50 protein-coding genes and 2 riboswitches (1 of these 52 running past the window's edge) are annotated in these 57,671 nt (G+C 31.5%); of the genes, 47 read left to right on the top strand and 3 right to left on the bottom strand.

Annotated features, from left to right (window positions below; genetic code table 11):
• The 6 genes from M2651_RS10730 to M2651_RS10755 all read left to right on the top strand — a co-directional run.
• On the top strand, positions 1–598 hold a 598-nt coding region (locus tag M2651_RS10730; protein WP_252132351.1), incomplete at its 5' end, for an FAD-dependent oxidoreductase.
• 138 nt (positions 599–736) lie between these two features.
• Positions 737–1,636, top strand: a complete 900-nt coding sequence (locus M2651_RS10735; RefSeq protein ID WP_252132352.1) for a DNA-3-methyladenine glycosylase family protein — start codon at positions 737–739, stop codon at positions 1,634–1,636.
• 21 nt (positions 1,637–1,657) lie between these two features.
• Complete coding sequence (locus tag M2651_RS10740; RefSeq protein ID WP_252132353.1) at positions 1,658–2,374, top strand: TVP38/TMEM64 family protein; 717 nt, start codon at positions 1,658–1,660, stop codon at positions 2,372–2,374.
• Between the two features lie 86 nt (positions 2,375–2,460).
• Positions 2,461–3,078, top strand: a complete 618-nt coding sequence (locus tag M2651_RS10745; protein ID WP_252132354.1) for a hypothetical protein — start codon at positions 2,461–2,463, stop codon at positions 3,076–3,078.
• Between the two features lie 223 nt (positions 3,079–3,301).
• The gene (locus tag M2651_RS10750; protein ID WP_252132355.1) at positions 3,302–4,570 is read left to right on the top strand and encodes an HD-GYP domain-containing protein; all 1,269 of its coding nucleotides are present in this window, start codon (positions 3,302–3,304) and stop codon (positions 4,568–4,570) included.
• A gap of 2 nt (positions 4,571–4,572) precedes the next feature.
• A complete protein-coding gene (locus M2651_RS10755; RefSeq protein ID WP_252132356.1) occupies positions 4,573–5,121 on the top strand; it encodes a DUF5317 domain-containing protein in 549 nt (182 codons plus the stop codon).
• Positions 5,122–5,182: 61 nt separating this feature from the next.
• Here M2651_RS10755 and M2651_RS10760 read toward each other — a convergent pair whose 3' ends face one another.
• On the bottom strand, positions 5,183–5,827 hold the full coding sequence (locus tag M2651_RS10760; protein ID WP_252132357.1) for a TIGR01906 family membrane protein: 645 nt from the start codon (positions 5,825–5,827) through the stop codon (positions 5,183–5,185).
• 452 nt (positions 5,828–6,279) lie between these two features.
• Between M2651_RS10760 and groES the strand changes: the two genes are divergently transcribed.
• From groES to guaA, 14 genes are all read left to right on the top strand, one after another.
• Positions 6,280–6,564 carry a co-chaperone GroES gene (groES, locus tag M2651_RS10765; RefSeq protein ID WP_252132358.1) on the top strand — a complete coding sequence of 95 codons (285 nt, stop codon included), beginning with the start codon at positions 6,280–6,282 and terminating at the stop codon, positions 6,562–6,564.
• Positions 6,565–6,591: 27 nt separating this feature from the next.
• A complete protein-coding gene (groL, locus tag M2651_RS10770; RefSeq protein WP_252132359.1) occupies positions 6,592–8,220 on the top strand; it encodes a chaperonin GroEL in 1,629 nt (542 codons plus the stop codon).
• A 147-nt stretch (positions 8,221–8,367) separates the two neighbouring features.
• Positions 8,368–8,451: riboswitch (cyclic di-GMP riboswitch) on the top strand.
• A 31-nt stretch (positions 8,452–8,482) separates the two neighbouring features.
• Entirely contained in the window at positions 8,483–10,165 is a 1,683-nt protein-coding gene (locus tag M2651_RS10775) for a GspE/PulE family protein (RefSeq protein WP_252132360.1), read from the top strand.
• 19 nt (positions 10,166–10,184) lie between these two features.
• A complete protein-coding gene (locus tag M2651_RS10780) occupies positions 10,185–11,396 on the top strand; it encodes a type II secretion system F family protein (RefSeq protein ID WP_252132361.1) in 1,212 nt (403 codons plus the stop codon).
• Between the two features lie 122 nt (positions 11,397–11,518).
• Positions 11,519–11,893, top strand: a complete 375-nt coding sequence (locus tag M2651_RS10785; RefSeq protein ID WP_252132362.1) for a type II secretion system protein — start codon at positions 11,519–11,521, stop codon at positions 11,891–11,893.
• 74 nt (positions 11,894–11,967) lie between these two features.
• Positions 11,968–12,723, top strand: a complete 756-nt coding sequence (locus tag M2651_RS10790; protein WP_252132363.1) for a prepilin peptidase — start codon at positions 11,968–11,970, stop codon at positions 12,721–12,723.
• Between the two features lie 11 nt (positions 12,724–12,734).
• Entirely contained in the window at positions 12,735–13,304 is a 570-nt protein-coding gene (locus M2651_RS10795) for a PilW family protein (protein WP_252132364.1), read from the top strand.
• Positions 13,305–13,308: 4 nt separating this feature from the next.
• Positions 13,309–13,830, top strand: coding sequence for a PilW family protein (locus M2651_RS10800; protein WP_252132365.1), 522 nt, complete (start codon positions 13,309–13,311; stop codon positions 13,828–13,830).
• A 1-nt stretch (position 13,831) separates the two neighbouring features.
• A complete protein-coding gene (locus M2651_RS10805; protein WP_252132366.1) occupies positions 13,832–15,505 on the top strand; it encodes a hypothetical protein in 1,674 nt (557 codons plus the stop codon).
• Positions 15,506–15,548: 43 nt separating this feature from the next.
• A complete protein-coding gene (pilM, locus tag M2651_RS10810) occupies positions 15,549–16,577 on the top strand; it encodes a pilus assembly protein PilM (protein WP_252132367.1) in 1,029 nt (342 codons plus the stop codon).
• A gap of 3 nt (positions 16,578–16,580) precedes the next feature.
• The gene (locus M2651_RS10815; protein WP_252132368.1) at positions 16,581–17,105 is read left to right on the top strand and encodes a PilN domain-containing protein; all 525 of its coding nucleotides are present in this window, start codon (positions 16,581–16,583) and stop codon (positions 17,103–17,105) included.
• A gap of 21 nt (positions 17,106–17,126) precedes the next feature.
• Positions 17,127–17,753, top strand: coding sequence for a type IV pilus inner membrane component PilO (locus M2651_RS10820; RefSeq protein ID WP_252132369.1), 627 nt, complete (start codon positions 17,127–17,129; stop codon positions 17,751–17,753).
• 41 nt (positions 17,754–17,794) lie between these two features.
• Positions 17,795–17,892, top strand: a riboswitch (purine riboswitch).
• Between the two features lie 85 nt (positions 17,893–17,977).
• Positions 17,978–19,429 carry an IMP dehydrogenase gene (gene guaB, locus M2651_RS10825; RefSeq protein ID WP_252132370.1) on the top strand — a complete coding sequence of 484 codons (1,452 nt, stop codon included), beginning with the start codon at positions 17,978–17,980 and terminating at the stop codon, positions 19,427–19,429.
• Positions 19,430–19,457: 28 nt separating this feature from the next.
• A complete protein-coding gene (gene guaA / locus M2651_RS10830) occupies positions 19,458–20,990 on the top strand; it encodes a glutamine-hydrolyzing GMP synthase (RefSeq protein ID WP_252132371.1) in 1,533 nt (510 codons plus the stop codon).
• Positions 20,991–21,069: 79 nt separating this feature from the next.
• Here guaA and M2651_RS10835 read toward each other — a convergent pair whose 3' ends face one another.
• On the bottom strand, positions 21,070–22,074 hold the full coding sequence (locus tag M2651_RS10835) for an NADH:flavin oxidoreductase (protein WP_252132372.1): 1,005 nt from the start codon (positions 22,072–22,074) through the stop codon (positions 21,070–21,072).
• Positions 22,075–22,199: 125 nt separating this feature from the next.
• On the opposite strand from M2651_RS10835, the gene M2651_RS10840 reads away from it, so the two are divergent.
• From M2651_RS10840 to M2651_RS10960, 25 genes are all read left to right on the top strand, one after another.
• A complete protein-coding gene (locus M2651_RS10840) occupies positions 22,200–22,553 on the top strand; it encodes a winged helix-turn-helix transcriptional regulator (RefSeq protein ID WP_286207988.1) in 354 nt (117 codons plus the stop codon).
• A gap of 257 nt (positions 22,554–22,810) precedes the next feature.
• The gene (locus M2651_RS10845) at positions 22,811–23,083 is read left to right on the top strand and encodes a type II toxin-antitoxin system Phd/YefM family antitoxin (protein ID WP_252132373.1); all 273 of its coding nucleotides are present in this window, start codon (positions 22,811–22,813) and stop codon (positions 23,081–23,083) included.
• Entirely contained in the window at positions 23,070–23,279 is a 210-nt protein-coding gene (locus M2651_RS10850; RefSeq protein ID WP_252132374.1) for a type II toxin-antitoxin system RelE/ParE family toxin, read from the top strand. Before M2651_RS10845 ends, M2651_RS10850 begins: the two co-directional genes overlap by 14 nt.
• A 65-nt stretch (positions 23,280–23,344) precedes the next feature.
• Positions 23,345–24,489 (top strand): IS3 family transposase gene (locus M2651_RS10855; protein WP_434062145.1). Its coding sequence is split into 2 segments (ribosomal slippage): positions 23,345–23,582 and positions 23,582–24,489, totalling 1,146 coding nucleotides; the frame shifts between segments, so codons are not numbered across the junction.
• A 292-nt stretch (positions 24,490–24,781) separates the two neighbouring features.
• Positions 24,782–26,536 (top strand): sensor histidine kinase, encoded by a 1,755-nt coding sequence (locus M2651_RS10860; protein WP_252132376.1) that lies wholly within the window; start codon positions 24,782–24,784, stop codon positions 26,534–26,536.
• Positions 26,529–28,190 carry a response regulator transcription factor gene (locus M2651_RS10865; RefSeq protein ID WP_252132377.1) on the top strand — a complete coding sequence of 554 codons (1,662 nt, stop codon included), beginning with the start codon at positions 26,529–26,531 and terminating at the stop codon, positions 28,188–28,190. Before M2651_RS10860 ends, M2651_RS10865 begins: the two co-directional genes overlap by 8 nt.
• 129 nt (positions 28,191–28,319) lie before the next feature.
• Positions 28,320–29,990, top strand: coding sequence for an extracellular solute-binding protein (locus tag M2651_RS10870; RefSeq protein WP_252132378.1), 1,671 nt, complete (start codon positions 28,320–28,322; stop codon positions 29,988–29,990).
• A gap of 171 nt (positions 29,991–30,161) precedes the next feature.
• Positions 30,162–31,061 carry an ABC transporter permease gene (locus M2651_RS10875; RefSeq protein ID WP_252132414.1) on the top strand — a complete coding sequence of 300 codons (900 nt, stop codon included), beginning with the start codon at positions 30,162–30,164 and terminating at the stop codon, positions 31,059–31,061.
• Between the two features lie 15 nt (positions 31,062–31,076).
• Positions 31,077–31,961: a carbohydrate ABC transporter permease gene (locus M2651_RS10880; RefSeq protein ID WP_434062146.1), complete on the top strand. Its 885-nt coding sequence runs from the start codon at positions 31,077–31,079 to the stop codon at positions 31,959–31,961.
• A gap of 45 nt (positions 31,962–32,006) precedes the next feature.
• Complete coding sequence (locus M2651_RS10885) at positions 32,007–34,889, top strand: alpha-L-rhamnosidase (protein WP_252132380.1); 2,883 nt, start codon at positions 32,007–32,009, stop codon at positions 34,887–34,889.
• 67 nt (positions 34,890–34,956) lie between these two features.
• A complete protein-coding gene (locus tag M2651_RS10890; RefSeq protein WP_252132381.1) occupies positions 34,957–35,796 on the top strand; it encodes an MBL fold metallo-hydrolase in 840 nt (279 codons plus the stop codon).
• A gap of 240 nt (positions 35,797–36,036) precedes the next feature.
• Positions 36,037–37,995, top strand: coding sequence for a BglG family transcription antiterminator (locus M2651_RS10895; protein WP_286207989.1), 1,959 nt, complete (start codon positions 36,037–36,039; stop codon positions 37,993–37,995).
• A gap of 36 nt (positions 37,996–38,031) precedes the next feature.
• Entirely contained in the window at positions 38,032–38,340 is a 309-nt protein-coding gene (locus M2651_RS10900) for a PTS sugar transporter subunit IIB (protein ID WP_252132383.1), read from the top strand.
• 83 nt (positions 38,341–38,423) lie between these two features.
• Positions 38,424–39,568, top strand: a protein-coding gene (locus M2651_RS10905; RefSeq protein ID WP_434062145.1) for an IS3 family transposase whose coding sequence is annotated in 2 segments (ribosomal slippage) — positions 38,424–38,661 and positions 38,661–39,568 — 1,146 coding nt in all. Because the reading frame shifts where the segments join, the coding sequence is not laid out codon by codon here.
• Between the two features lie 290 nt (positions 39,569–39,858).
• Positions 39,859–40,164, top strand: coding sequence for a PTS sugar transporter subunit IIB (locus M2651_RS10910; protein ID WP_252132384.1), 306 nt, complete (start codon positions 39,859–39,861; stop codon positions 40,162–40,164).
• Entirely contained in the window at positions 40,165–40,476 is a 312-nt protein-coding gene (locus M2651_RS10915; RefSeq protein WP_252132385.1) for a PTS sugar transporter subunit IIA, read from the top strand.
• A 162-nt stretch (positions 40,477–40,638) separates the two neighbouring features.
• Positions 40,639–41,916: a PTS sugar transporter subunit IIC gene (locus M2651_RS10920; RefSeq protein WP_252132386.1), complete on the top strand. Its 1,278-nt coding sequence runs from the start codon at positions 40,639–40,641 to the stop codon at positions 41,914–41,916.
• A 104-nt stretch (positions 41,917–42,020) separates the two neighbouring features.
• Complete coding sequence (locus M2651_RS10925) at positions 42,021–44,663, top strand: family 78 glycoside hydrolase catalytic domain (protein WP_252132387.1); 2,643 nt, start codon at positions 42,021–42,023, stop codon at positions 44,661–44,663.
• A gap of 218 nt (positions 44,664–44,881) precedes the next feature.
• The gene (locus M2651_RS10930) at positions 44,882–46,297 is read left to right on the top strand and encodes a glycoside hydrolase family 1 protein (RefSeq protein ID WP_252132388.1); all 1,416 of its coding nucleotides are present in this window, start codon (positions 44,882–44,884) and stop codon (positions 46,295–46,297) included.
• Positions 46,298–46,480: 183 nt separating this feature from the next.
• A complete protein-coding gene (locus tag M2651_RS10935) occupies positions 46,481–47,386 on the top strand; it encodes an ROK family protein (RefSeq protein WP_252132389.1) in 906 nt (301 codons plus the stop codon).
• A gap of 159 nt (positions 47,387–47,545) precedes the next feature.
• Positions 47,546–49,273 carry a sensor histidine kinase gene (locus tag M2651_RS10940; RefSeq protein ID WP_252132390.1) on the top strand — a complete coding sequence of 576 codons (1,728 nt, stop codon included), beginning with the start codon at positions 47,546–47,548 and terminating at the stop codon, positions 49,271–49,273.
• 23 nt (positions 49,274–49,296) lie between these two features.
• Positions 49,297–50,160 (top strand): response regulator transcription factor, encoded by an 864-nt coding sequence (locus tag M2651_RS10945; RefSeq protein ID WP_252132391.1) that lies wholly within the window; start codon positions 49,297–49,299, stop codon positions 50,158–50,160.
• A gap of 130 nt (positions 50,161–50,290) precedes the next feature.
• A complete protein-coding gene (locus M2651_RS10950) occupies positions 50,291–51,787 on the top strand; it encodes an ABC transporter substrate-binding protein (RefSeq protein WP_252132392.1) in 1,497 nt (498 codons plus the stop codon).
• 70 nt (positions 51,788–51,857) lie between these two features.
• Positions 51,858–52,820, top strand: a complete 963-nt coding sequence (locus M2651_RS10955; protein ID WP_252132393.1) for an ABC transporter permease — start codon at positions 51,858–51,860, stop codon at positions 52,818–52,820.
• Positions 52,821–52,833: 13 nt separating this feature from the next.
• Positions 52,834–53,724 carry a carbohydrate ABC transporter permease gene (locus M2651_RS10960; protein WP_252132394.1) on the top strand — a complete coding sequence of 297 codons (891 nt, stop codon included), beginning with the start codon at positions 52,834–52,836 and terminating at the stop codon, positions 53,722–53,724.
• 43 nt (positions 53,725–53,767) lie between these two features.
• Here the strand turns inward: M2651_RS10960 and M2651_RS10965 are convergent, their stop codons facing one another.
• Positions 53,768–54,769, bottom strand: a complete 1,002-nt coding sequence (locus tag M2651_RS10965; RefSeq protein WP_252132395.1) for an AraC family transcriptional regulator — start codon at positions 54,767–54,769, stop codon at positions 53,768–53,770.
• A 167-nt stretch (positions 54,770–54,936) separates the two neighbouring features.
• Here M2651_RS10965 and M2651_RS10970 point away from each other — a divergent pair, with 167 nt between their 5' ends.
• Positions 54,937–56,310 carry a PTS transporter subunit EIIC gene (locus M2651_RS10970; RefSeq protein WP_252132396.1) on the top strand — a complete coding sequence of 458 codons (1,374 nt, stop codon included), beginning with the start codon at positions 54,937–54,939 and terminating at the stop codon, positions 56,308–56,310.
• Positions 56,311–56,505: 195 nt separating this feature from the next.
• Positions 56,506–57,671 carry the 5' portion of a glycosylhydrolase-like jelly roll fold domain-containing protein gene (locus tag M2651_RS10975; protein WP_252132397.1) on the top strand. The gene runs 1,474 nt beyond the window's last position, so the window shows 1,166 of its 2,640 coding nt (coding positions 1–1,166); the start codon lies at positions 56,506–56,508; its stop codon lies beyond the right edge, outside the window.

Genomic DNA, 57,671 nt, shown 5'->3' on the forward strand with positions numbered 1-57,671 from the left:
GAAAGCCTTTAAAGATGACTACGACACACCAATTAAGGTAGGGAAGAAGGTTGCGGTAGTTGGCGGAGGTAACGTAGCAATGGATGCTGCAAGAACTGCCTTAAGACTTGGAGCAGAGGTTCACATAGTATACAGACGTTCAGAAGCGGAGCTTCCTGCAAGAGTGGAAGAAGTACATCATGCTAAAGAAGAAGGAGTAATATTTGACGTTTTAACAAACCCTACAGAAATACTTGCAGATGAAAAGGGCTGGGTTAAAGGTATGAAATGTATAAAGATGGAGCTTGGAGAGCCTGACGCTTCAGGAAGAAGAAAGCCTGTTGAGGTTCCAGATTCTGAATTTATAATGGATGTAGATACAGTTATAATGTCTCTTGGTACTTCTCCAAATCCGCTTATATCTTCAACTACTAAAGGTTTAGAAATAAATAAGAGAAAGTGCATAATAGCAGAAGAAGAAACAGGACTTACTACTAAAGAAAGAGTTTATGCAGGCGGAGACGCAGTTACAGGTGCTGCAACAGTAATTCTTGCTATGGGAGCTGGTAAAAAAGCTGCCAAGGCTATAGATGAGTTTTTATCAAATGTAAATGAATAGTGATAAGGACAGTATCTTAGGGTGCTGTCCTTTGTTTTTTATCATGATTATTTTATTGAAAATAATTATTTTATAGTATATATTTAGACTAAAAGATGAAAATTATAGGTAATAAGTTTTTAGAGGAGAGATTTTACTGTGGATTTTACTGGAATTAAGGAGTTTGAAAAGGGCGTTATAGTTGAAAATGTAAAAAATTTTGAACTGCCTCATATATTTGACTGTGGACAATGTTTTAGATGGAACAGACAAGAAAACAGCAATTACATAGGAGTAGCCTTTGGCAAAGTCATTGAAGTTGAAAGAAGAAATGATGATTTAATTATATATAATACAAATGAAGAAGAATTTAATAAAATCTGGGTTCATTATTTTGATTTAAATAGAGATTATGGAAAAATAAAAGAAGTTTTAAGTGAAGATCCTCTGCTGAAAAGTTCTGTAGAGTTTGGATATGGTATAAGGCTTTTAAAGCAGGAACCTTTTGAAATTGTAATATCTTTTATAATTTCTGCAAATAACAGAATTCCTATGATTAAAAGAGCTATTGAAAATATAAGCAGGGCATATGGAACACCTGTAGAATATAAAGGGAAGATATATTATACATTCCCTGAAGCAGAAAAACTTCATGAAGCTGAAACTGAAGATATTGAGGCTTTAGGTACAGGTTTTAGAGCTAAATATATAATTGATACTGTAGATAAAATTTACAGAAGTTTAAAAGAAGATTATAAAAAAGAGTATGATTTAAACTGGATAAAGGCTCAAGATGATGATATATGTCACGAAGCACTGCAGATTTTCAGCGGAATAGGTCCTAAAGTAGCAGACTGCATCATGCTTTTTTCTATGAATAAGTATTCAGCTTTTCCTGTAGATGTATGGGTGAAAAGGGCAATGCAGCACTTTTATCTTGCACCAGATGTGTCATTAAAGAAGATAAGAGAGTTTGGAAGAAATAAATTTGGAAAGCTTAGCGGCTTTGCACAGCAGTATTTATTCTACTATGCAAGAGAAAATAATATAAATGTTTAGAACATAGTTTAAGGAGAAATTATGCTGAAATGGATAAAATACAATATTAAAAAATGTTTAGAAATATTGAATAAAAATAAAGCATACATAGTTTTAGGTTTAGTTTTTTTATTTATAGCTGCCATAGCTTACGAGTATTATAGTCAGTACTTTCATGTACTGAAAAATCCTAAGAAGATAAAAGAAATTATATTATCTTTTAAACAGTACAGCCTTTTAGCATTTTTATTGCTACAAATTATACAAGTAGTTGCTTTTTTTATACCTGGTGAAGTAATTCAGATTGCTGGGGGATACATATACGGTACAGCTTTAGGAGGAGTAATTTCATTAATTGGAATAAGTTTGGGCAGTGCCGCTGTTTATTCAATATCAAGGCTTTTCGGAAAACCTTTAATAAGAAAAATAATATCTAATAAACAGCTTAATTTTTTCCATAAGCTTTTAAAGCTGGGAAGCATTAATTTTGTAGTATTTCTTCTATATCTCATTCCAGGAATACCTAAGGATGTTTTGGCTTATATCTGTGGAATTTCGGATATAAATTTCAGAAATTTTATTTTATATTCAACCTTAGGAAGAATACCAGGTATATTTATATCCGCATTTTTTGGTGCAAGGATGTACAGCGGTCAAAAGGGAATATTAATTTTCATTGCAGTAGTTATGTCTTCTTTATTCATTTTAGGAGTAATTAGAGGAGAGAAAATAATAAAAAGCCTGGTTAAAAAAGAATAATAGTATAAAAATAGGAAGTATTGTTTTAATATTCGGATTATGGTACAATTTAGATATTAATACAGTGGAAGAGATGGGGGATTATAATGGACTTCAATGCTTATCAGAATATGATAGCTAAAATTGATGGGGTAATTAATGTTAAGATTATAGATGAAAATGAGGAAATAAAGGAAGTACATATATTAGCAAATAATTTAAGAGCCCCCAAGCAGATAGTAAGGGATATAGAATCTTCACTGATGGCGGCTTACGGCTATAGAATAGATAGAAAGCTTATAAGCATTGCGCAGATTCAGACAGAGGATTCAGAAACTTTAAGAAGAATAAAATATAGCGGGATAAATCTTAAGACTGAAGGAATAGCTTTAGAATGCAGTGTAAACCTTATTTATGAAGGAGAAGAATACTGCGAATTAGTAAACGGCATTAAGACTGCTGCAAACAGAAAGAAAATAGTAGCTGATGCAACAGTTAAAACTATTGAGAAAATCCTTGGACAAGCTTATTTATTTAATGTTGAAGACGTAATATTAAGCAGCAGCAGAGATATTAACTTTGTTTCAGTTTTAGTTAATATGGTAGTTAATGAAGGAGAACATATTATGGTAGGCTCAGCTATTGTCAGACATGATATAAACGAAGCTATAGTAAAGGCAACTTTGGATGCTGTAAACAGAAGGATTCAAAGGGACACATTTTAATACTGCTTATAAAGGCCGGTTGTTTTTTTCAGCCCTTAGCGGAGTGAATTATGACAAGTCTTAGCGGATACTTGTTAATAATCCATAAGGGGGAATTTTAAATGAAAAAGTTAGTATCTGTTTTATTAGCTATACTTGCTCTTGCTATAGCAGGTGGTTCAACATTTACTTGGCTATAAAAATATAAACTCACCGGCCTTTATTATCCATAAGGGGGATAGTAATGAGAGATTTGACGTTTAAAATGAAAGCTTATATAGTTTCAGTACCGATTTTAACAGCATTATGTTTAGTATTTTTTATTTCAAATAATTATATCCCTGTTCATGTTGCAGATTACGTTGATATATTATTTTTTTCATTACTAATGATGGCAACAGAGAGCTTTATGGTTCCTTTTAGAGGAATTGCTGTTAGCACAAGCTTTGCAGTGCAGCTGGCTGCATTTTTACTATTTAAACCCTTAACTGCCATAATAATTATGATTATTGGTTTTTCTTTAAGAGTTGTAAAATTTAATGGCAAGTTTAATCATATATTAAATACACCTTTATATAAAACTTTATATAATTATTCAGCTTTAGTTCTGCCAATAATACTAGGCAATTTTTTATATGTAGCTTTTAATGGAACCTTTTTACTGGAAAACATTTGGGGGGAGATACTTCATATAAGTGTGTTCTGTATAACAGTTTTTATAGTTAATACTTTATTAGCTTCTATATTATTTTCTTTACTACACAATAAGAATATACTTTATTTTTTTATAAGCAACTTAAAATTAGGACTTTTGAGCAGTATTGCTATGGCTCCTTTTGGACTTTTGTTAGCATTTGTTTTTAAGAAGTATAGTTTTGGCGGAGTTTTATTGCTGTTATTTCCAATTATTCTTGCCAGATATACCTTTTCACTTTACATAGAAAGCAAAACCCAATATGTTCAGACTGTGGACAGCTTAATGCGTGCTATGGAAGCAAGAGATAAATATACGGAAGGGCATTCTCAGAGAGTTGCTGAAATTGCTTGTGAAATTGCCAGAGAGTTAAAGTATAACGATATAAAAATAGAGCAGATTAATATTGCAGCACTTTTGCATGATGTTGGAAAGATAGGCATAGACGATCAAATACTTAACAAGCCTGGAAAATTAACAGAGGAAGAATATAAAATAATTAAAAGCCACCCAGAGATAGGCTACAATATACTTAAGGATATAAAAAATCTTGAGAATATTCTGCCTATAGTTCGTCATCATCATGAAATGTATGATGGAAAAGGTTATCCGGAAGGTAAAATGGCAGAGGAATTAAACCTAGATGTATTTATTATACAGCTTGCAGATTCTATTGATGCTATGGCAACAGACAGACCTTATAGAAAGGCTTTATCAAAGGAGCAGATTATATCTGAAATAACTAAATATTCTGGTTCTCAGTTTCATCCTAAGGTAGTACAGGCTTATCTTAATATAATAGAGAAGAAAGCGGTGTAGACATGTTTATTCAAGCGTTGATAATTGCAGTAATAATAGGATATATTTTAAAGGGCAGCTTAAAAAATATAGATGCTTCCTCAATAAAAGGTCTTTATTTTGTGTTTACAGCATTTTTAATTGAATTTATTCTTATTATGCTTATAAGAAACCAGTATTTAACTAGGGGGATTGTAACGTATGTAGTGAACTTTATAATGTATTTACTATTATTTGTGTTTATATATGTAAATAGGAGAAATAAATGGATTGTTTTAATGGGTATAGGATTCCTTCTAAACGCAATACCTATATTTTTAAATGGGGGAGCTATGCCTGTAAGCTTAAGTGCAGTTAAAGCAGCAGGAATTACACAGAATGTTTCATCAGAAGGACTATATAGGCTTATAGATGAAGGTACAAAGCTTGCTTTTTTAGGAGACGTAATTCCGGTTAAATATCCAAGACCTTTTGCTGTCAGCATTGGGGATATTGTTGGTGCTATTGGCCTTATGCTGTTTGTTATTACTGGTATGCAAAGAAAGAAAACTGAAATTAAATATGTGAAATAGAAAAGTATTATTTGTGAAAAAATCAGGGACATCACCTTATATGCAGGTATGTCCCTTTTAATTAAACTGTATTTTTCATAGTTTTTCTATATATAAAATATAAAATTATGCTGAACAAAGCTATTAAAACTAAAATCATTACAGCACAGTGAAAAAAGAACTCCTGGGGAAGTACATTAATTATTGGATCACTTATCGGGTCAAATTCCCAATAATCATTATTGAAAAAAATTTTATGAAATGCGGTAAAGCTTTTGTCAAAGTTTATGGCAAAGGGTATTGAGAGTGCAACTGGTATGGATATAAGCGCTGCAAAGCTCCATTTTAAAAACAGAAAGTTTTTCTGTAGTACCTTGTATATTACTCCTATTAAGCTTAAAAAGCCTGTAATATACAGTAAAGAATTAAAATTCATAAATATGTTTTTTACTTCTGCAAAGTGTATTTCACCTTCTCTTGAAACTTTAAAAGAAGGCATGCTTAATTTAGTTATTTTCCTATCCTGTATATAGTCAATAAGTATATTATAATTTTTAATAATCTCCTCTTTTGACATATTGTAATTTTCAGCTATTTTTAAATATTCTATGTCAAAGTAATAAAGCTGTCTGAAAGCTAACACGGTTTTAACGGTTAAAGATATTAAAAAAAGTGCTAAAGCTAAGGAAACAATAGCTGTAGTTAATCTGTTAAGGCTTTTGTGCATAAAAAATCCTCCCATCTGTTTATAACTTTATTTTATATAATGACTTTAATATAGTCAACTTTCGGGTAGAGTGTAGTGAAAATGTAGCTTGCTTCTAGTATGCATCTTTTAAAAGATATATTAATATTTTTAAGATTTATACATAATTGTTTAAAAGTATGATAATAATATCTAATGTTTGAACGATATTGTTAATATTTGCTAACAATTGAGAGGTAAAAATTTTAAAACTAGAAAAATAATGAAAATAAGAGTAAAATAGCAAAATAGTAAAATAAACTGAAATATTATAGACTTTTTAAGATTAAATAGCCTAAAAAGGAAAAGATGGAATTTGATATTATAAATACATTTATTTATTATTATAAATGTATTAGCACTCATCAATGACGAGTGCTAACAAAAATGAGTTCATAATATACTAAATTATAATACATTAAGGAGGGGTTTAAATGAGAATTAGACCACTTGGTGACAGAGTTGTTATTAAAAAACTTGAAGCAGAAGAAAAAACAAAGAGCGGTATAGTGCTTACAGGTACCGCAAAAGAAAAACCACAAGAAGCTGAGGTTGTTGCAGTAGGACCTGGCGGAATGGTTGATGGAAAAGAAGTTAAAATGGAAGTTAAGGTAGGAGATAAGGTATTATTCTCCAAGTACTCTGGAACTGAAGTAAAGGTAGATGGGGAAGAGTACACAATAGTTCGCCAAGACGACATATTAGCGGTAGTTGAATAATTAAAAAATTAGTTTGGAGGGATAGGAATGGCTAAGAAGATTATATATGGTGAAGAAGCAAGAAGAGCTATGCAAAGAGGCGTAGATGCACTTGCAAACACTGTAAAAATTACACTTGGACCTAAAGGAAGAAACGTAGTTCTTGATAAAAAATTCGGTGCACCACTTATAACTAACGATGGTGTTACAATAGCAAGAGAAATTGAATTAGAAGATCCATTTGAAAACATGGGAGCACAGCTTGTTAAAGAAGTTGCTACAAAGACTAACGATGTAGCAGGAGATGGAACAACAACAGCTACATTACTTGCTCAGGCTATTATAAGAGAAGGTTTAAAGAATGTTACAGCTGGAGCTAATCCAATGCTTATAAGAACTGGTATTAACATGGCTGTAGAAAAAGCTGTAGAAGAAATAAAGAAGATATCAAGACCAGTTGAAGGAAAAGAAGATATAGCTAGAGTTGCTGCTATATCAGCTGCCGATGAAGAAATCGGTAAGTTAATATCAGATGCTATGGAAAAGGTAGGTAACGAAGGAGTTATCACTGTTGAAGAATCAAAATCCATGGGAACTGAGCTTGACGTTGTTGAAGGTATGCAGTTTGACAGAGGATATGTAAGTCCATATATGGTAACTGATACTGAAAAGATGGAAGCAGTTCTTGAAGATCCATTTATACTTATAACAGATAAAAAGATTTCTAACATACAGGAAATACTTCCAATACTTGAACAGATAGTTCAACAAGGCAAAAAGCTTTTAATCATCGCTGAAGATGTTGAAGGCGAAGCTATGGCTACACTTGTTGTTAACAAGCTAAGAGGAACCTTTACTTGTGTTGCTGTTAAAGCTCCAGGATTTGGCGACAGAAGAAAAGAAATGCTTCAAGATATAGCAATTCTAACTGGTGGAGAAGTTATATCCGAAGAATTAGGAAGAGAGCTTAAGGAAGCTACACTAGATATGCTTGGAAGAGCTGAAAGCGTAAAAGTTTCTAAGGAAAATACTACTATAGTAAACGGAAAAGGCGACAAGAGTGCTATCCATGCTAGAGTAAATCAAATAAAGGCTCAAATTGAAGAAACTACTTCAGATTTTGACAGAGAAAAGCTTCAGGAAAGACTTGCTAAGCTTGCTGGAGGAGTTGCAGTAATCAAAGTTGGTGCTGCTTCTGAAACAGAGCTTAAAGAAAGAAAACTTAGAATAGAAGATGCTTTAGCAGCTACTAAGGCAGCTGTTGAAGAAGGTATCGTTCCTGGTGGTGGAACAGCATACATTAACGTAATCAATGAAGTAGCTAAAGTTACTTCAACAGAACCAGATATAGCTGTTGGTATCAATATAATTAAGAGAGCTCTTGAAGAGCCTGTTAGACAGATTGCTGCTAACGCTGGACTTGAAGGTTCTGTAATAATTGAAAAGGTAAGAAACAGCGAGCCTGGAGTTGGATTTGATGCTTTACATGAGCAATATGTAAACATGATTAAAGCTGGTATAGTTGACCCAACTAAGGTTACAAGAAGTGCACTTCAAAATGCAGCTTCAGTTGCAGCTACTTTCTTAACAACTGAAAGTGTAGTTGCTGACATACCAGAAAAGAACAATACACCAGCAATGCCTGGCGGCGGAATGGGAATGGACGGAATGTACTAAAATAAATGGAGTCTCTCATAATATGGGAGGCTCTTTTTTAACATTTTTTTTATAAACAGACAAACAATACTTATTGAAAAGGTAAATTAATGTTGATATAATTAAAATGAAGTTAGAATTTGAAAATATTAAGATAATTTTAAATATTTCTGTTTTGAAGACGAAGATGCATTATCTTTATTTGGGCACTTGGGTAATGCGGAGCAAGTAGTGCAACCGGTCAGTTCTTTTGGACTGGCCTTTTTTTACAGGGGAGTAGGTTATGAAAGATATATCAAAAAAGAGACTTGGAGATTTGCTTGTTGAAGCTGGAAAGATATCTAGAGAACAGCTTGAACAAGTACTTAGAAAACAGAGAACCTCAGGCAAAAGAATTGGTGAGCTTTTAATAGAGGATAGTATTATTACTGAAGATGATATATTAGATGTTCTTGAACTGCAGCTTGGAATTCAAAGAGTACGTTTAGATAAAGTAACGGTTAATATGGAGGCTGTAAAATCTATACCTGAAAGCCTTGCATCTAGATATACACTGATTCCTATAGCTTTTGACAAGAATAATATAAAGGTAGTAATGGCTGACCCGCTTAATATATTTGCTTTAGATGATGTCAAAATAGCTTCAGGCTATGAAGTTGATCCTCTTATAGCTAGAAGCGATGAAATTAAAACAGCCATTGACAAATATTATTCCAGCCAGTTTGTTCAAAAGGCTGCAGAAGATCTTTCTAGAGAACAAAATGCAAGAGAAACAGATGATGCAAGAGAAATAGAAGATATAAGAAATGCTCCAGCAGTCAGATTAGCAGATTCAATAATAAAAAATGCTGTAAAGTCAAGAGCTAGTGATATTCATATAGAACCTTTTGAAAAATATATTAAGATAAGATTTAGAATTGACGGTGAGCTTCAGGAGGTTTTAAAATCCCCAAAAGAAACTGCGGCAGCATTAGTAACCCGTATTAAGATTATGGCAAATATGAATATTGCTGAAAAAAGGCTTCCTCAGGATGGAAGAATTTTAACTAATGTAGACGGCAAGGAATTTGACCTTAGAGTTTCTGTTCTTCCTACTATTTTTGGTGAAAAGATAGTTATAAGACTTTTAAACAGAGAAAGCTTTTTAATTGATAAAGAAGGGCTTGGTATTATCGAGGATGATTTGGATAAGCTTAACAGAATAGTAAAAAATCCTTACGGAATTATATTAGTTACAGGTCCTACAGGAAGCGGAAAGTCTACAACGCTATACAGCATATTAAATGATTTAAATAACAGTGACAGAAACATAGTAACAGTAGAAGACCCTGTAGAATATATGATAGAAGGAATAAACCAGGTAAACGTTAATCCTAAAGCTGGACTGACTTTTGCTTCGGGACTTAGAGCTATATTAAGACAAGACCCGGATGTAATAATGATTGGTGAAATAAGAGATAATGAAACTGCTGAAATTGCTATAAGAGCTGCTATAACAGGGCACCTTGTTTTAAGCACTATTCACACTAACGATGCAGCTTCAGCTGTTATAAGGCTTACGGATATGAAAATTGAGCCTTATCTTGTTGCAACTTCTATTGCAGGAGTTGTGTCACAAAGACTAGTAAGAAAAATCTGCCCTTATTGCAAGGTTGAATATAAAGCAAGCGATTACGAAAAAAGACTTTTAGGAGAAGATGACAGTAAAAATATTATACTATATAAAGGGACAGGCTGTGCTTTGTGTAACCAGAGCGGATATATAGGTAGACAAGGTGTTTATGAGATAATGGAAATAACTAGAGAACATAGAGAATATATAGCAAGAAATAAAACAACAGACGAGCTTAGAGATTTAAGCATTAAGCAGGGCATGAAAACACTGAGAATATCCTGTAAGAATTTAGTTTTAAAAGGAATAACTACTTTGGATGAATTAGTTAAAATAGCTTATTTGAAAGAATAGTCAATAAAGAGGTGAGAGTTTGCCGCTATATGAATATGAAGCAAAAACTTTAAATGGAGAAACTTTAAAGGGAACTGTTGAAGCAGGAGATGAGACTGCGGTTATAGATATATTGCGCCAAAGAAACTACTATCCTGTAAATATAAAATTGTGCAGGGAAGAATTAAATATAGAGCTGAGCTTTTTAAACAGGATTAAGCTTAAGGATATAGCAATATTTTGCAGACAGTTTTCTTTTATATTAACTGCAGGTATAAATATTTTAAAGGCTTTAGAATTAGTTAAAGAGCAGACAGAAAATAAAAGGCTTAAAAAAATACTAGAAAAAACCTTTGAAGATGTACAAAGAGGAAAAACTCTATCGGAAGCTATGGGAAGCCATAAGCATTTTCCGGATATGCTTGTAAACATGGTGGCAGTAGGGGAAACAAGTGGAACTTTAGATACTGTAATGATGAGAATGGCTGCTTATTATGATAAGGAGCATAAGCAGAGGCAGAAAGTTAAACAAGCTCTTACTTATCCTGCTGTTGTAAGTGTATTTGCTTTTGTTGTTGTACTTGTACTTGTAGTAAAGGTACTGCCTATATTTACAAGTATGTTTGAACAGTTTCCTAATGCAGTTATACCAGTACAAACAAGAATTATAATGGGTATTAGTAATGTGATAATTGAGAAGTGGTGGCTTATTATTATAATTACTGCTGCTTTAGTTTCAACAATTAAATTTTATTCTAAAACCGAAGAGGGAGCGTACTTTTTCGATAACATTAAAATAAAGTTTCCTGCCTTTGGGAAGATGTACTCTAAGGTTGTAGTCTCAAGATTTGCAAGAACTTTTGGAATGCTTACAGCCAGTGGAGTTCCCCTTATACAAAGTGTAAGCATCTGTGCTGATGTAGTAGGGAACAAGGTTTATGGAAAAGTTTTAAAAGATATGAGAGCTGAGCTTGAAAAAGGCCTTTCAGTAGGTCAAATTCTGCAGAAGGAAAAATTATTTCCTTCCATGATAACTCAAATGATTATAATAGGTGAAGAATCAGGTACATTAGAAGACATTCTTGATAAGACAGCAGATTATTATGATGGAGAAATTGAAACTGCAACTGCACAGCTTACTTCAATGCTGGAGCCTGTAATAGTAATATTTTTGTCAATAGTTGTTGGATTTATAGTAGTTTCTATAATAATGCCTATATTTGAGATGTATAATACCATTGGCTTACAGTAGAAATTGTGCTGATTTAATAATATAATATAAATATAGATAATATATATTAATTAATAATATATATAAAAAATAAATTAAGAATTTTTTCTAAAAGTTTGAACATGGAAAAGGAGGTGAAATGAGTGAAAAGAAATAAGAAAAAAGGATTTACACTTGTTGAACTAATTGCTGTTATTGCTATACTTGCTATACTTGCTGCTGTTATTGTGCCTAAGGTTAGTTCTTACACTACTCAGGCAACTACTTCTGCTAAAAAAGCTAATGCAAGCTCTATATTAAATGCTGTAGAAGTTTATAATGCACAGGCTGCAACTGCTATTTCAAGTACAACAACATTAAAACAAATACTTGGAACTGCAGAATCAGGGAATATAACACTAGAAAATGTTGGTTCAGCAGATGATGATTTAAAAGAAACTATACAAAGAGTTATTAATGCAAATAAAGGTATAGGAGAAACAGATACTTTAGCTACTTTATCTGGTTATATAAACTAATAAAAAATTTATTCTCGAAGGGAACTCCCTTCGAGAAAATTATATATTATAAATATTAAACAGTTGGTGAAAAAATGGAGATATTTTTAACTAGTTATATTTTTATACTATCACTTTGTTTAGGAAGTTTCCTGAATGTATGCATTTACAGAATTCCTAAAGGGGAATCAATAATAAATCCGCCTTCCCGCTGCGGAAATTGCAAAACAAGACTTAAAGCACTAGATTTAATACCAGTATTTAGTTTTTTATTTTTAAAAGGAAAATGCAGATACTGCAAGGAGAAAATATCTTTAAGGTATCCTTTTATTGAGTTGATAACAGGTGTGCTTATTACAGCAGTTTATATAGAATATGGTTTAAATATTACTTTTATTAAATACAGTGTTCTAATTTTATTTTTAATAGTTATTGGAATGATTGATTTTGATACAACAGATGTATATTTTAAAACTACGTTGTCTGGCATAATTACAGGGATAGCTTTTTTACTATACATATATTTTTCAGGACAAAGCATTACAGCTTATATATTAGGTGCAGTCCTTGGGGGAGGAGTTATATCTTTAATAATTCTTATTACCCGGGGAATGGGCTGGGGTGATGCAGAGATATGTGTTTTATGCGGTCTGTTTCTAGGCTTCAGACTTACTTTGGTAATGCTTTTTGCAGCTTTTGTATTTGGAGGAATTATAGGGATTTTATTAATTATTTTTAAAATAAAATCAAGGAAGGATTATATTCCTTTTGGTCCATTTCTGGCTTTGGGGGCTGTCACAGCTATATTTATTGGTGAAAGAGTTATTCAGTTATATTTATTATTGCTTTAATAGGTGAGAATATGAAGAAAAAGGCTTTTACTCTTGTAGAAGTTATCGCAGCTGTTGCTATATTATCAATAGTTATAGTAGCTGTAACATCTGCATTTATATCAGGAACAAAAACTTGGCGAAATGGTGAACAGAAATTAGATACTATGTTTTATGCTCAAGGTATTTCTGAAGCCTTTATGGGAGCAAATATATCTAAGATAACTCAGCTTTGCAATGATGAAGGTTCTTCTGCTTTTGTTTATTTCAATGATGATTATAAAGATTTTGTTCTTTATACAGTTAGTGGGTATACCAGTTTAACTAGTGCTGGGACACCTCCTAATTTTATTGATTGGTTTAATTTTGGGCCTAAAATACAAGGTAAAGTATCAAATGATGATTTTTCTTATATTGATACAAATATTTATAGTAAATGCAAAAACAATAACTCAAATAGAAAATATGGGGCTTATATTGCCATGCAAAAAGATAGCAGAGCTTCTACAGCAGGAACCGTTTATTATGTAAAGGTAATAGTCTGGGATTTAATGTATGGTTATGATAGTCCTTCAGTAAGAGAGGTTTATATCGGCAGGTGATAATTTGGAAAAGAAAGGTGTCACTTTTATAGAATTAGTTGCTGTTATAGGTATAGTATTAATAATTTCAGCTGTAATTTTTTCTGTATTTTCAAACGGGCTTAAAACATATTCTACAACTTCAGGAAAATCAATACTGCAAAATTCAGCAAGAAGTGTAGTAGAAGAGATAACTAGAAATGTTAATAATGCTCAGGTAGCCTATCCTATTTCCGTAAGCAGTGGAAAGGTCGTTGTTGATGGAAATACATTTAATAGTTTAAGCGATTGTTATGGTCTTGTATACGTAAAGCTGTCCTCAAGTGCCGGAAACCCTTTTATATATGTAATTAAAAATAATTCAGTATACAAAATTTTTCTAGATGGTACTGGCTGGGATTTGCCTATAGGGAAGTATATAGAAAACACTTCTTCAATTGATGCACCATTTTCATCAAATTCAAATGCACTAAGACTCAGGCTTAATCTAAAGTATAGAAATTTCAGTGAAAGTTATACTACCTTTATGTCAATAGGAGGTTATTAGCGTGAAGAAAAAAGGATCTACTCTTGTAATGGTTATAGCTGTTATTTCTGTATTACTGGTAGTATCTATAGCTGGAATTACTATAGCAACAAGCAGTATAAAAGCTCATATATCCTTTGACACTATGGATAAGGTTAATTTAGCAGCCAGGTCTGGCATACAATTAGGTATTGCTAAAGTAAATAAAGATAGAACGTCAATAAGTCCGTTAAATGCAGTTGCCTTTTATGATAATACAGTTACTTGCGATGTTACTTTTTCTTTAGACGATCAATCTTATATAATTGTAAATTCACATGCTTATTTAAACAATAAAAAATATGAAAAGACTCTTACCTATAATACAAAATTAAAAATAATTTCAGGTGATGATGGAACTATTGCTGACTATTTTGCAAAAAATACCATTAGCACGTTAGGAAATATTAACGATACTACAGCAGCTGCGGTTATAGGAAATGGAAAGAATTGCAACACGTATATTAACGGTAATATTTATCTTCAGGGAAATAAGGTAGTATTAAATGGCGCATTAAATATTACAGAAGATATCACTTCAATAGCAGCAAATGATGTTATTTTTCAGTGGAACAATCCATCTTCACCTCAAAACATATATATTCAAGCAGGAGGAAATGTTACTTTACAAAATCAGTTAACGGTTTATAAAAGTACAAAAATACTTTCTAATGGTGATATTACCCTTTCCTGGGTAACTACAAAACTGCTTTCTGGAACAGCTCAGCTGCAGGCTGGAAGAGATATTATACTTCAAAATGATTTAGAAAATGGAGCAAGCTTGTCACTTACTGCAGCTAGAGATATAAAGATGCAGTCAAATAAAAATGATATAAATTCCACTGGTCCTATGTTTATGCAGAGCGGAAGAGATATAATTTTAAATAAAAGCATAAGGTCAACAGCACCAGTAACAATGATGTCAGGAAATAATATGCAATTTGCTTATTATACTTATAATATATCTGGACAGACTTATTTAAAAGCAGGGAATACAATTTATGTCCCTAATATTACTGTAAATCTTGGAAGCACATATATTCAGTCAAATATATTAAATTATAATAGAGGAATTATAAAAAGTAACTCTAATCCGCCTAAAATTGAAACTAATGTAAATATTTTTCAAAGCAGCGGAGGTTTATTAATACCTGTTAATATACAAGTGCCTGCAAGAGCCCCAAGTCCACCTGCTGTGGCACCTGCTCCTTTAACTGCAGTTACAACTGTAAATGGGATAAAGCAGTTTAAGACTCCTGTAGTTTATGATACAAAGTATGATACTACTTATAGCGATGTGGCTTTTATTAAAGTAAAAGGAAGCGATGTACAGGCGCTAAAATATGCACTAAATCCTCCTGCAGGTACTTTTTCAAATGCCAATACACTAAAGTTTATTTTGATTGATGGGGATGTTAATCTAGACTGGAGATTTGATAAACTTGTAGCAAACAATACATTTAATAATTATATTATTTATTGTACTGGAACCTTTGGGGTATCTTGGGAAGAATTCACCTTTAATAATTCATCAATTATTTCTAAAGGTTTAAATATATTGTCAGAAAATTTCACAATATCGAAGATTAGTAGTGAAGTAATGACTCAGTCTATGAAGGACAAAATAAATAACTACTTAACTAAGTATCTTCAATAATTTAATGAGAATATATCTTTTACTGAAGAAAAGAGGTGATAGAATGTTTGGTAGAGATTATATAGCTGTTTTTATAGGAGCAGATATTATTAAGATAATGTATGGAAATAAAAAAAAGGTTAAACATTGGGAGTTTATTAATATTTCAGATAAAGATATGACTGAAGAAAATGTGGATATTATGGATTTTATTTACAGTTGTATAAAAAGGTTCATGAGACAGAAAAAGGTTAAGGCAGATGAAATTTTATTTTCAATAACAGGACCAGATATTGTAACAAGGCATATTGAGGTTCCAATAATGAACAAGAAAAACATTAAAAGTTCAGTAGAGTGGGAAATGAGTCAATACCTGCCTGGCGGAGGAAACAACTATTACGTAGATTTTCAGATTATGGAGAAAATAGAAAATAAGGAGAAAAAGGCTTATAAGCTTTTAGCTGCAGCTGTTCCAAAAGAAAAAACAGACAGGCTTGCAGAGCTTAGCAATAGGCTTAAGCTGAAGCTTAGAGCTGTAGATATAGCTTCTAACTGTGTTGCAAGGATTTTTAAGGAAGATAAAAAATCTAAGAATGTACAGGAAAGCATAGGAGTAATAGACCTTGGAGAAAGATCCAGCAGCATTATAATATTGGACAAGGGTAATCTGTTTGTAGAAAGAGAGGTTCCTTTTGGTTCTGAAACTTTAACAAGAGAAATAAGCAGAAGACTTCAGGTTGAGGAAAATGAAGCAAAGCATTACTTGCGGGAAGTATTTACCTTTGAGGATATTAAGGAAGATATTGAGGTAGATGCAAGGATACAGACTATGTTTGATAATGTACTTTCTTCTTTTTTAAAAGTTATTCAATTTTATACTACTGGAAGAGTAAAAAAGCCCCTGGATGAAATATATATAACTGGTTCTGCATGTTTTATGCATGGCATTGAAGATTATATTCAGGATTATTTTAATTCTCCTGCCTGTATAGTACAGTCTGTTAAGAACCTGCCCGTAAATATAAAGGTTCCTCAGGACTGTGATATTAAATTATATTTAAATGTACTTGGGCTTTTACTTAGAAAGGAATAAGAGATGAATGAACTTAATTTAATACCATATAGTTTAAAGGAAAAAAAACAAAGATTATTTAAGATAAGGCAGTATACTGCGTACTTTATAATTTTTATGTGTGTGCTTTTTATAGGAGCATATATACCAAATATTAAGCTGCAGTCTTTAACAGCTCAGGAAAAAATGCTTCAGAAAAGTGTTGAGGAAAATAAGGCCTTAATTGAAGAAAGCAGACTTATAAGCAGTGAGATTGAAAACTACAGCAAGAGAATTAAAAAGATAGAGGAGTTAGCTAATAACAGAACACTGGCCTTTGAGAAAATCCGTCAGTTTGAAAAGTATGTGACATCGGATATTAAATTAACTAATTTCATATATGATAAAAAATCAGCAGTTATAGAGGGGACTGCAGTAAGCTATAATTCCGTTAGTGAATTTGCAGCTAATCTGGAAGTTTCTAAAAATTACAGCAGTGTAAAAATTGTTAATATAACAAAGGATAACTCTCAAAATAACTATAAATTCTCTATAAATATATTATACTAAACTTAGGGAGGAGGCAAAGCCTTGAAAAATCTAAGCAAAAGAGAAAAAATAATGTTAATTACTGCAAGTGTGTTGCTAGTTTTATACGGCTATTTTAGATTGCTGCTGCTCCCTGTTATTACAGAAATTCAAGTTACTACTAAAAATATAAATAAATATACTGAGGAACTTAATTCTCAAAATTCTATTAAGTTAATAAGCCAGAATAATAAAAACCAATTAGAAGAGTTAAAAAGTAAAATACAAGAAACGCTTAAAGCTCTTCCGGAAAGTGAAAGAAATCCGGAAATTGCATATAAAGTAAAAGTATTAGGAGATAAAAGCGGGGTAGATATAGATTTTCTAAGTTTTGAAAGTGCTCAGATTGCAAAGCAGGATGAAAAAAACAGCTTGAATGAACTGGGAATTATTCAAGTGCCTTTAACTGTACAAGTTATTGGAGAATATAAAAACATATTAAATTTTATTAATTCCATAGAAAATGATAATAGAATTGCAGAAGTGGACAGAGTTGAAATAAGCGGTGAAGATAGCAAACTTAAGGCAAGTATAAGTTTTAGTTATCTTTATATGGAAGCTGAGAATAAAAAGGATGTACAATATGACTTTAACAAAGGAAATTATGGAAAAGAGGACCTGTTTAAATAAGTGTTGACAACCTCTCTATATTAAAATAAAATATAAATCAACAATGAAATAATTGATTAACTCGTATATCCCCTGAATATGGCAGGGAGTTTCTACCGGAAGCCGTAAATTTCCGACTATGAGTGAGTATTCATGTGTCTTTTAAGGCATGCTGATTTCACTTGTGGTTATTAGTGAAGTCCGTATGTTTTTTTATTTTATAGATTATGGAAGGAGTAGTAATTATGGCAAGAATACTAAAGCAGGCTTATACTTTTGATGATGTTTTATTGGTTCCAAACAAATCTGAAATACTGCCTAAAGATGTGTTACTAGGTACTAGTTTAACTAAAAAAATTAAACTTAATATTCCTTTAATGAGTGCAGGAATGGATACGGTAACTGAGTCAAAGATGGCTATTGCAATTGCAAGAGAAGGCGGTATAGGTATAATTCATAAAAATATGAGCATAGAAAGACAAGCAGCGGAAGTAGATAGAGTAAAGAGGCAGGAAAACGGAGTAATAACAGATCCTTTCTCATTATCTCCAGATAATACTATTGAAGAAGCTTTAGAACTAATGAGTAAATATAGAATTTCTGGTGTTCCTGTAACTGTTGAAGGTAAGCTTGTAGGGATAATAACTAACAGAGATATAGTTTTTGAAAAAGATTATACAAAAGCTATAAGTGAAGTTATGACTAGAGAAAAGCTTATTACTGCTCCGGAAGGAACTACTATGGAAGAAGCTAAAGAGATACTTAAAAAACATAAAATAGAAAAGCTTCCTTTAGTAGATGATGAAAATAACTTAAGAGGACTTATAACTATAAAAGATATTGAAAAAGCAATAAGGTTCCCCAATGCTGCAAAGGATGAAAGAGGAAGACTTCTTTGCGGAGCAGCTGTTGGTGTAACTAATGACATGATGGAAAGAGTTGAAGCTTTAGTTAAAGCCAATGTGGATGTAATAACGATAGATACTGCACATGGACATTCAAGAGGAGTTATAGAAGCTGTAAGAAAGATTAAAGAAATTTACCCAGAGCTTCAAATTATTGCAGGAAATGTTGCAACTGCAGAAGCTACAAGAGATCTTATTGAAGCAGGAGCAGACTGCATTAAGGTTGGAATTGGTCCAGGTTCTATATGTACAACAAGAGTAGTTGCAGGAGTAGGAGTGCCTCAGCTTACTGCTGTTATGGATTGCGTAGAAGAAGCTGAAAAGTATGGAATACCTGTAATTGCAGATGGCGGAATAAAATATTCCGGAGATGTAGTAAAAGCTTTAGCAGCTGGAGCAAAAGTTGTAATGATGGGTTCTCTTTTTGCAGGCTGTGAAGAGTCTCCAGGAGAAACAGAGGTTTATCAGGGAAGAAGCTATAAAGTATACAGAGGTATGGGTTCTCTTGGTGCTATGGCTTGCGGAAGCAAAGATAGATATTTTCAGGAAGGAAACAAAAAACTTGTGCCTGAGGGAATAGAAGGCAGAGTGCCATATAAAGGTTATGTAGCAGATACTATTTATCAGATAATAGGCGGATTACGTTCAGGTATGGGATATTTAGGAGCAAAAACTTTGGATGATTTATATAAAACTGCAACTTTTGTTGTACAGACTGCTTCAGGTTTGAGAGAAAGTCATCCTCACGATATAGTTATAACAAAAGAAGCACCAAATTACAGCATAAACTAAAAATGAGCAATGCTATCAGGAGGAACTTATGAACAAAGAACTTATATTAGTTATAGATTTTGGAGGGCAATATAACCAGCTTATAGCAAGAAGAGTAAGAGAATGCGGAGTTTACTGCGAAATCGTGCCTTACAGCTATTCTATAGAGAAGATTGCTGATAAAAATCCAAAAGGAATTATATTTACCGGAGGACCTAATAGTGTTTATGAACAGGGAGCTCCAAGGATAGATCCTAAGGTTTTTGAATTAGGTGTGCCAGTACTTGGTATTTGTTATGGTCATCAGCTTATGACTTATACTTTAGGCGGAGAAGTAAAAAGTGCACATACAAGAGAGTACGGAAAGACAAATATAACTTTAAATAATGAGTGCAGCCTGTTTGAAGGAATAGAAAGCAGCAATAGCTGCTGGATGAGTCATACAGACTATGTTTCAAAGGCTCCCGCTGGATTTGAGGTAGTTGCAAGTACTGCAGACTGTGCTATTGCAGCTATGGAAAACAGAGAAAAGAGATTCTATGGTGTTCAGTTTCATCCAGAGGTTGAGCATACTCCTTTTGGACAAAATATGATTAGAAACTTTTTATACAATGTGTGCAAGGTTCAAGGGGATTGGTCTATGTCCTCCTTTGCAGAAGATAAAATAAAGGAAATAAAAAATCTTGTTGGAGATAAAAAGGTTATTTGTGCTCTTTCAGGAGGAGTTGACTCTTCCGTAGCTGCAGTGCTTGTTCATAAGGCAGTAGGAAAGCAGCTTACCTGTATATTTGTTGATCATGGTCTTCTAAGAAAAGATGAGGGAGATCAGGTTGAAAAGATTTTTAAAGAACAGTTTGACATGAATTTAATCAGGGTAAATGCTCAGGAAAGGTTTTTAGGAAAACTGAAAGGTGTAAGCGAACCTGAAAGAAAGAGAAAGATAATCGGAGAAGAATTTATAAGAGTTTTCGAAGAAGAAGCAAATAAGCTTGGTGAAATAGACTTTTTAGTTCAAGGTACAATTTATCCGGATGTAGTTGAAAGCGGAACAGATACCTCTGCTGTTATAAAGAGCCATCATAATGTTGGAGGTCTCCCAGAGGATATGAATTTATCTCTTATAGAGCCACTAAGAGAGCTATTTAAGGACGAAGTAAGAAGAGTAGGAGAAGAAATTGGAATACCTCACCATTTAGTATGGAGACAGCCTTTTCCAGGTCCTGGGCTTGCTATCAGAGTTTTAGGTGAAGTAACTGAAGAAAAACTTCATATAGTAAGAGAAGCAGACGCTATTTTTAGAGAAGAAGTTGCTAATAACGGACTTGAAGGAAAGATATGGCAGTACTTTGCCTGCCTTCCAAACATCCAATCTGTTGGAGTTATGGGAGATGAAAGAACTTACTGTCATACTGTAGCTTTAAGAGCTGTAACAAGCTCAGACGGCATGACTTCTGACTGGGCTAGAATTCCATATGAAGTTTTAGATATTGTATCCAGAAGAATTGTTAACGAAGTTAAAGGAGTTAACAGAATAGTATATGACGTAACAAGCAAGCCACCTGCTACTATTGAGTGGGAATAGGATATATAAAGTTCGCAAGCCTTATAAAATAAGGGTTTGCGAACTTTTCTTTTATGATGTGATTCTAATAAGATTTTACTTAATTTTTAGAAAGTATTGCATTCTTTGCCCATTCTGAATTTTTTAGTATTGCTCGACCAACACCGATTAAATCAGCTTTTTTATTGGTTAATAGCCTTTCTGCAGTTATGGCTTCTACAATTCCACCAGTCAATATAACTGGGATAGAAACATTTTTTTTGATTGCCTCGGACAACTCACTAAAATAGCCCTGTTCTTTTACTTCAGGATGGGTATATCCACAAAATCCACCTGAGATATCTATTAAATCTATTCCAGCTATTTCAAATTTTTTTACGGCAAGAATACTATCAGATATTGTGGTTCCACCATTCATATAATCACAAGCACCTAGGCGTAAAGCAACAGGATATTCATTTCCAACAGTGTTACGAATAGCTTTGATAATTTGCAAATGAAGTTTTATTCTTCCATCGATAGTGTTTCCACTGTACTCATCGTTACGTTTGTTTGTTAATGGAGAGAAAAATTGATTTAATAAATAACCATGTGCAGAATGAATTTCAATGCCGTCAAATCCAGCTTTTTTAGCTCTCGTAGCAGCATAGGCAAAATCAGTAATAACTTTATCAATATCCGCCTTTGTCATTTCTTTAGGCAAGAGTTTCTTATCGGTTGCCCTTGGTAATTTGATGGAACTTGCACTTAAAGGAGCATATCCAGTAATCTCCTCTTCTGTTGCTCCGCCAGCGTGACTGATTTGCGCCATAACCTTTGTGTTGTTTTTATGTATAATTGATACTAATTTTGTTAGTCCCTCAATATCATCATCATTTGATATAGACAGTTGTCCTTTACTGGCCTTCCCCTCTAGACTAACATAGCTATGCTCTGTAATGATTAAACCTATATAGCCTCCTTTTGATTTTTCGGCATAATAATCGCAAAGTTGTTCTGTAACTTTTCCATCACTTCTTGCTTTAGCTGTTGCCATCGGTGGCATAACAAGCCTATTATGAAGCTTCATACTTTTAATGCTAATTGATGTATTAAGTATGCCCATTTAGATTCCTCCTAAATAATCACAAAATTTTATATTTAGCTTGGCATTATTATGATAGCATGATATACTTAATTTGATAAGAACATACTTTTATGATAGATACTATCAAAAAGGAGAGCTGTGGTATGATACAGGCAACAATGAGTTGTGAAGAAAAAGAAGTTAATGTGCGTCCATTTGCTTATGCTATTTCATTAATTAACGGTAAATGGAAGATGCACATTTTGTTTTGGCTTTGGAAAAGAGAAATTTTAAGGTACAGTGAACTAAAGCGAGCCTTAGGCAAAGTAACACATAAAATGTTAAGTAATCAATTAAAAGAACTTGAAGAAGATGGTCTTGTCATTAGAAAAGAGTATCCCCAAGTACCTCCAAAAGTTGAGTATTATTTGTCTGAAACAGGAAAATCACTTATGCCAATTCTAAGCGCTGTTTGTAAATGGGGTAACGAGCATGTTCCTGAAAATTGGAATATATAGCAGTATTTTTATTATTTCACATTTTTAAACTTATGTAAATTTAATTTTGATAAATGTAACTGTAATTCATTGTATTTAAATATAAATAGATTTATAATATTGGCACTTGAATTTTTAAAAATAAAAGTGCTTTTTTATTATAGTATGAAAAGTATTAATTTTCGTACAAATGAAATTGAAAGTTAATTTTCAAAACTTGTTGATAGTTTAGCATAATTATGATAAAATTATGCTAAACTAATTAAGGGGTGAATATAATGCCACATATCAGACCAGTTTCAGATTTAAGAAATAATTTTGCTGATATTTCAAGGGTTGTCCATGAAACTGCCGAACCAGTATTTTTAACCAAGAATGGTTATGGGGATATGGTTGTAATGAGTATGGAAGCTTATGAAAGGCTTAAGCTTGATATTTTGATTTATGAAAAGTTAAAAGAAGCTGTATTGGAAGCAAAATCAACAGATGTAAGATATGATTTTGATGAGGTTTCAAAAGAAATGAGGGAGAAACTTATTGAAAAACTATAAGATTAAAATGCTTCCTGCTGCAAAGGTTGATTTGGGAGATATGATTGATTATTTGTCACAATTCTACCCAAGCACAGCTTTAAAACAATATGATAGAATCATAGAAAAAATTAATGCATTGAAAGAATTCCCATTTATGCATGAGGAATATCCAGTTGATGTGATTGGCTTTAGATACAGAAAGATGTGGTGTTAGTATAATATTGTAGACATAGAAAGCCGAACACTTTAAAATAAAGAAAAGAGAAGGAAGTGTTTACAATGGCAAGAGGTCAAAAGCAATATACAGAAGAATTCAAAAATACAATAGTACATCTTTATAATTCTGGTAAGAGCTTAGCAGAGTTAAGCAGTGAATATGCCCTATCAAAATCAACAATATCAGGATGGATAAAGAAAAATAATCCTATAGTTATGGATAAAGATACAACTATAACGATGGCTGAATATCAAGCTATGTTAAAGAAGAATAAACAACTTGAAGAGGAAATAGAAATATTAAAAAAAGCTATGGGCATATTCGCAAGGAAGTAACTACTGTATTTGAGTTTATCACTAACAATAAGAAATATCATGACATTAAGCTTATGTGTAAGGTTTTAAAAGTGTCTAGAAGTTCCTATTATAAATATCTAAATAAAAAACCTAGTAATAGAGAATTAGAGAATGCAAAGATAGAGAAAGAAATCATAAATATACACAAAGCCAGCAAAAAACGTTATGGTGCTGTTAAAATAAATGAATCACTAAAAGCATTGGGGATAAATATTAGTTTAAAGAGAACCCAACGTTTGATGAGAAAATTGGGGATAAAATCTATAATAATAAAAAAATACAGGCCAACATCATCAAAAAGTAAAATAAAAGAGCAAGAAAACGTTTTAAAAAGAGATTTTAATGCTACTACTATCAATGAAAAATGGGTAACAGATATTACCTATATCCACACAATTAAAGACGGTTGGTGCTATTTAGCATCAGTTATGGATTTATATAGCAGAAAAATTATTGGTTACGCCATGTCAAAGTCTATTGATACAACCCTTGCATTGCAAGCTGTGAAAAATGCTATTAAGCTTCAAAAGCCAAACAAACCGTTGATCCTGCATAGTGACTTAGGCTGTCAATATACAAGCTCTGCTTTTAAAGAATATATAAATAGCATTAAAATAATTACCCACTCTTTTAGTGGTAAAGGATGTCCCTATGATAATGCTTGCATTGAGTCTTTTCATGCCTCTTTAAAAAAAGAAGAAGTTCATCTTGTTAATTATTTTGATTATGATGCCGCAAGGCTTGCTGTATTTGAATATATAGAAGCTTGGTATAACAGAAAAAGGATACACAGTAGTATTGGATATTTAACTCCTCAAAAATGCGAAGATTTAGCTAGAAAAATTGCATAAAAGGTTCAACTTTTTGTGTCTAATATATTGACATAGATCCACAATTGAATGGATGAAAAAATGTATTAATCTTTGTCATAGCAGGAATGATTCGTAGTTGTTTTTGAAATATTTAGCAGTTTATTATAAATAAAAATGCCACCTATTGATTGAAATTATACAATGTGTGGCATTTTTTTATTTATAATACAATTGAGTTTTTAGATTTATTAAAACGTGTTATAATTCAATATTATATTAAAATTCTGAAAGTAAATTAATACATTAAAACTTGATTTAAGCGGGGATTAATATGTTATATAGAAGAAAAATGTTTCAAAATTCAATATTTTCACGATTAATAATTACTTTTTTAGTTATTCTTCTTCCTGTTTATTTGTTAAGTGCAGCAATACATAAGTGGGGTGTAGCAATTATCAGAACTCAGATAATTAACTCCATGAAATCACAAATGGATTATCATAAAATTATTTTTGAGAATGAACTTGATAGAATATTAAACTTACAATATGAGTGTTTATCTGATCAGGAGCTTTTAGAACTTGCAAATTTTTCACAGGAAATATTCAATTTTGATATAGCTAAATCAATTAACAGGCTTCAGAATAGATTATATACATTAAAAAACAGCAGTATTTATATTGAGAATGTAAAAGTGATTATTCCGTTAATTGAAAAAACTATTTCTTCTGAAAATGGTGTTTCTGCTATATCAGATAAAGATAAAGATATTATTAATTCTTTTTCGGATAATAATATATCTAAGTTAGAGAGTGAAAATAACATATTGTTTTCAAGAATAAGAAATAATTCATTTGATAATAAAAATATAAAACCTCGCTTTGTTCTGCAGGTTCAATTATCTAACAGCATGCTTCAAAATACTTTTAAAACTTTCAATTCTTACGATGGAAGCGGAGCATTAATTTTTTATCCTAATAAAAATTATCTTCTTACTACTTTAAATGATTATGAAATTACAAATCAAATAACAGAAGTAATAACTAAGAATAATGAAGTTTTGGATAATTATAATCGAACAATCAGCATAGGGAAAAACAAGTATATAGTTTTTTATAAAAAATTAAGTTCTAAAAATATTTGGATTGCTTCATATATTCCGGAAAAACAAGTGTTTTTACCTTTAAACAAGTATAAATATTTATTATGGATTTTTACTATAATATCTATGTTTATTATTGCTATTTTTTCTTTTTCAACACATAAATTTCTTCAAAGACCGTTAAAAAAGCTTGTAAAATCTTTTCAGCGTGTTGAAGCAGGAGAAATAAAATTTACCATTAAACATAATGCAAACGATGAATTTCAGTATTTATATACAAGATTTAATGCGATGCTGGAATATATTAATAATCTTATAGAGCAGGTGTATACACAAAAAATTATGAACCAGAAAGCTGAGTTAAAACAGCTGCAATCTCAGATTAATCCTCATTTTTTATTTAATAGTTTTTTTATATTGCAAAGAATGATACAGGGAGATGACAAGGAAAATGCAGTAAAGTTTTGTAGGTTTCTTGGGCAGTATTTTCAATATGTAACAAGAAATGCAAAAGATGAAATGCCGCTCTATAAAGAAATTGAACATGCAAGAAATTATTTAGAAATTCAAGCCATACGTTTTTCAAACATATCCATTAAGTTTGAAGAATTGCCAAAAAAATATGAAAATTTCCTTGTTCCAAGGCTCATATTACAGCCAATTATAGAAAATGCATTTGAACATGGATTTAATAAAAAAGCAAATGAAAGACTTATATATATTGGATTTAAGGAAACTATAGAGGGATTATACTGTATTGTTGAAGATAATGGAAATAACGTTGATGAAGAAGAGCTGAGCAAACTAAATAAATACTTTTCGGAAGATAATTCAGGGGAGGTAGAAAGTACAGGGCTTCTTAATATAAACAAGAGAATAAGATTAAAGTTTGGCGGCAGCAGTGGTTTATCAGTTTCACGAGGAGAAATGGGCGGATTTAAAGTAGTAATTTTTTTCGAGAATAAGGAGGAATACAATGTATAGACTTTTAATTGTTGACGATGAACCTTATATAGTAGATTGGATTTATGAACTTTTTGTACAAAATGAGGAATTGGAGCTTGATATTTACAGGGCATATTCTGGGCTAGAGGCACTGGATTTACTTAGAAGAGCTAAAATTGACATAGTAATGACTGACATAAATATGCCGGATATGAATGGATTGCAGCTTTTTAAAGAAATTAAAGATTGCTGGCCAATGTGTAAAGTAATTTTTCTTACTGCCTACAATGAATTTGAGTATGCTCATATAGCAAATAAGGGAGGAGTTACATATCTTTTAAAAACAGAAAGCGATGATGAAATAATTAATGCAGTAAAAAAAGCAGTGAATGAAATAGATAGTATTATAAGGCAGGAAGAATTAATAAAAAGAGCAAAAATACAATTAGACAAAGCTCTTCCAATTATGCAAAGGGAATTTCTGCTGGAAAAACTAAAGGGAAATGATGTTTTACATATATCTCAAGAGCAGTTGGATGAATTAAATATTAATTTGTGTGAAAATGATGAAATTCTCATTTTAATGGGAAGGTTTGATAATTGGTTTTTACAAAGACAGGCAAAGGATAAAATGAAACAATATGCAATAATAGAAGCAATAATTGAGAATTTCTTTTCACCATTTCTTAATTATGCATATATTCAACTTGATAACTCTATAATGGTGTGGATGATTCAGCCTAAAAAACAAAAGATTGAAAGCGAAAATAAAACTGACCTGTGGCATAAAACTGCTATTTATGTTAAAGGTTCACTTGACTCAATTCAGGAGCAATGTATAAAAAGTGTTAAATGTTCTTGTTCATTTGTTATAGACAGTAAAACTTGTTCCTGGAATGAGCTGCCGCAAAGGTTTTTATCGCTGCTTATGGTGATGAATTACGGTGGTATTAAAAGCAATGGAGCAATTCTTACTAAGATACATGAAGCTGATGAGGTCGATAATCAGCTAGATAAGTATTCTTATTGTATGCGTGAGGTTGGAGCATGGATTAACAGGATACATGATTTGGAAAAATTTTTGGTTAGCGGACAGCGTAAAGAGTTTTATAGTCTATTTGCTGAGTTTAAAGAAAATCTTATTCCGATAATTAAAACACATTCCAATCTTAGAACTGAAGTGTACTTTTCTATTTCTCTCTTATTTTTAAATTATATTAACCGCAATGAAAATTTAATGGAAAAATTAGCTGTACATTCTGAAATTTCCAATCTAATGAATATAAATTGCAGCATACCTTTCGTGAAAGTATTCGAAACTTTTGAGAAAATCGCTGATATAATATTTCTTTATCAAAATGATAGTAACGAAAAAAGAGATAACTTATTAATAAGTACTATTCACAAATATATTGAAGAAAATCTAGATAAAGATGTATCTTTGGTTGCATTAGCAGAAGTAGTTTATCTTAATCCAGCCTATCTTTCACGTGTTTATAAGCAGGTTACTGGAGTTAATTTATCTGACTACATTTATAATATTAGATTAAGTAAAGCTAAGAAAATGTTAAAAGATAGCAATCTTAAGGTTCACGATATAGCAAGAGCTGTAGGTTTTGAATCTGTAGCCTATTTTATAAGAGCTTTTAAAAAGGGCACAGGTATGACTCCGCAGGAATATCGAGAATATTAATATGTTATCATTTACATAAAGAAGTAAATATAAGTCAATAGAAGTAAAAATCTTATTATATAAAGAGATGATATAGAAATATATAATAAAGTTGTAAACGAAATCAAAATATAGATAAGGGGGAAAATTATGAAAACTACAAAAATCAGACTTCTTATATCGCTTGTTCTTTCATTTACATTAGTTAGTTCTGTTTTGTCAGGGTGCAGCTCAAAAAGCACAAATGCTGACAGTAATAAAGAGACACAGGTTTCTAAGGGAGATGGGGAGCCGCTTGGTAAATACAGTCCTGAACTTAATGTAACAGTAGCTAATTTTATGGATAGTACAGTTAAATTCCCACAGGGACAGTCAAATACAGATAACGTATGGACTAAAGCTTATAAAGATAATTTAGGTATTAATGTAAAAACTTTATGGGTTGTTGATACTCAGCAGTTCGAGCAGAAAATGAATGTAACTATAGCATCAGGTGATCTGCCAGATATTTTTCCTGTAACAGGTAAGCAGTTGAGTCAATTGGTAGAATCAGGAAGTATAGAAGACCTTTCAAGTGTTTATGATAAATATGCTTCTGATTTGACAAAAGATATTTATTCACAGGACAAGCAGTTGTTTGAACTTGGAAAAAGGGATGGCAAGTTATATGGTTTGCCAAACACAGGAGGTTCTTCAGCTCTTGACACTCCTCAAATGCTCTATATAAGGGAAGACTGGAGAAAGAAGCTGAACCTGCCTGAACCTAAAACAATAGATGACTTTTTTAAAATTGCAGATGCTTTCACAAATCAAGACCCAGATGGCAATGGCAAAAAGGATACTTATGCTTTAGCATTACATAAGTATGTTGCAGGAGCTCCATTACAAGGTTTTGCTGATTTGCAGGGGCTTGCAAATGCCTTTCATGCATATTTAACAACATGGATAAAGGATGATTCAGGTAAGATAGTATATGGAAGTATACAGCCAGAAGTAAAAGTGCTTCTGCAAAAGCTTCAGGACATGTATAAAAATGGTCAAATAGATAAAGAATTTTCTATTAAAGATATGGCAAAGGCAACAGAAGGGGTTGTTGCTGGCAAAGTTGGTATGGAATTTGGTATGATGTGGAATCCGTTTTTTCCTTTACAGTCTAGTATTGTAAATGATAAAAATACAGAATGGAAGGCATATCCAATACCAACATCAGACGGAAAACCGGTTAAAGTCAGTACATCTGTTACAACTCAAAATTTCTGGGTTGTAAAAAAAGGTTTTAAAAATCCTGAAGCAGTAGTAAAAATGCTTAACTTATTTACAGAAAAATTCTGGGGTAAAACTGCAGATAATAATCTGGCAAATGGCGATGGTGTTGATTTTGTACCTTTCAAATATGCTCTTCCGCAAGCTTGGCCTGCAAAGAAGAATGTAAATATACACAATAATATTGTTACAGCATTAAAAAGTAATGATGCTTCAAAGTTAAATCCAGAAGAAAAAGGTTATTATGACAAGATACAGGCATACTTGAAAAATGGTGATGTACAAGCAGGATGGGGAACTAATGCCATATTTGGAGAAAATAGTACCTATGATGTAATCAATTATTATATAAATAACAACATGTATTTATACAACGAATACAATAATATTCCTACGCCTTCAATGGTAGATAAAGGCTCCACACTTGATAAGATGGAAAACGAAACTTTTATTAAAATCATTATGGGAGCTCCTATTGATGAATTTGATAAATTCGTTGAAAACTGGAATAAGTTAGGTGGAGATGCAATTACAAAGGAATTAAACGAAGCAAAATAATTCTAAGAGAAGAGAGAAGGTGTATAAAACTTAAATTCCTTCTCTCTATTTTATACTGTTATAAATTTACTAATACTGTTTACTGTAATAAGAAGGAGGTTAAAAATGCAGAATACAAAAAATTTAGAAACTTCAATATATTCTTCTGAGACTAAAAGAAAATTTACTAAAATGCCTAGAAGAAAAGATTTAAGGGAATTGCCATATCATTTGATGCTGCTGCCTTGTGTAATTATTGTTATTTTAATGAACTATGTGCCAATGTTCGGAATTGTTATGGCTTTTCAGAAATATGTTCCTACAAAAGGTATCCTTGGGTCTAAGTTCGTGGGATTAGATAATTTTAAATATATAATCAATATGCCGGATACTCTTCAAGTATTATTTAATACTGTTTTTATTTCATCAATGAAAATAGTTTTAGGAATTATTGTACCAGTTACGGTTGCTCTTCTTTTAAATGAAGTAAGAATTACCTTTTTGAAAAGAAGTATACAGACAATTATATATTTACCACATTTTCTATCATGGATTGTTCTTTCTGGAATTTTGATTGATATATTATCTCCAAGTACTGGTATAGTAAATACTATGCTTAAAGCTCTTGGTTTTGAGCCTGTATTCTTTCTTGGAAATGAAAAGGTATTTCCATATGTACTGGCTTTGTCTGATACATGGAAGGAATTTGGATTTGGTACTATTGTATATTTAGCAGCTTTAACAGGAGTAGATCCTACGTTATATGAAGCTGCAATTGTTGACGGTGCCAGCCGATGGAAACAAACCCTGCACGTTACACTGCCTTCCATAATGTATGTGATTATTTTGACAACGGTTTTAAGTCTAGGTAATGTTTTAAATGCTGGTTTTGATCAGGTATTTAATTTATATTCACCTGCGGTTTATAAAACAGGAGATATTATTGACACAATGGTGTACAGGCTTGGTATTGTGGATGCCCGATTTAGTATAGCTACAGCAGTAGGTCTATTTAAATCAATTGTATCTTTCATATTTATTGCTGGTTCTTATAAATTGGCATATAAATATGGAGATTATCGAATTTTCTAGATAAAAGAGGTGACAGTGTTGAAAAATAAAACATTAGGAAGTAAGTTATTCACTATTTTAAATATTACAATATTAGTTATTTTGGCCGTATTATGTCTTCTTCCTTTATTAAATGTACTTGCTATATCATTTAGCTCTGCTTCTGCAGCTGCCACAGGCAACATAAAATTGTGGCCGGTTGATTTTACCTTAGCATCATACAAATATGTACTTTCTAAGAAAGAATTTTTGACAGCTTTATGGGTATCAGTAAAAAGACTTTTTCTAGGAGTATCAGTAAATATGATACTAACCATTTTAGCTGCTTACCCTTTATCAAAGGATAAAACTAGATTTAGACACAGATCTATTTATACATGGTTTTTCATAATTACAATTTTATTTAATGGTGGTTTAATTCCTGGGTATATGACTATGAAAACCTATGGATTGTTAGATTCAATTTGGGCATTAGTACTACCTTCAGCAGTGCCGGTTTTTAACATTATTCTTCTTATGAATTTCTTCAGAGAATTACCAATAGAAATAGAAGAAGCTGCATTTATAGATGGTGCAGGTCCATGGACTAGTCTGTGGAAGTTATATTTGCCTCTGTCAAAACCTGCCTTAGCTACTCTTGTTTTATTTGCTGCAGTAGCACACTGGAACAGCTGGTTTGACGGATTACTCTTTATGAATAATCCAAATCATTATCCGCTGCAAAGTTATCTTCAGACTGTAATAATAAACAGGGATATGTCTGTGATGTCTGCCAGCACATTAAAAGAATTAGCTGCAATTTCTGACAGAACTGCAAAAGCAGCTCAGGTTTTTATAGGTGCTGTTCCAATACTTCTTGTATATCCATTCCTGCAAAGATATTTTACTAAGGGATTAGTTTTAGGTAGTGTAAAAGGATGATATATTTCATTAATTAATCATAAAATAAATTTAAAGGAGTCTTTTATGAGGATAGATAGATTAAGAGCTAATCATTTTGAAAATCCCCTTGGATATGACTTAAGTGATTTGAGTTTATCCTGGGTGGTGGAGGATACAAAGGCAAAGAAACAGGAAAGTGCGGAAGTTATAATTAGCAAATGTGCTGATTTTACTTGTGAAGCTATTGTTTATGAAAGTGGAAAATTAAAAGAAGCTGACAGCCGTTCCTTCAGGCCGGGTATAGTATTAGAGCCATGTACACGCTATTATTGGAAGGTTAAAGTAACAGGAGATAATGGTGAAACAGCAGAAAGTGAAACAGCTTTCTTTGAAACGGGTAAGCTTAAGTATGAATGGAAAGGAATTTGGATTACATCGGATTTAGATAAGGATATTCATCCTTATATGAGAAAAACCTTCGAGATTGATGGTAAAATTAAGAAAGCCAGAGTTTATGCTTCTGCAGCTGGTATTTATGAGATTGAAATTAACGGAGAGAAGATTTCCGATGAATATCTGCTTCCAGGTTATCATGTTTACGACCGTTGGATGCAATATCAAACTTTTGATGTTACAAATTATCTGAAAGAAGGAAAGAATGTAATAGGAGCTATGCTTGGAAAGGGCTGGTTTTCTGGACGTTTTGGCCTGGCTGGACTAGAAAATACTTATGGAGATAGAATGGCATTGATTTGTGAACTGGTTATAACAAAAGAAGATGGCAGTCAGGTTGTGATTGCTACTGATGATACTTGGAAATCTTATAGAAGTCCGGTTTTATCTAGTGGAATTTATGATGGAGAACATTATGATGCAAATTTAGAAATATCAAATTGGTCAAAAGAAACCTGTGATGATAACAGCTGGTCAGGTGTAAAACCTATTAAATTAAAAATTGGACCTATGAGTGAGCGGTTAAGTCCACCTATTGTAAAACATGAAGTTTTTAAGCCGGTTGAAGTAATTCATACTCCAAAAGGTGAAACGGTTCTGGATTTTGGACAAAATATGACAGGGTGGGTTGAATTTGATATATGCGTTACAGAAGGTACTAGAGTTTATTTGCAGTTTGGAGAGCTTCTGCAGGGTGGATGTTTCTATCGTGATAATTTAAGAAGTGCAAAAGCAGAGTATGAGTATATTTCTAATGGAAAACCAGCTCATGTAAGACCTCATTTTACTTATTACGGATTCCGTTTTGTAAAAGTTGAAGGCATTTCAGTAAATCCACAGGATTTTACTGCATATGCAATTCACTCTAAGATGGATGAGATTGGAGAGATTAAAACTTCTGATGATAGAGTAAATCAACTGATAAAAAATGCAAAATGGGGTCAGAAAGATAACTTTTTAGATGTGCCGACTGATTGTCCACAAAGGGATGAACGGTTAGGTTGGACAGGAGATGCTCAGGTATTTGCTGGTACAGCAAGTTTTTTTACAGATACTTCAGCATTTTATAATAAGTATATGAGAGATCTAAGAGAAGAACAACAATTGCTTGAAGGTTCAGTGCCAGTAATAATTCCAAGGGTTAGAAATCAGAGAGAAGTAGGATCAGGACATGGCTCTTGTGCATGGGGAGATGTGGCAACAGTACTTCCATGGACTGTATACTTGTTTTATGGAGATAAATCAATGCTTGCAAAGCACTATGATTCAATGAAAGACTGGGTAAATTATATTATAAGGCAAGATGAAAAAGATGGAGGAAAACGTCTTTGGCAGACAGGATTACATATTGCAGACTGGCTTGCACTTGATAATCCTGATCCAAGCGATATATTTACTGGAGGCACTGATCAGTATTATGTTGCATCTGCATACTACTATTATTCAGTGAAATTAACTGCAGACGCAGCAGAATCACTTGGAAAAACGGAAGATGCTATATATTATAGAAAGCTTCAAAATGAGATTAAGGAAGCCTTCTTAAGAGAGTATATTACACCAAATGGAAAGCTTGCCGTAGATACTCAGACAGCTCATGTATTAGCTTTATTTATGGATTTAGTTCCTGAAAAATATCGTGTTCGTATTGCAGAAAGATTAAAAGCTAAGATAGTGAATAAAGGAATGCATCTTGATACGGGATTTGTAGGAACTGCCTATTTATGTCGAGCACTTTCAGGTGCAGGTGCAAATGATTATGCATATAAATTATTGATTAATGATGATTTTCCAAGCTGGTTATATCAAGTAAAGATGGGAGCAACTACGATTTGGGAAAGATGGAATTCTGTAAATCCAGATGGATATGTCAGCAGTACAGGTATGAACAGCATGAACCATTATGCCTATGGTTCAGTGGTAGAATGGATTGCTCGAGATGTGTGCGGCTTGAATCCAGTGCTTTCGGAACCAGGGTTTAAGAAAGCTCTTATCAAACCACAGCCATTTGGATATTTAAAGAATGCTTATATTTGTTATAAATCAGCATCAGGAACATATGTAAGCAGTTGGAATATATTGGAAAACGGAAGAGTGCAATATGAGTTTCAGGTGCCATTTAATTGCGAAGCAGAGATTATTCTGCCAGATGCAAAACTTAAAGAAATAATTATTACAGGAACAAAACCATTGGAAATAAAAGAGCAGAATGATAAGGTTATATTAAAGGTAGAGGCTGGAAAGCTTAATGTATCATATATGCCAGTATGCAATTATTTTCCCCATTTTAGTCTGAATAGTCCATTAAAAGATGTACTTGAAAGTGAAACTGGAAGTGCAATTCTTCGTAAGTACTTTGGGAATAATTTAGAAGGTATAAATAAATTTCCAGGTTTAATAGAAAGTTTAAAAAATAAGCCGTTAACAGCAGATCCTATATTTGGAGTGCTGTCTAATCTTAGTGAAAATCAGATAGCAAAATTAGCTAGTGAATTATCTGAGTGCCGAATTTGTTAGAGAGTAACTATTTTCATAATATAATTTAAAATTTAAAAGTTTAATTATGTAGAAAATGAGGTAGAATATGGAGAAATTAAAATATTTTAAGTCTGAAAAAATTTCAGAAAGAATTACTAGAATTACTGGTTTAACTGGTGAATTAATGTATTTAGTTGAAGGAAAAAATAAAGCTGTTCTTATAGATACTGGAACTGGTATTGGAAATTTAAAGAAATATGTTGAAAAACTTACTCAAAAACCGGTTATTGTTTTATTAACCCATGGTCATGTTGATCATGCTATGGGGGCATCAGCTTTTGAAGAGGTTTATATGAATCCAGCAGATAAGAATGTTTATATGGAACATAGCGATATTTCTGTTCGCATGGAATATCTGAAAATGTTTCTTGGTGAAAATTTTAAAAAGGTAAAAGAAGAAGACTATATACCTGCTGCATCCAGCTATAGTTTTAAACCTCTTTTACCAGGTAATAGCTTTGAGCTTGGAGGAATAACTTTGGAAATTTATGGTGGAGCAGGACATACACCTGGAATGATCACTATTTTATTTGTAGAAGAGAGAACATTATTATTAGGTGATGCTTGCAATTTCTTTACATTTCTTTTCGATAAAAATTCGCTTGATTTAATTACTTATGAGAAAAACCTGAAAGAATTGGATAATCAGACTAAAGGGCGTTATGATAAAGTTTATTTATCACATGGAGATGGCGATGCTTCAAAAGATATGATACAGTCAGTTATTAAAGTTTGTGAAGATATTAAATCAGGCAAGAGTGATGATATACCTTTCAATTTTTTAGGAGAGACAGCATATATTGCAAAGGCTGTAGATGTAAATATGGCGCGTATAGATGGAGGACTAGGTAATATAGTGTACAGTAAAGAGAAGGTTCATAAATAGAAATAAATTGTTTATTTAATTATAGTATATTAGAGATATTATGCTGCAATGTATAATACTTATAGTTATATAACTTATTAGCTCAAACTATTTTTAGTTAAAATTAAAAATAGTTTGAGCTTTTTAGTTTTGTTCTAAAGCATTGCCGCACTGTTGCGGCAAAACTTTGGCTGAAAATTTAGATGAAATTACTAAAATAATAATATATAATACACGTATAGGCAGGTGAGGTGTAAGTATATGACTGATAAACGTTTTCTAAAATTATTTAAATTACTTTCTAATAGCCGGACTCCAATGAAAAGTGAAGAGATATGCGAAAAGTTAGGCATTGCTCCAAGAACATTAAGAAGTGATTTAAAAAAATATAAGTCCACATTTTTAGAAAATGGAGTTAAACTAATATCAAAGCCAGGTGTTGGGTATTATTTTGACATTTTTGATGAAGACTTATACTTCAGATTTATACAAAGTATTATAAAAAAGGAAACTTATGAACAGCATTTAATTCCAGTTTACCCAGAAGAGAGAATTAATTATATAATAAAGTTATTATTAAGTACAGATAGTTATATAAAAATTGAAGATTTAGAAGAAGAACTTTTTGTTAGTCGTTCAACATTGACAAATGATTTGAAAGAAGTTAGAGAAAGACTTGAATATTATCAGTTAGGAATTGAAAATAAGCCAAATTACGGAATGAAGATTATAGGGAAAGAATTTAATAAAAGAGCATGTATTTCAAAATATTATTTTTATATAGATTCGTATGATGATGTTGTATTAAATACAGAAAAAAAGGAACATAAAGAAATAATTAAAAATTTATTATATGATACAATTACTGAAAATAATTTTACACTGACAGATATAGGATTTCAAAATCTTGTAATACATATAATGATTGTATTAATGAGAATAGATAAAGCAATAGAAGATGATACAATAGAGTCTGTTTATAAAAATCTAGAAGATGAAAAAGAATTTGAAATAGCATGCTCTCTTGTAAATAAATTAGAGAATGAATTTAAAGTCAAGTTTCCTAAAAAAGAAGTATATTATATTACTATTCATTTGTTAGGTAAAAAAGCAATGCAGAATAGTGAAGAAGAATTAATAATTAATCAGGAAATTCAAGATTTATTAAATTATATATTTAATGAGATAAAACAGCATTTTCAGCTAGATTTCTCACAGGATTTTGAGCTGTTTACATTTTTAGCATTGCATTTTCAACCAATGATGAATCGTTTAAAATATGGACTGTATATTGAAAATCCATTAATTGATCAAATAAAGAACGAGAACCGGTTAGCTTTTGAAATATCTCTTTATGTTGCAAATATCATTAAAGAGAAAACAACCTATGATGTTAATGTTCACGAAGTAGGATATATGGCATTACATTTTGCTTTAGCGATAGAAAGATTTCATGAAAAAACTAAAAGTAAAAATATAATTGTTGTATGTGCTAGTGGAGCCGGCAGTTCACAAATTTTATTGTATAAATTAAAACAAAAATTTAAAAATTACATTAACAATATAAAAGTAGCAAAACTATATGAGCTATTAGAAATAGATCAAAGTAAGTTTGATTTTATAATATCTACTGTTCCTATTACTTTTAAAACTAAAATTCCTGTTATTAATGTACAATATTTTTTAACAGAAGAAGATATAGATTTAGTGAGGAATATATTTACTGAAAAAGAAATTGAATATTCTTTTATAAATAAATATTTTAAGGATGAATTATTTTTTTCAGACATAAGAGGAAACACAAAAGAAGAAATAATAAAATATATGTGTGATGAAATCAATAAAGTCATAGAAATTCCTGAAGATTTTTATCAGTTAGTTATGGAAAGGGAGGAAATGGCTTCTACGGAGTTTGGTAATAATGTTGCTCTGCCTCATCCAATTAAACCTGTAACTGATACAACCTTTGTAGCAATAGGAATGTTACAAAAAGCAATAAAATGGCATAAGCAGCCAGTGAAGTTTGTATTTTTAATTAGTACAAAAAAAGATAGTGAAGAGTCTTTTAGTTTATTCATTGAAAGTGTAACTGCTTTAGTATTTAATAAAAATGCAATGCTTAAATTAGAAAAAGAACCGAATTTAATTACATTAAAAGAAATTTTAAAAGAAATGGCAGTTCAGGAAAAAGAAAATACTATTGATAATTTATTTAAATAAAGAATGGATAATTTAAAGCATAAAGGGAGAATTAACATGAAAATAATTTTATGCTGTTCTCAGGGAATGTCATCAAGTATATTTGTCAGAGCTATGCGACAAGAGATAAAAAAGCAGAATTTAGATTACACTATAGCTTCTATAGGTATATTTGAATTATCAAAATATATAGATAAAGCCAATATAGTGCTGCTTGCTCCTCAGGTTAAGTATGCTTTTAAGAATATTTCTGAAATGAGTAAAGCGTATAATATTCCTACTGTTTTAATTAATGAAACTGATTATGGAATGATGAATGTAAAAAAAATTTTGAAAATTATACGAGATGAAAATAATAATAAATAATAGTAACAATGGTGTTAGTATAATATTGTAGACATAGAAAGCCGAACACTTTAAAATAAAGAAAAGAGAAGGAAGTGTTTACAATGGCAAGAGGTCAAAAGCAATATACAGAAGAATTCAAAAATACAATAGTACATCTTTATAATTCTGGTAAGAGCTTAGCAGAGTTAAGCAGTGAATATGCCCTATCAAAATCAACAATATCAGGATGGATAAAGAAAAATAATCCTATAGTTATGGATAAAGATACAACTATAACGATGGCTGAATATCAAGCTATGTTAAAGAAGAATAAACAACTTGAAGAGGAAATAGAAATATTAAAAAAAGCTATGGGCATATTCGCAAGGAAGTAACTACTGTATTTGAGTTTATCACTAACAATAAGAAATATCATGACATTAAGCTTATGTGTAAGGTTTTAAAAGTGTCTAGAAGTTCCTATTATAAATATCTAAATAAAAAACCTAGTAATAGAGAATTAGAGAATGCAAAGATAGAGAAAGAAATCATAAATATACACAAAGCCAGCAAAAAACGTTATGGTGCTGTTAAAATAAATGAATCACTAAAAGCATTGGGGATAAATATTAGTTTAAAGAGAACCCAACGTTTGATGAGAAAATTGGGGATAAAATCTATAATAATAAAAAAATACAGGCCAACATCATCAAAAAGTAAAATAAAAGAGCAAGAAAACGTTTTAAAAAGAGATTTTAATGCTACTACTATCAATGAAAAATGGGTAACAGATATTACCTATATCCACACAATTAAAGACGGTTGGTGCTATTTAGCATCAGTTATGGATTTATATAGCAGAAAAATTATTGGTTACGCCATGTCAAAGTCTATTGATACAACCCTTGCATTGCAAGCTGTGAAAAATGCTATTAAGCTTCAAAAGCCAAACAAACCGTTGATCCTGCATAGTGACTTAGGCTGTCAATATACAAGCTCTGCTTTTAAAGAATATATAAATAGCATTAAAATAATTACCCACTCTTTTAGTGGTAAAGGATGTCCCTATGATAATGCTTGCATTGAGTCTTTTCATGCCTCTTTAAAAAAAGAAGAAGTTCATCTTGTTAATTATTTTGATTATGATGCCGCAAGGCTTGCTGTATTTGAATATATAGAAGCTTGGTATAACAGAAAAAGGATACACAGTAGTATTGGATATTTAACTCCTCAAAAATGCGAAGATTTAGCTAGAAAAATTGCATAAAAGGTTCAACTTTTTGTGTCTAATATATTGACATAGATCCACAATATAGCTGTTTTTATTTTAAAAATTCAATAAGAGATATTAAGTATTATAGAAAATTAGCCATGAACTTTTTACTATAAAAAAGAATGGCTAATTTTATTTTTTGAATAACATTAACTTTCTCATATAATAAAATGCCGCATTTAAGTGGCAATATATTCAGTTAATATTTGACTTGCGGCATTTTATAATAAGAATATGAAAAAAATATTATTAGAAGTAAAAGCACAAAGAGGGAGGTAATAACAATGAGAAAAATAGTATTATTATGTAATGCGGGAATGTCTACAAGTGCTTTAGTAACAAAAATGAGACAGGCAGCAGAAAAAATAGGTTATGAATGTGAGATAAATGCATATGCAGCTGGAGAAGCCTCGAAAGTTAAAGATGGTGCTGATATAGTGCTTTTAGGGCCACAAGTTAAGTATTTGCTAAATAAGGTAAAAGAAGAAGTAAAGCCAATTCCAGTAGAAGTTATTGATATGATGGCATATGGAATGATGGATGGTGCAAAAGTTATTAATAGAGTAAAAGAAGTGTTAGGAGATAAGTAGATGGAAGGAATGGAATTAATAAGTTTTCAGATAATTTCTGCAGTAGGAACAGCAAGAAGCTTATATATTGAAGCAATTCAAGAAGCAAAAAAAGGTAACTTTGAAAGAGCAGAGGAGCTTATAAAAGAAGGTTCAGAGATTTTTCTACAGGGACACCATGCTCATACTCAATTAATTCAACAAGAAGCAAATGGGCAAGTGGTTGTACCAACATTAATGTTGATGCATGCAGAAGATCAGCTAATGAGTGCAGATGGTTTTAAAATAATTGCAGAAGAAATTATTGAAGTTTATAAAAATACAAAAAAGTAATTATGTTAATTATTTTATATGTCTGTACTAAGTATAGTGTAATAAAAAACTGCTTTTCAATTTATATAATTGCAAAGCAGTACAGATGTAAAAATGATTTGAGGATACAGTAGGTAAATTAATTAATAAAAATATTATTATTTTAAAATAGGGGGAAAGTATATGGCTATTAATTTAGAAAAAGTACAAGAAAAAATACAACCTTTAACAGCAGCGATCGGACAAAATAAGTATTTGCAGGCAGTAATGAAGGGCATGATGTTGATATTACCAGCTACAATAATGAGTGCCTTTGCAACTTTACTTAAAATATTTCCAATACCAGCATATCAAAATTTTATTAACAGTAATGGATTAGGAAAATATTTCGATGTGCCTATAAATTTTACAAATAACTTTATGGCGGTACTAGTTTCATTTGCGGTAGCTTATGCATTAGCTACAGCTTTTGAAGTTGATGCATTCCCAGCTGGATTGATATCCATGGTATCATTCTTTATTCTTACACCTTATACCCTCGGAGAAATGGGTCCCCTTGGGCAAGCGTTTAGTATTCCTAATCAATGGTTAGGTGCTATGGGATTATTTACCGGAATGATTGTTGCATTCGTAAGTACCAGGTTATTTGTAGCTATTACTAAAAAAGGATTAATTATAAAAGTTCCTGACAGTGTTCCGGAATTTATTGCTAAATCCTTTTCAAGTTTAATCCCAGGTATTATAATACTTACATTGTTTACAATTATATCAGCAATACTAAGCAATACTAGTTATGGAAGTATACATGCATTAATTTATAGATTTTTACAAACACCTTTAACTTCGTTAGGTTCAGGTATTGGATCTGTTATTATAGTTGCTATATTAGCTCAGTTCTTATGGTTCCTTGGACTTCATGGGCATGCTGTTACCCTAGGTGTAGTAGCACCGATATGGTTTGCAATGGATGCGCAGCAACTTGCTGCATTTTCAGCAGGGCAAACATTACCTAATATTACAGGGTTTGCTTTTTTCATGACTTATTCAGCAGGAAATTTACTACCATTTGCAATTATGTTAGCATTTATGTCTAAAAGTGCTAGGTATAAGACATTAGGTAAAGTTGCTGTTGTTCCGGCAATATTCACAATTGGTGAACCACTAGCTTATGGTGCTCCTTTAGTAATGAATTTTGTTTTCGCATTACCTTATATATTATTGGATGGTGTTATTTTAGGATTAGCTTATTTCTTAACAGTTATTGGAATTCTTCCGCCAGTAGGTGGTGTAAGTACACCAGCAGGTACACCAGTATTTCTTTCAGGACTTATACAAGGCAGCTGGAAAATTGCGGCGTTTCAAGTTGTAGCATTTGCAATTAGATTTGTATGTTGGTATATCTTCTTTAAGGTTGCTGACAATATGGCAGTAGAGGAAGAAAGAAAAGCAGAAACAGTATAAAGTAATTTGTAAATAAGTTCTTGTCTTATCTTATACATGTTTTAATTTAGATAAGATAAGAACTTTCTATATTTAAGTGTTTAGTAAAGGGGAAGAATGAAAATATGAATATAAGCAATATTAGAGTTAACTATCAGAATTCCTGTATAAATGTAGATTCTAATTCATTAATAATAAGCTGGATGGTTGATACAAAGCAAACAGAATATCAGATTATAATAAGAAATAAAGATACAAATATTTATGATAGTAATAAAATAAACTCATCAGATAATGTAATATTTATAAGTGATTTAGATTTGAAGATGGAGACAGAATATACAGTGACAATAAAAGTTTGGAATGAGTTTGATAGTTGTATTAAAAATAAAACATTTAGAACAGCTATTTTTGGCAATTTTATTGGTAAATGGATATCTAATGGAGAAAAATTAGGAAATGAGATTGATTATTATAAAGATAATAGGAATTGTATATTAAGAAAGTTATTTAATATTAGTGATGATATAATTGAAGCTTTTTTATATATTGTTGGCTTAGGATATTATAATGTGTATATAAACGGCAGAAAAGTTGGAAAAGCTGAGTTGAACACTGACTGGACAAGGTATTCTAAGTGTATTTATTATGATGTATATGAAGTTAGTAAATACTTAAATAAGGGAAAAAACATTGTTTCGGTAGAGTTAGGTAATGGATGGTATAATCCGTCACCATTAAAACTATTTGGTAAGTATAATTTAAGAAGCGTATTGGATATAGGAGAACCTAAACTAATAGCTGATTTGAGGATAATAACAAATAGCAACGAGAAAATAATTATATCAACAGATGAATCCTGGGAAGTATCCAAGGGATCTTATCTTTTCAATAATATTTATTTAGGTGAAAGGTTTGACTCTAGACTAGTTAATGAAACATGGAAAGACTTAAATTCTGTAGATATTACATGGGAAAATGCAGTATTAACCACGTCACCAGGTGGAAAATTAAATGCCAGTTTTATTGATAAGATTGAACCGGTTAAAATTGTTACAGCAAAGAGTGTAACGGTAAATAATAAGAAAAATGTATTAATAGATTTCGGCGAAACAATAGAAGGCTTTATTGATATAAGCTTTAACGGAAAAACTGGTCAAGAAGTTAAACTTATATATGGAGAAAATATAAATGAAGATGGAACAGTTGATGTAGATACTACATTAGCAGGAGCTGTTGGAAAAATAATTGGTGATTTTCAAATTGATGGCGGTGATGGAGCTCCTAAAATTGCAGCACAAATGGATATTTGCATTTTAGGCGATGGTAAAACACATTATGTAAATAAGTTTACCTATCATTCCTTTAGGTATGTGGAAGTTCAGGGAATAGAGAAAGATAATATCAATGATATAAAAGCTTCCTATGTTCATACAAACTTAGAAGAGTCTGGTTCCTTTAAATGTTCAAATGAGTTTTTTAATAAATTATATAATGCAGCTAAGAATACTAAGCTTAATAATATACATTCTATTTTTGAAGATTGTGCAAGAGAGAGATTAGGTTATGGCGGAGATATTGTTTGTTTAGCAACTTCACAAATATTTATGTTTGACACTGAAACTTTATATGAAAAAGTGATAAAAGACTTCAGGTATGATATAAGAGAAAATGGAGGGCTTCCAGAAACAGCACCATATATGGGAATTCAAAGTAACGGAACAGGAGATGGGGCAGGACCACTCGGATGGCAATTGGTATATTCATATATAATTAATAAATTGTATCAATATTATGGTAATGTGAGAATTATAGAAAGTGAATATACACATATAAAAAATCAGGTAGAGTATCTGATTGGATTAGGACTTGAAAAATTATCAAAATGTTGTTTAGGTGACTGGGGAAGTGCTGAAGCTAAAGAAGGTACTTATAGAAAAATATCTCCTGCATTGGAATTTTCGGCGAGTTGTTTTTATTATTATCATATAGAATTACTGTCTAAGTTTGCTAAAATTATTGGAAATATTGAAGATTATAGAAAATATAGTGAAAAGGCAGAGGAAGTTAAGAAATTAATTATTAATATGTATAAGAATAAAGATGGTACTTATTCAGATAGAAGCCAAACAAGTTATGCATTTGCACTATTTTTTGAATTAGATGATGAGCCTGAAAAGCTTGCAAAGGAATTTGCTGAAAAAATAATAAATGATAATTATACCATAACCTGCGGTATTTTTGGAATGTTTATGACCTATGAGGTTCTTACTAAATATAATTATCAAAATGTTATTTATAAGTGGCTGAATAAGAGAGAGGAAAGAAGTTTCTATAGTATGCTGAAGGATGGACAGAGTGTTTTAAGTGAACATGTTCATGATTGGCCTGCGGGAGCAGATAATCATGCAATGTATACATCCTATATTCAATGGTTTTACGAGGGATTAGCTGGAATAAATATTTTAAAAGATTCTTTTGGAGCGGATAAAATATTTATAAAACCATACTTTGAAGAGGAGATAGAATTTGTAGAATGTAAATATAAGTCCATAAAAGGTGTTATAGAAAGTAATTGGAAGCGGTATAAAAATAATATTTTAATAAGCATTAAAAAACCTAGTAACCTGAAGACCTGTTTATTAATTTTAGATAAAAAATATAAGAATTGTATGCAGGAATATATAATTCAAAAGGAAGATGAAAACTTTATTTATATTGATATATCTTCTTTGGATTGTGATATTAACATAAGATTAAGGGAATAAACCAGATGTATTTGAAAGATTAGTATAGTGAATTTTTGGGTGCAAAAAATAGACATTATTTATATAACTGTACCAGTACAGTTCATTAATTTAAAAGTTTAAAATAGTTTTAAGTATTAGTATAATATTTCTTATATGAGTAATATTATGAAAAATATTTAAAATCTTAAAGTATTAAATTTTTTAACTGAATTAAACATAAGGAAAGGAGAAAAAGTATGATAAAAAGTTTTCCAAAGGGATTTTTATGGGGAGGAGCTACTGCTGCTAACCAATGTGAAGGGGCATATAATGAAGACGGGAAGGGTTTGTCAATACAAGATATAATGCCCAAAGGCATAAAAGGTCCTATAACTGATAAGCCTACAGAAGATAATATGAAGCTTATTGGTATTGATTTTTATCATAGATATAAAGAGGATATTAAGCTTTTTGCTGAAATGGGATTTAAGGTTTTCAGACTATCAATTGCATGGTCAAGAATATTCCCAAATGGTGATGATAAGGAGCCAAATGAAAAAGGCTTACAATTTTATGATAATGTATTTGATGAATTAGCTAAATATGGAATTGAACCGTTAGTTACAATTTCCCATTATGAAACTCCACTTGCATTAGCTAAGAATTATAATGGCTGGACAAACAGAAAATTAATAGGATTTTTTGAAAATTATGTAAGAACTATATTTACAAGATATAAGGATAAAGTAAAATACTGGTTAACTTTCAATGAAATAAATTCAGCATTACATGCTCCTTATATGAGTGCTGGAATATGGACACCAAAGGAACAATTAAGCAAGCAGGATTTATATCAAGCTATGCATCATGAGTTAGTTGCAAGTGCACTAGCAGTAAAAATTGGACATGAGATAAATCCGGAGTTTAAAATTGGATGCATGATTCTTGGAATACCAAACTATCCATTAACTCCAAAGCCAAGTGATGTACTTAAGGCAATGGAACAGGATAGGGAAAATCTTTTCTTTGCAGATATTCATGCAAGAGGGGAATATCCAAAATATATGAACAGATACTTTAAAGAAAATAATATTGAAATTAAAATGGAACCTGGCGATAAAGAAATATTAAAGCACACAGTAGATTTTATTTCCTTTAGTTACTACTTAAGTGTATGTGCAACTTCAGACCCAGAAAAGAATATAAAAGGAGAGGGTAACCTGCTTGGTGGTGTACCAAATCCGTACTTAAAAGCTTCAGAATGGGGATGGCAGATAGATCCTGAAGGATTAAGATATATTCTTAACTTCTTCTACGACAGATATCAAAAACCATTATTTATCGTTGAAAACGGCTTAGGTGCAGTTGATGAATTAATAACTGATGAAAATGGTAATAAGACTGTAAATGATGATTACAGAATTAAATATTTAAATGATCATTTGGTTCAAGTAGCAGAAGCGATTGAAGACGGAGTTGAAGTTCTTGGTTATACCACATGGGGATGCATAGATTTAGTAAGTGCATCAACTGCGGAGCTTAAGAAAAGATATGGCTTTATATATGTAGATAGACATGATGATGGCAGTGGAACTTTGGAAAGATATAAGAAAAAGAGCTTTTATTGGTATAAAGAAGTTATAGCTACAAATGGAGCGAGCCTGAAAAAATAAAAAAATTTATAATATAATAAAAGGGGATGGTTAACAAGTTTTTATTGCTTTATAGGAGGCAGTAATTGTTAACCATCCCTAATGCCTAATGACGTAATAAAAAACGGAGAAGACTTAAGTGACATAAAAAATAAAATAAAAACTAAGAAAACAATCAATTTTAGTAATATGGGGGAGTCAGTTATGAATTATTTAGTGTTTGATGTAGGTGGTACAGCAATAAAATATGCTCTAATGAATGAAAAGGCAGATTTTTTAGAAAAGGGTGATATGCCTACTCCACAGGATACAATAGAGCAGTTTGTAGATGCTATTGGCGGTGTTTTTGATAAGTATAAAGATAAAATTGAAGGAATAGCTATAAGTATGCCGGGCAGGATAGACAGCGAACGAGGTTATGCATATTCCGGAGGGGCCTTAAAATACAATTATGATAAAGATATATGTTCTATATTACAAAAGCGCTGTCCTGTACCAATTACAGTTGAAAACGATGGTAAATGTGCTGCTTTAGCAGAAGCATGGATTGGCAGTCTTTCAGATTGTAATGACGGTATTGTTGTTATAATAGGAACGGGTATTGGCGGAGGAATTATAAAAGATAAAAGATTACATAAAGGACCTCATTTCACTGCAGGGGAATTCAGCTTTATACTTATTGATAATAGAAATTCTGAAGGAGAAGCTTTATCGTCTTTATGGGCTTATGAAGGTGGATATCCAGGTTTAATAAGGCCTGTTGCAGAAAAAAAGAATATTCCTCAAGAAGAATTAGATGGGCGTAAAGTATTTGAAATGGCAAATCAAGGCGATGAAGAGGTGCTTCAGATACTAGATGATTACTGCTATCGTTTCGTAAGACAATTATTTAATTTACAGTACATTTATGATCCTGAAAAAATAGCTATTGGCGGCGGGATAAGTGCACAGGATATTTTAATGGAATATATACAAAAAAATATAGAAAAACTTGCAAATTCACTTCCATTTAATATTGTTGTACCTGAAGTTGTGCGCTGTAAATTCAGAAACGATTCAAATTTAATCGGAGCTTTATATCATTATATGACAAAGTTAAATGTACAATAGTTGAATATAAGTGAAATATAAATATATTTATAAATAAAAGGGTAAGGCAGTATTGTGGATTATTGATAAACACATAGTACTGCCTTATTTTTTGTTAAAATTGATAAATGAATAATGCTATTGCTATAATAATCATATAAACAAATTCAAGGGGATAAGATGATGATAGAAAAAAAGAAATTTTTTAATAAAAACTCTATAAGAACAAAGATGCTGTTAGGGCTTTTATGCATATTGACACCATTTGTAACATTTATGATAGTTTCCAGCTTTTATTTTATAAGTTCACTTAGGGAAAAAGTCTCAGAATCTAATAGGAATACAATGTCTGTATATTCAAAGTATATGGATAATAATTTAAAAAAAATTGATGGATATCTTCTTAATATTATTGGAAACGATGTAGATTACATGACTTTAAACAATTCAAAGGATGAAATGCAGCTTTATGACGCTTCCTGGTCTCTGGCAAATAAATTTGCTAATGATATCAAAAGTAAGGAAATGTTGGACATGTTGTTTTTCTGCAATGCCGGAAAAAACATTTATCGTGATCAAATTTCTGCTGAACTCAGCTATAAAGAAAAAACAGATATAAGAAATAAAATAAAAGAACTTGCAGAAACTGGAAAAAGTTACACTAGTTTAGATTGGTTTCCAGTTAAAATAGAACAAAAATATTATTTGTTGAGAATGATTGGTTATGATAACACTTATATAGGAGCTGTTATTGATTTTAATAATATACTGCTTCCTCTAAGTAAAATGGCTGTTAAGGAAAATCATATGATTATGTATAGTACTACTGATGGAGTACCATTAACAAAGATTGATTATATAAATAATAATAAAATTGATTTAAAAGGTAAAATAGACAGCTATTATTTAACAGGAAATCCACAAAAGTATATGGTAGTTGGAGAGAAGCTTTCATCAGCGGACATTAATGTACTATGTATTATACCAGATAAAAATATATTAGAAGGCTTAAATGAAATACAACTAGCTATATTTATTATATCCATACTTTCGGTTCTGCTGATTCCAATATGTATAATATTATTAAGAAGAGCAGTATTGAAACCTTTGGGGAAAATAGCAACCACTATTGAAACTATTACAAAAGGAAATTTTGATGTACAAATAAAAGATGATTACGCTCCAGAGGAATTTAAACAGGTTAACAATACTTTTAATTTAATGATTAAGGAAATAAAAGATTTAAAGATAAAAAATTATGAAGAACAGATAAATAAACAAAAAGCACAGCTCCAGTATCTGCAGTTTCAGATAAGACCACACTACTTTCTTAATGCATTAAAAAATTTATATAGTCTTGCTGAAAGAAGAAAGTATGAAACAATCCAGGAAGCAATTATAGGCTTATCTAATCATTTTAGATATATGTTTAAGGACAGTTTCACTCTTGTAACTTTAATGGATGAATTAAATTATATTAAAAACTATATTAGTCTTCAGCAAATATGGATGTCAGCTGTGCCAGAATATGAAATTGACATAGATCATCGAATAGTTGGAATAAAAATTCCACCCCTTACAATACAAACTTTTGTTGAAAATTCAATTAAATATGGTGTCCAGCTTGATAAATCTTTGAAGATAAATATTAAAGCAATATTACTTAAAGGTGAAGAGAAGGATTATGCGGATATTACAGTGTCTGATAATGGAAAAGGCTTTGATGAGAAAATCTTAAAAATGCTTAATTTAAATGAATATAAAGAAAAGAATAATAATCACATAGGTTTAAGCAATGTAAAACAAAGGATAAACTTAGTTTATGGAGAAGAGGCTGCAGTTATTTTTTCTAATGGGACATCTGGAGGAGCTATTTCGGAGATAATTATACCTATTGAAAAGTTATAACAGTTTATAGGAGGAAACCATTAATGAATGTATTGCTGATAGACGATCAGATTAATGTGGTAAAAGGTTTAATAGTTGGTGTCAACTGGGAAAAAATTGGGATTTGTGAAATTTATAAAGCCTTTAATATACATGAAGCCAAAGAGATAATCAGAGATAATCAAGTGGACATAATGGTATGTGATATTGAAATGCCTTTAGGTAATGGAATAGAGCTTTTAGAATGGGTTAGAGAAAACTTTCCTGAAATAGAGTGTATTTTTCTTTCTGCTCACCCAGAGTTTGAATATGCTAAGGCTGCAATAAAATTAGGGAGTTTTGATTACTTATTACAGCCAATAAAGTACGATGAGCTTGAGAAGGTGATAGAAAAGGCGATTAAGAAAATAGTTGAAACTAGAGAAAAAAACAAATTTTATAAATATGGAATGTATTTAAGTGAAAATAAAAAGGAATTAATAGCAGATTTTCAGCAGGATTTTATGCAAATGTTTATTGATGTAAAAGAATCTGTAAAGTATCCTTTGAATAAGAAGTTTGAGATGTCAGGTTCAGTGGAACAAAAGTCTATTATTGATGAGATAAAGGATTACATTAGCAAAAACTTAGAGAAAGAATTATCTCGTAATGAGATAGCTGAAAGTGTTCATTTAAATCAGGAATACTTATCAAGATTGTTTAAAAAAGAAACAGGAATAGCTCTTATTGATTATATAATCAGTGAAAGAGTAAAAGTTTCAAAAGAACTGCTGATTAAGACGAATATACCTGTAAGTATCATTGCTTCAAAAGTAGGGTATTCAAATTTCTCACATTTTTCAAAAATATTTAAAAGGGAAACGGGATTGACACCATTAGAATACAGGCAAACTAAAAGAGTAAAATAAATAGCTTAGGTCTTAATGTTTAAAACCTTTACAACATATCACAAAAACATTAATATAAGTCATATTAGTGGCAGAGAGCAATTAGTAAAGATGGTAATATATAACTATCAAAACAGAAGGGGGATTAAAAATGAAAAAATTTACAAGTATGCTTTTAACTACTATGATTGCAGCACTGACTTTTACAGGCTGTAGTTCAAAAGAAGTCAGCAATGCAGGCGACAGCAGTACTGTCAGTTCTGAACCTTTAAGCATCGCTATGTTCTCTGCAGGTAATGATACAGATACAGAGGCAGTAGCGAATGAAGTCAGTAAGATTACAAAAGAAAAAATAGGGGTGGAGATAAACATTACAAGGATTAACTTTGGTTCTTGGCAGCAACAGATAAATCTAATGTTATCTAGTGACGAAAAACTAGATTTATTCCCTGCTTTTATAACTCCATTATCTACTTATGTAGCTAACGGACAAGTTATTCAGCTTGATGACCTTTATAGTAAATATGGTTCTGGAATTGCAGGCGTTATAGACAAGCAATATATAGATGCGGGAAAAATCAATGGAAAGTTATACGGAATTACTACAAATCGTGATTTAGCTGCATCGTATGGGTTTGTTTACAGAAAAGATATAGCAGAGAAATATAATATAGATATGAGTGCTGTAAAGAATATGGAGGATTTAACTAAGGTTTTTGCAGTAATTAAAGAAAAAGAACCTGGTATGTATCCCTTAGTTCCACAAAGTGGTGCCTCATTAGTAGAAACAGCTTATGGAGTAGACAGATTAGGAGATGGTAATCTTTTAGGAGTTATTATGAACAGAGGAGACAGTTTAAGCGTTACTAATTATTATGAAACTGATTTTTATAAGAATTTTGTTAAATTAACTAGAAGTTGGTTTAAAGCAGGATATATGATGCCAAATGCACTTAATAATACAGAAACTGCTTCAACATTTATGACCTCTGGAAAGGCTTTTGGATACTTTTCAAACTTAAAGCCTGGTTTTGCAGAAATTAATTCTGTTGCAACTGGAAAAGAGCTAGCTACAGTTACTTTTATTGAAGGCTACGCAACAACAGGAAATGCTCAAGGTTTGACCTGGGCTATAGCTAAAAATTCAAAGATGCCTGATAAAGCAATGCAGTTTTTAAATCTTGCTTATACTGATAAAGATATATCTACTTTATTGATTTATGGTATTAAAGATAAGCATTATAAAGTTGTAGATGAGCAAAACAATATAATTGATTATGTAGATGGAGTGACACCAGCAAATACTGCATATAATCCCACCTTTGGCTGGGGATGGTGTGCCAATCAGTTTATAACTCCTGTATGGAAAGGAAATTCCGGAGATTACTGGAAACAGCTTGATAACTTTAATAAGACAGCCTTTAAATCTAAGGCAATGGGCTTTACTTTTGATCCAGAAAAAGTAAAAAATGAAATAACTGCTGCTACAAGTGTTGTAAGTAAATATCAAAATGCGTTATCTATTGGTGCAATTGACCCTGAAGAAGCACTTCCAAAGTTTAATAATGAACTTAAGGCAGCTGGTTTAGATAAAATTATAGCTGAAAAACAAGCTCAGCTTGATGCATGGGCAGCAACTCAAAAGTAAATTTCATAATGTTAAGGGCTGATTAGCAGTAATTAGCCCTTTATTTTAAATAAAATAAAGGAGAATTGGTATGATAGAGGCTACACCTAAATTTAAAAAGAATACAGCTGCTGCAACAAAATTAAAAAAGAATGCAGTCAGAAAGTATCTTCCACTTTATATAATGATGATACCATCTATTTTGTATCTTATTATTAATAATTATATACCAATGTTTGGTATCGTTATAGCGTTTAAAAAAGTCAATTTTACCAAAGGGATATTAAAAAGTCCTTGGGCTGGATTTTCTAACTTTAAATATCTTTTTAAAACTCAAGATGCATGGATTATCACAAGAAATACAATAGCGTACAATGCGGTATTTATTATACTAGGTACAGTTATTGCAATTACTGTTGCTATATTGCTTAATGAAATTGCTTCCCAAAGGCTGAAAAAAATTTATCAGACTGTAATTTTGCTGCCATATCTCATATCTATTGTGGTAGTAAGTTATATAGTTTTTGCATTTTTAAATCAAGAAACTGGATTTATAAATAATACAATATTAAAATCCCTTGGCAAAGAGGGTATATCATGGTATTCAGAACCAAAATACTGGCCTTATATTCTAGTTATTGTAAACATATGGAAGAGTTTTGGATACTCATGTATTATTTATTTTGCTACACTAGTCGGAATAGATAAAGGATATTATGAAGCTGCCACCTTAGATGGTGCTACTAGATGGCAGCAGATAAAGCATATTACCCTGCCATTTTTAAAGCCTACAATAATAACTCTTACTCTTTTGAGTATAGGAAGAATATTCTACTCTGATTTTGGATTATTCTATCAGGTACCTATGAATTCTGGAGTATTGTATAATGTAACAAATACAATTGATACTTATGTTTATAGGGGGTTATTGCAGCTTGGTGATGTAGGGATGTCTTCAGCAGCAGGATTTTATCAAGCTTTAGTAGGTTTTGTACTTGTTTTACTTGCTAATTTTATTGTATCAAAAATAGATAAAGATAATGCGTTATTTTAACAGGAGGGTAAATATGGTTGAAAAGAAAAAAACATTTCAAATAACTGTAAATATAGTAATGATATTGTTAGGGATTTTTTGTCTTATTCCTTTTATATTATTAATTTCATCCTCCATTACAGATGAAACAGCTCTAATTAACAATGGGTATAGAATTTTTCCTTTAAAATTTTCGTTAGCAGCATATAAATATTTGCTTGCTGATTCAACAGGAATTATAAGAGGCTATGGTATTACTCTTTTTGTAACTGTTATAGGTACTACACTTAATGTACTTTTGACTTCTTTTCTTGCGTATCCTTTATCGCGTAAGGATTTACCTAAAAGAAATATAATTGCATTCTTTGTGTTTTTTACTATGCTTTTTAATGGTGGTTTAGTTCCTTCTTATATTATGTGGACAACAGTATTTCATATAAAAAATACTATATTTGCTCTGATTGTGCCCAATTTATTAATGAATGCTTTCTTTGTAATGATGATGAGGACATATTTTATAACAAATATACCTGATGAGATTATAGAGGCAGCAAGGATAGATGGTGCTGGTGAAGGAAAAATATTATTTTCTGTAGTTTTCCCTATGTCTCTGCCTATGCTTGCAACCTTGGGAATGATGGCAGGGCTTATATACTGGAATGACTGGACAAATGGTTTATATTACTTAACTAAACCCAAGCTGTTCAGCATTCAGAATATTCTCAACCGTATGCTTCAGGATGCTCAGTTTCTAACATCAAACATGTCCATGACAAGCAATATGGCTGCTTCTGCAGCAAGTATTCCAACAACAGGAATAAAAATGGCAGTTGCCGTTTTAGGTGCTCTTCCTATTATGCTTATATATCCTTTCTTTCAGAAGTACTTTATAAAGGGAATAACCGTTGGTGCTGTTAAAGGTTAAAGTTAACAGGCAAAATGTTTTATATGGAGACAAAAGTTTGAGCTTAATTGCTCTTGCTTTTGTTATTTTTTTCTCTATACTCATTTGGCGTAACACCGAAATAATCCTTGAATTTCTTATAAAAGAAATTTAAATTCTGATAACCTATTTCATTTGCAATTTCATATACTGGCATATGGCTGTTAGTAAGCAAAATTGCAGAACGTGTCAGCCTTTGAGCCTGGATAAGCTCTTTAAAGGATTTATTAGTAGTTTTTTTGATTAAAGAGCTTAAATAGTTTGGATGAAAATTAAAATGTGCTGCTGTAGATTCAAGTGTGCAGGTCATATAATTTTTCTCCAGATATTGAAGTATATCTATTATGGATGCATTTCCATTTGAATTTGCATGTGCCTGATTTGCATCATATTGAAAGACTTTCATTAGCTCAGTAAATATAAGTATCATATAGCAGTCGATAATTTCATCTGCATATAAAGATTTATCAAAATATTCGCAAAGCAGCTCCTTCATAAGATTAGGTATTCTTCTATTGTTGTCTGAATTAAAAATAATATAGTTGTCATGATTCTTTTTATCAGACACAGCGGTAACTAGAAATTCAGATATAATGCCTTTGCTTGAAAGTCTGCTTAGAAAAGAGGTTGTAAAATATTCCTTGCGTATTAATAGGTTGATGATAATATCTTCTTCGCCTGTAGGCAGTATGGAGTGGGGTACTTCTGTGTCTACAATACATATTTGGCCTTCTTTTAAAGTTATAGTTTTGTCTTTAACTATTTGTGTAACTTTTCCTGAGTATACGTAGTTTAATTCGATGTAATCGTGCTTGTGCATTGGCACTTCTGCAAAGCGAGTATGTTTTAAAACTGAAATATTTTCACCAGCTATTGCATCTTTTAAGTTAAATAAATATACTTTTTTTCCATGATAATCTATAGGATCAAGGTGCTTATATTTTTCTGACATCCCTGGATTAGATTTGTAATGCAACTCACGAGCTGTTAAAGTTCTAAGTTTTTCATCTAGTTCTTTATAATCCATATAAAATACCTTCCTTAAAATTGCGTTATTATTATTTTTCATAATACGATATTAAATTTGGTCAGTCAACATCTTTCTTTTTGATATTTTGATTACTTGATGAAGATGTTATCATTTACACATAGCAATAATAAATTATTTATAAAATTTAGATAGGAGGAATTAGTATGAATCACAAACAAGTGGCTACAGAAGTACTTAAGGCCGTGGGCGGTAAAGAGAATGTAAGCAGTCTAACACACTGCATTACAAGACTTAGATTTAAATTAAAAGATTTTTCTATACCAAAAAAAGAGGAAGTTCAGAAAATAGAGGGTGTTATATCAGTTATTGAAAAAGGTGGACAGTATCAGGTTGTAATAGGCAACCAAGTTGAGCCTGTATTTAAGGAAGTAGTTAAATTAATAGGGGAAAATGAGGAAATAGAAGTTTCAGAAGAAAAGGTTAAAGGTAAATTATTTGACAGGTTTACATCAATGATTTCAGGTGTTTTTACACCTATACTGGGACCTTTAGCTGCAACAGGTATATTAAAGGGATTATTATCACTTTTAACAGCAGTTCATGTTTTAACAGCAGATTCATCAACTTATCAGGTTTTATATGCTATAGCTGATACAGTGTTTTATTTCTTCCCTATTTTCCTTGGAGCATCAGCAGCAAAATACTTTAAGCTTAATCAATATTTAGGTATGGCAATCGGTGGAGCTATGGTGTATCCAACAATAGTTGCCATAGCAGGAAAAGGTGCAGCGATATCTTTTGTGGGAATACCTATGAACATATTAAACTATACCTCTTCAGTATTTCCAGTTATAGTAGCAGTGTGGCTGGCGTCAATTCTAGATAGAGCTGTAAGTAAGGTTGTATTTCAAGGTTTAAAATTCATGATAGCGCCGTTTATAGTTTTGGTTATCATGGTTCCGTTAACTTTTTTTGCAGTAGGACCTGTTTTAACATTTCTAAGTAACATTTTATCAAAAGTAACCGTAGCAGCTTATAACTTTAACCCTGTAATAGGTGGTTTACTACTAGGCGGACCATGGATTCTTATTGTAATGTTTGGACTTCACTGGGCTTTTATTCCAATATTTATTAATAATTTTACAGCAAATGGACATGATTCAATGATTGCATTACTTACTGCAAATCAATTTGCCATGGCAGGAGCTGCAATAGCTATTGCTGTTAAGGCTAGAGATGCAAAAGTTAGGAATTTATCTTGGTCATCAAGTATGATGTGTTTACTTGGTATAAGCGAACCAACAATATACGGATTATTACTTCCATATAAAAAGCCTTTAATTATGGCTATTATAGGAGGAAGTATCGGAGGTGCTGTTGCAGGATTATTTAAAGCAACTATCTATGCATTTGGCGGCGCAGGTTTACTTCAGATTCCATCAGCTATTAATCCTAAAGGAATAGATACAGGATTTTATGGATTTCTTCTTTCAGCAGCGGTAGGACTTGCAGTTGGGTTTATACTAACTTTAATTTGGGGTTACAATTCAAAAATGACTGAAAATAAAGAAGCTTAGTTAAAAGTATATATATTTGAAAAAGAGAGGATTATTTTTGAAATTACCATAAGATAATCCTCTTATTTTAATTTTTTAATTAGCTGCTATTTATTAAGTTTGGTCAGTGTATTAGTTTTGTTCTGATATTTAGAATAAATTATAAAAATGTTATGATTTATTTACATTAAAGTTATAGCACAAGGAAGGTAGATTATGAAAAGATTAAGGGAAGTTTTAGAGAATAAAGAGAAGAATTATATATTGCCTTTTTTCTGGCAGCATGGAGAAAGTGAAGAAATTCTTAGAGATTATATGAAGAATATTTATGAAGCTGGAATTAAAGCAGTCTGTATAGAATCAAGACCACATCCGGATTTTGTTGGTCCTCTGTGGTGGAGGGACATGGATATTATAATGGATGAAGCTAGAAAACGCGGAATGAAAGTTTGGGTTTTAGACGACAGTCATTTTCCAACAGGATATGCAGCCGGAAGAATAAAAAAGCAGCATCCAGAACTTAGAAAGTGGTATTTAAATGTTCATAGAATGGACTTTGCAGGACCTCTAAAAGATTCATCCTTTATAATAAAGTATTTCCCGGGACGTGCAGCATTAAGTCCAGGATTTAAAGCAGAGGAAGATAAAATTTTAGCAGTAGTAGCTGCTAAAATATCAGATGTGGAAACAGGAGAAGTTGATGATAAAACTCTTATAAATGTTTCTGAATATGTTCAAGATGGTGTGCTTTACTGGGATTTGCCAGAAGGATATTGGAGTATATTTGTTGTTTATCAGACACGCAGAGGGGGAGAAGAAACAACTAAGGATTATTTAAATCCTCTTGTACCTGAAGCAACAAAAGTTTTAATTGACACTGTATATGAAGCACATTTTGATAGATATAAAGATGATTTTGGAAAAACTTTAGCAGGATTTTTTTCAGATGAGCCTAGGTTTGGAAACTTAAAGGGTTTTAATGGTGTTATAGGGAAAACTAAGATGGTGCTTCCCTGGAGTGATGATATGATTAAAATAATGCAGAAGGAAGTAAGTGAAGATATTTTAATTTATCTTCCTCTTTTATTTACTGAGGGTGGAGAAAAGGCTCATTTAGTCAGATATGCTTATATGAACGTTGTAAGCAGAATGTACGGTGAAAATTTTACAAATCAGCTTGGCAATTGGTGCAGGGAGCACGGTGTAGAGTATATTGGACATATAATTGAAGATAATGGTGCTCACAGCAGGCTTGGTTATGGAACTGGTCATTTCTTTCGAGCCCTTTATGGTCAGGATATGTCAGGGATAGATGTTATCGGCGGGCAGGTTGTACCTGGTATGGACTTTAAACATGCAGGGTTTTCTACAGATGGATGGGA

The organism is Clostridium caldaquaticum (genome assembly GCF_023806125.1).
Classification (GTDB): domain Bacteria; phylum Bacillota; class Clostridia; order Clostridiales; family Clostridiaceae; genus Clostridium_AT; species Clostridium_AT caldaquaticum.

What these genes read in the sequence shown, in the direction of transcription:
- M2651_RS10740 (WP_252132353.1), top strand. Translation starts at nt 1,658, where the DNA reads ATGCTGAAATGGATAAAATACAATATTAAAAAATGTTTAGAAATATTG.
- M2651_RS10745 (WP_252132354.1), top strand. Translation starts at nt 2,461, where the DNA reads ATGGACTTCAATGCTTATCAGAATATGATAGCTAAAATTGATGGGGTA.
- M2651_RS10750 (WP_252132355.1), top strand. Translation starts at nt 3,302, where the DNA reads ATGAGAGATTTGACGTTTAAAATGAAAGCTTATATAGTTTCAGTACCG.
- M2651_RS10755 (WP_252132356.1), top strand. Translation starts at nt 4,573, where the DNA reads ATGTTTATTCAAGCGTTGATAATTGCAGTAATAATAGGATATATTTTA.
- M2651_RS10760 (WP_252132357.1), bottom strand. Translation starts at nt 5,827, where the DNA reads ATGCACAAAAGCCTTAACAGATTAACTACAGCTATTGTTTCCTTAGCT.
- groES (WP_252132358.1), top strand. Translation starts at nt 6,280, where the DNA reads ATGAGAATTAGACCACTTGGTGACAGAGTTGTTATTAAAAAACTTGAA.
- groL (WP_252132359.1), top strand. Translation starts at nt 6,592, where the DNA reads ATGGCTAAGAAGATTATATATGGTGAAGAAGCAAGAAGAGCTATGCAA.
- M2651_RS10775 (WP_252132360.1), top strand. Translation starts at nt 8,483, where the DNA reads ATGAAAGATATATCAAAAAAGAGACTTGGAGATTTGCTTGTTGAAGCT.
- M2651_RS10790 (WP_252132363.1), top strand. Translation starts at nt 11,968, where the DNA reads ATGGAGATATTTTTAACTAGTTATATTTTTATACTATCACTTTGTTTA.
- M2651_RS10795 (WP_252132364.1), top strand. Translation starts at nt 12,735, where the DNA reads ATGAAGAAAAAGGCTTTTACTCTTGTAGAAGTTATCGCAGCTGTTGCT.
- pilM (WP_252132367.1), top strand. Translation starts at nt 15,549, where the DNA reads ATGTTTGGTAGAGATTATATAGCTGTTTTTATAGGAGCAGATATTATT.
- M2651_RS10815 (WP_252132368.1), top strand. Translation starts at nt 16,581, where the DNA reads ATGAATGAACTTAATTTAATACCATATAGTTTAAAGGAAAAAAAACAA.
- guaB (WP_252132370.1), top strand. Translation starts at nt 17,978, where the DNA reads ATGGCAAGAATACTAAAGCAGGCTTATACTTTTGATGATGTTTTATTG.
- guaA (WP_252132371.1), top strand. Translation starts at nt 19,458, where the DNA reads ATGAACAAAGAACTTATATTAGTTATAGATTTTGGAGGGCAATATAAC.
- M2651_RS10835 (WP_252132372.1), bottom strand. Translation starts at nt 22,074, where the DNA reads ATGGGCATACTTAATACATCAATTAGCATTAAAAGTATGAAGCTTCAT.
- M2651_RS10840 (WP_286207988.1), top strand. Translation starts at nt 22,200, where the DNA reads ATGATACAGGCAACAATGAGTTGTGAAGAAAAAGAAGTTAATGTGCGT.
- M2651_RS10845 (WP_252132373.1), top strand. Translation starts at nt 22,811, where the DNA reads ATGCCACATATCAGACCAGTTTCAGATTTAAGAAATAATTTTGCTGAT.
- M2651_RS10860 (WP_252132376.1), top strand. Translation starts at nt 24,782, where the DNA reads ATGTTATATAGAAGAAAAATGTTTCAAAATTCAATATTTTCACGATTA.
- M2651_RS10865 (WP_252132377.1), top strand. Translation starts at nt 26,529, where the DNA reads ATGTATAGACTTTTAATTGTTGACGATGAACCTTATATAGTAGATTGG.
- M2651_RS10870 (WP_252132378.1), top strand. Translation starts at nt 28,320, where the DNA reads ATGAAAACTACAAAAATCAGACTTCTTATATCGCTTGTTCTTTCATTT.
- M2651_RS10875 (WP_252132414.1), top strand. Translation starts at nt 30,162, where the DNA reads ATGCCTAGAAGAAAAGATTTAAGGGAATTGCCATATCATTTGATGCTG.
- M2651_RS10885 (WP_252132380.1), top strand. Translation starts at nt 32,007, where the DNA reads ATGAGGATAGATAGATTAAGAGCTAATCATTTTGAAAATCCCCTTGGA.
- M2651_RS10890 (WP_252132381.1), top strand. Translation starts at nt 34,957, where the DNA reads ATGGAGAAATTAAAATATTTTAAGTCTGAAAAAATTTCAGAAAGAATT.
- M2651_RS10895 (WP_286207989.1), top strand. Translation starts at nt 36,037, where the DNA reads ATGACTGATAAACGTTTTCTAAAATTATTTAAATTACTTTCTAATAGC.
- M2651_RS10900 (WP_252132383.1), top strand. Translation starts at nt 38,032, where the DNA reads ATGAAAATAATTTTATGCTGTTCTCAGGGAATGTCATCAAGTATATTT.
- M2651_RS10910 (WP_252132384.1), top strand. Translation starts at nt 39,859, where the DNA reads ATGAGAAAAATAGTATTATTATGTAATGCGGGAATGTCTACAAGTGCT.
- M2651_RS10915 (WP_252132385.1), top strand. Translation starts at nt 40,165, where the DNA reads ATGGAAGGAATGGAATTAATAAGTTTTCAGATAATTTCTGCAGTAGGA.
- M2651_RS10920 (WP_252132386.1), top strand. Translation starts at nt 40,639, where the DNA reads ATGGCTATTAATTTAGAAAAAGTACAAGAAAAAATACAACCTTTAACA.
- M2651_RS10925 (WP_252132387.1), top strand. Translation starts at nt 42,021, where the DNA reads ATGAATATAAGCAATATTAGAGTTAACTATCAGAATTCCTGTATAAAT.
- M2651_RS10930 (WP_252132388.1), top strand. Translation starts at nt 44,882, where the DNA reads ATGATAAAAAGTTTTCCAAAGGGATTTTTATGGGGAGGAGCTACTGCT.
- M2651_RS10935 (WP_252132389.1), top strand. Translation starts at nt 46,481, where the DNA reads ATGAATTATTTAGTGTTTGATGTAGGTGGTACAGCAATAAAATATGCT.
- M2651_RS10940 (WP_252132390.1), top strand. Translation starts at nt 47,546, where the DNA reads ATGATGATAGAAAAAAAGAAATTTTTTAATAAAAACTCTATAAGAACA.
- M2651_RS10945 (WP_252132391.1), top strand. Translation starts at nt 49,297, where the DNA reads ATGAATGTATTGCTGATAGACGATCAGATTAATGTGGTAAAAGGTTTA.
- M2651_RS10950 (WP_252132392.1), top strand. Translation starts at nt 50,291, where the DNA reads ATGAAAAAATTTACAAGTATGCTTTTAACTACTATGATTGCAGCACTG.
- M2651_RS10955 (WP_252132393.1), top strand. Translation starts at nt 51,858, where the DNA reads ATGATAGAGGCTACACCTAAATTTAAAAAGAATACAGCTGCTGCAACA.
- M2651_RS10960 (WP_252132394.1), top strand. Translation starts at nt 52,834, where the DNA reads ATGGTTGAAAAGAAAAAAACATTTCAAATAACTGTAAATATAGTAATG.
- M2651_RS10965 (WP_252132395.1), bottom strand. Translation starts at nt 54,769, where the DNA reads ATGGATTATAAAGAACTAGATGAAAAACTTAGAACTTTAACAGCTCGT.
- M2651_RS10970 (WP_252132396.1), top strand. Translation starts at nt 54,937, where the DNA reads ATGAATCACAAACAAGTGGCTACAGAAGTACTTAAGGCCGTGGGCGGT.